Origin of the sequence: Mycobacterium sp. H4Y (assembly GCF_000364405.1) — a bacterium.
GTDB lineage: Bacteria > Actinomycetota > Actinomycetes > Mycobacteriales > Mycobacteriaceae > Mycobacterium > Mycobacterium intracellulare.
The window spans coordinates 1,138,537-1,196,207 of record NZ_AKIG01000002.1 but is presented as its reverse complement, the minus strand read 5'-3'; the positions used below and the strand labels follow the sequence as shown (position 1 = coordinate 1,196,207).

Here is a 57,671-nt window from a genome sequence, read left to right as displayed (position 1 = left end):
ACGCGCGGAGTTGAGCGCACACTGGCAATGACGGCACGCGCTGGCGAGGAGGTCGGATGGGCGAGCACGGTGGGTTCGGATTCGACCCGGACGAATTCGATCGCATGATCCGCGAAGGCAGCGAAGGGCTGCGCGACGTGTTCGAGCGCGTCAGCAGGTTCGTCGCCGCTCCCGGTGGCAGGTCGGGCTGGTCGACGATCTTCGAGGACATGTCGCGGCGACCCCGCCCCGCGCCCGAGACCGCCGGCGAGGCCGGCGAGGGCGTGTGGGCCATCTACACCGTGGACGACGGCGGCGGCGCGCGCGTCGAACAGGTCTACGCGACCGAGCTCGACGCCCTGCGCGCGAACAAGGACAACCTCGACCCGAAACGCAAGGTGCGGTTCCTGCCCTATGGCATCGCGGTCAGCGTCCTCGACGACGACTCCGAAGAGACTGCGTAGCAGTCGTTTTCGGCTCAGCCCTGGGTGACGACGTTCGAGTCGCCGGAGTTGCTGATCTTCGGCGTGCCCGAGTGGTAGGTCACCTTGTTGTTGAAGCCCGACGCGGTGATGGCGTCGGCGGCCTCGATGGTGACCGCGTTTTGCACCCCGGAGACCGAGAGGCTGGCGCAATGCCCGGTGATCGTCACCGTGTTGGACACGCCGCTGACGCTGACGATGTTGTCGTTGCACGCGATGGTCCGGCTCTCGTTGATGCCCGCGACGCTGAGCCGGGCGCCGCGCGGCGGGGCGGGTGAGGTCGACGGCGCTGCTCGCCGCGAGGCCGACGGGGCGGGACTCGTCGAGACGCTCGGCGGCGAGGTGATGAATGACTTCACGCCGGAAATCTGGTGTGCGGCAAAGGCGGCGATGCCTCCCGCGAGTGCGATCACACCGATCACGATGACGGTGCCGAGGATCCACCACACGCGGTTGCCCGAGGGGCTCGGCGGCGGCGGTCCGGTGACCGGGCCGCCGTAGGTCCACGCCGGCGGCGGTGGCGGGGCGCCCGGGGTCGGCGGCGGATGGGCCTGGCCGGCGGACGCGGAGCTGCCCTGCTCTGAGGCCCACGCCGACTCGGCGAGCGGGCGCTCGAGTTCCCGGATCCGCTCTTCCGGGTCATCGTTTGCTGCCATGCATTGAATATGCCATTCGCTTCTGCGTTTTCGGCCCGTTCGGTAGTTTTGGGGATCGTGCCCGATTTGCCGAACCGCCAGGTGTTGTTGCGTCGTCGCCCGTCGGGGCTCGTCCGGCCCGACGACACGGAAATGGTCACCGCGCCCGCGCCCGAACCCGCCGAGGGGGAGGCGCTGCTGCGCACCACCTACGTCGGCATCGACGCGGCCGCCCGCACCTGGCTCGACGACCAGCCCAGCTACCTTCCGCCGGTGCAGCTGGGTGAGGTCATCCGCGCGGCCGGCATCGGCGAGGTGGTCGCGTCGCGGTGTGACGCGTTCGCCGTCGGCGACGTCGTCACGACGCTGACCGGGTTTCAGGAATACGTGATCATCCGCGACGACCTGTTCAGCACGCCGATCCCGGGCGAGGACGACCAGCTGGCGATCATGTCGGTGTACGGGCCGACCGGCGCCACCGCCTATTTCGGGATGACCGACATCGGCCGACCGCAGCCCGGGGAGACGGTGGTGGTGTCGGCGGCCGCGGGGGCCACCGGATCGGTGGCCGGGCAAATCGCCAAGATCGCCGGCGCCCGGGTGGTGGGCATCGCGGGCGGCCCGCAGAAATGCCGGGCGGTGGTGGAGGACTTCGGGTTCGACGCGTGCATCGACTACAAGAACGACGACATCGTCGCGGCGCTCAAAAAGCATTGCCCGCAACGGGTGGACGTCTACTTCGACAACGTGGGCGGGCCCATCCTCAACGCCGTGCTGGGCCGGCTGGCCCCCCGCGCGCGGGTGGTGCTGTGCGGCGTCATCTCCAGCTACCTGACCGGCGACCACCCGGGGCCGGCGAACTACGTGAACCTGTTGTCCAAGACCGCGCTGATGCAGGGCTTCAACGCGCTGGACCAGTGGGGCCGCTTCGACGAGGCGTTCGCCGCGCTGCGCGGCTGGGAGGCCGAGGGCCGACTTCACCACCGGCAGACCATCTTTGAGGGCATCGAGTCGTGTGTCGACGCCCTCAACGGCCTGTTCACCGGCGTCAACGTCGGCAAGACGCTGGTCAAAATCAGCGAACCCGGCGCGCGCTGAGGCCGCGGGATGCGCCGCACCCCCACCGCGTGGTGTTATAACACCGTTTGCGAGAGTTGCCTGGGGAGAGCGCGCCGGGCTTGACGTGCCGGCTTTCAACGATGGGTGGTTTGTAGATGGATCGTCGCAGCATGATGTTGATCTCGGGGCTCGGCATGCTGGGGGCTGCGATGCGCTTGCCGGGTGCCTGGGCCACCCCGCCGGCGCCGCAGGCGCCGCCGGCCGCCGGCGGCGGGCCCTACATCTTCGCCGACGAGTTCGACGGGCCGGCCGGCTCGCCTCCCGATCCCGGCAAGTGGACGATTCAGACCTGGCAGGACGACGTGTTCCCGCCCGTGGAGGGGATCTACCGCGACGATCGCCAAAACGTGTTCCAGGACGGCAATTCCAACCTCGTCCTGTGCGCAACCCACGATCTGATGAGCAACACCTACTACAGCGGCAAGCTGCGCGGCAACTTCCGCAGCATGATCAACCAGACCTGGGAGGCGCGGATCAAGCTGGACTGCTTGTTCCCCGGCCTGTGGCCGTCCTTCTGGGGTGTCAACGAGGACCCGCTGCCCGACGGCGAGGTCGACATCTTCGAGTGGTACGGCAACGGCGACTGGGCCCCCGGCACCACGGTCCACGCGGCGTCCAACGGGAAGACCTGGGAGGGCAGGTCGATTCCCGGTCTGGTCGACGGCAACTGGCACACGTGGCGAATGCACTGGGGCGAAGAGGGATTCGAGTTCTTCCGGGACGGGGCGCAGTACTACAAGGTGCCCAACAAGCCCATCCACGTCGCCGGCGGCGCGCCCGACGACTTCCGGTGGCCGTTCAACAACCCCGGCTACTGGATGACCCCGATGTTCACGCTCGCCGTAGGCGGGGTGGGCGCCGGTGACCCCGCCGCGGGTGTCTTCCCGGCGTCCATGCTGGTGGACTACCTGCGCATCTGGTAGCGGTCATTTCGTGGCTTTGAGCACCTGAACCAGGTTGAACTGCCACCGCTCGACCAGCCGGAAGCCCAGGTCGTGCGGCACCGCGAACGCCGGGGTCGGCCCGTAGCGGGGGCCCGGCGGCAGCGCGGCGCCCCGCTCGTGCGCCGGCTGTGACGGGTCGGCCTGGGTGATGATCCAGACCACGCCGCAGTGGCTCAACGGCTTGGCGACGACCTCGGGGATGAGGTTGGTGTCGAAGACGTCGTTGCGGTCGGTCGCGCGCTGCCACAGCGTCAGGTCGACCAGCTTGCGATAGGCATCCGGGCGAGCCGCCAGCAACGGGCGCATGGGGGCCGGCATGAACGTCACCGTGTCGTTCACCAGCAGACAATCGCCCGGCGCGGCCCGCGCGGTGATCAGGTCGGCCACCTGGCTGTAGTCCATCCCGTATTTGGCGTACGGGTTGCGCTGCGCCCGAACATAATTCGGCGCCGCCGCCACGGCGAACAGGCCGACCAGCGCCGCGGTGACCCAGGGCCTGGCGGCCACCGCGCCGCCGCAGACCCCCAGGATCAGCGCCATCGCGGGCGCGGTGAACGACAGGTAGCGCGGCGTGTAGATCGAGTGCACCAGCACCGAATAGGTCAGGATCGCGGCGGTGGGAATGGCCAGCCACCCCGCCGCGAGCACCAACAGCTGCCGCTCCGATGGCGCCAGCCGCGCGGACCCGCTGAGCCACAACACAATCGCCGCACACATCAGCAGCGCCGCCAGGATGGCGAACGGGGGGCTTCGCTCGAAATACTGTTGCATCACCACGTCTTCGATGGTGCGGTGACCGATCGGGGCGACCCAGCTGATCTGGTGCGCCTGGCCGGCCACCGTCAACAGGAACGGCAACACCGCACCCACCGCCACGGCCGAGGCAGTGGCGAAGCGCGCCAACACGGTTCGGCCGCGGTGGAAGACGACGACGAAGACGACGTACGCCCCCAGCAGCAGCGCGATATACGCGTCGAGCACGATCGAGAGGGCCAGCGCGACACCGTAACCCAGCCACAACCGCCGGGTGTCGCGGCGCGCGGCGTGGACGAGCAGGACCGTCAGCCACACCGCGGCCATCATCGACAGGGCATAGGGCCGCGCCTCGATGCCCGCCCACGTGGTGCGGGGCAGGATCGCGCAGAACGTGCCGGAGGCGATCGCGACTGTCCGCGACGAGAACTGCTTGCCCAGCACCACCACGCCGGCGGCCGCGCCCCCCGCCGCCAGGCCACTCGGCGCGCGCGACCAGAACTCGGTGGCCGGAAAGACCTGAAACCACCCGTGCATGAGCAGGTAGTACAGGCCGTGGACGGCATCGACATTGCCCAGCATGTGCCACATCTGGGCCAGCGAACGGCTGTAGGAGGCCGAGATGGTCGCGGCCTCGTCGTACCAGAAGGAGGGCCGGGCGGCCCCGGCCATGCTCACCGCGACGGCCAGCGCCGCGACGAGCAACGGGTCCAGCGCGGCCGCCACGGCAGGCCGGCGGCTGCCGAGCACGCCGGGGCTGAACACATCGCTATGGTGCCAGAACGGCCCGGGAGGATCGGCCGACCGGGCCCCTGATTCGAACGTATGATCGATCAATGGGACGGCTCGCATCGATCGGGTACAACGGCCAACCGGTCCGTGACCCGTTTCGCGCGGTCCGCCCGCCCATCGCCGTCCTGGTCGACCTGACGGTGCTGTTCCCGCGTGAGCCGCACCGCTCGGGGCGCTATCAGCCCAACGGGCTGCAGCTGCACAAGGTCGTCGAGGGCCGGCTGAGCTGCTGGGCCCTGTGCGAGCAGGGCGACTGGTGGGGCCTGGTGACCTATCCCGTCGCCTACGGATCCCGGCGCAAGACCGTGACGCACTGGGTGCCGGCCTGGACGCTGCGCCGCAAAGCCTGACCGCACCGCGCAATGCGATGATTGCTGCCCGTGGACGCAAGTTGGGCCTCGGTCCTGAGCAAGCTCGTCGCGCTGGCGGCCGTCATTGCGCTGTCACCGATCACGGTCATCCCCGCGGTGCTCGTGCTGCACGCGCCCCGGGCGCGCCCGGCCAGTCTCGCCTTCCTCGGCGGCTGGCTGGTGGGGCTGGTCGCCTTCACGGCGGCGTTCGTCGCCGGCTCGGAGGCGCTCAGCGGCTTCCATGCGACCCCGCCGAAATGGGCGTCCTGGGTGCGCCTGGTCTTCGGGGTGGCGCTCCTCGCGCTCGCGGCGTTCCACTGGTTCACCCGGCACCGCCACCGCAGCATGCCGCGGTGGATGCGGTCGTTTTCCACGCTCTCCCCGGCGCGCGCCGGGGTGGTGGGGGCGGTCCTGGTGCCGCTGCGGCCCGAGGTGCTCATCCTGTGCGCGGCGGCGGGTTTGGCCGTCGGCAACAGCAGCCTGAGCGCCGGCGGCGAGTTGGTCGCGGCCGCGATCTTCGTCGTCGTCGCCGCGTCGACGGTGGCGATCCCGATCCTGGCCTATGCCGGCTCGGGTGACCGCTTCGAGGGAACGCTGGAACGTCTCAAGGCCTGGATGGAGGCCAACCACGACGCGATGCTGGCCGTGATCCTGTTCCTGATCGGGTTGATCGTGCTCTACAACGGGATTCGCGCGCTGGCCTGACCCGCGTTCGGCCGACTCCGGCGCGTTTCGGCGTCACTTCGGCACGGCAATGGGAGGATGCCGCCCATGGCAGGAAGCTGGGGCACGGTGCTGACCGGGCTCGTTCCGCTCGGACTGGTCATCTCGCTGTCGCCGCTCACGGTCATCCCGGCGGTGCTGGTGCTGCAGGCGCCGCGGCCGCGGCCGAGCAGCCTGGCGTTCCTGGGCGGTTGGCTGCTCAGCCTGGCCGCGCTGACGGCGCTGGCCGTCGCGGCCTCCGGGCTGCTCGGCGGCTTGGACAAGGCGCCGCCGCGGTGGTCGTCGTGGCTGCGCGTGGTGCTGGGCGCGGCGCTGATCGCGTTCGGCGTTTACCGGTGGCTCCGCCGAAACGACCAATCCGAGTCGCCGGCGTGGATGCGCTCGTTCGCCAACATCACCCCGGCCCGCGCCGGGATCACCGGCGCGGTGCTAGCCCTCGTGCGCCCGGACGTGGCGCTCATCTGCGTCCCGGCCGGATTGGGGATCGGCACCAGCGGGCTCGGCGTCGCCGGCGACTGGGCGGCCGCCGCGTTCTTCGTCGCCATCGCGGCGTCGAGCGTCGCGATCCCGATCCTGGCCTACGTGGCCGCCGGCAGCCGCCTCGACGACACGTTGGCGCGCCTCAAGGACTGGATGGACCGCAACAACGCCGCCCTGCTCGCGGCCGTCTTGGTGGTGATCGGCGCGATGGTGCTCTACCACGGGATTCACGCCCTGTAGCCGCCGTCGGCCAGGCCGGCGTCGGCTTCGAGCCTGTTGGTCGCCCCAAAGGCCAACTCGCGGAACAACTCCCGACCGTAGCCGGTGAGCATGCCCAGATAGCCGCGGGCCGCCCATTGCTGCGCGTGCCGCTCTTCGTGGTGCAGCACCCGGTCCAGGTCCAGCCGGGTGCAGCGCGGCGCGCCGTGCCCGTCAAGGCACCAGGTGTGCCCGGAGGCGACGACCCGGCACAGCTGCTCTGCCGGGTCGTCGAGCCGGCCCAGGTTCACCATGAAGATATCGCCCCACGTGGTGCCGCCCCGCTGGCTGAACAGCCGCTGGATCCAGTTGCCGCCCAACCCCATCAGCATGCCGTTGGGGGTGGTGACCAGGCGCCCCCCGTTGCGGTGCACGAACGGGACGTCGCGGGTGTAGCTCCAGCCGTTTGCCTGCTGCCGCAAGCGGATTCGGGTCACCTCGGCGGCGCAGTGAGGGGTGGCCGGGAAGTCGGTGGGTCGCTTGCCCGCCGCGCCGTAATCGCTGCCGGCGTTCAGGATGTAGGTCATCAGCGCCGCCGCGCGAGCGTCGCCCCCGCCGGCGCTGGGCGGCAGCAGGAAGAAGGATTGGCCGGCCGGGTCCTTGATCTCTTGCATCCTCGCGAGGACCACGAAGCTGGCGCGCGTGATGTCGTGGCGCCGGCTGATCTCGGCGAGCGCGTGCGGGGGCACGCCGCGGCGCTCGGCGTTCTCCCGCCATCTCGTGCAATAGCCCTGTGCGTCCATGTCTTTCCGATCGATTGTCACCCATGGTTAGGGTGGAGCGAATGAACAGGCGGCCCTGGCGACGCGCGCGCGGCGTCAAACAGATCACCCGAGGACTCGGCACGCTGGATCGCGAGCTGTTCGACGCGATCGCCGAGACGGACACCCCGCTGCTGGACACGGTCATGCCGCGGTTGACGCGCGCGGCCGACCATTCGAAGCTGTGGCTGGCCATCGGCGCGGCCCTGCTGGCCACCGGCAGGCACAGCGCGCAGCGCGGCGCGACCCGCGGGCTGGTGACGCTGGCCGCCACCAGCCTGGTCACCAACCAGTTCGCCAAGCGCATCCGGCGGCGCCCGCGTCCCGGCTACGACTTGGTGCCCCTCGTCCGGCAGGTCCGCCGCCGCCCGACGTCGAATTCCCTGCCGTCGGGGCATTCGGCCAGCGCGGCCGCGTTCGCCGTCGGGGTCGGCCTGGAGAACCCGCCGCTGGGCTTCGGGCTGGCGCTGCTGGCCGGGCTGGTGGGCCTGTCGAGGGTGGCGACCGGCGCGCATTACCCGGGCGACGTCGTCGCCGGGTTCGGGATCGGGTCCGGCCTGGCCGTGCTGGGTGGCCGCCTCGTGCCGCCGATCGTCGAAACCGCCCTTCCGCGAACGGAACCGCTGCGCGTCGAGACGCCGCCGCGGCCGGACGGCGCCGGCGTGGTCCTGGTCATCAACCCGGAGTCGGGCAGCGGCACCGGGGCCCGCGTGCTCGACGAGGTGCGCGCCGAGCTGCCGAAGGTGGACATCCGCGAGCTGGGTCCCGACGACGACCCCGTCGAGGTCTTGCGTGGCGCGGCCGCCGGCGCCGAGGTGCTCGCGGTGGGCGGTGGCGACGGCACGGTGGCGGCCGCGGCCGGGGTGGCCATCGACGCCGGGCTCCCGCTGGCGGTCTTCCCCGCCGGCACGTTCAACCACTTCGCCAAGGACATCGGCTGCGACACCGTGGCCAAGACCGTCGACGCGATTCGGCGCGGCAGCGTGGCGTGCGTGGACCTGGTGTGCCTCAACGACTCTCAGATGGTGCTCAACACCGCCAGCATCGGCGCCTACCCGGCGTTCGTGCGGCGGCGCGAAAAGCTCGAGAAGCGCATCGGCAAGCCGCTGGCGGGTCTTTACGCGATGCTGCGCACGCTGCGCAAGGAAGAGCCGGTGCGCATCTGTTACGACAACAAGACCCTGCTGACTTCGCTGTTCTTCCTGGGCAATTCGCTGTACCTGCCCACCGGTTTCGCGCCGGCGCGGCGGACCCGCATGGACGACGGCCTGATCGATGTTCGCATCCTCGAGGCGGGCCGGCCATGGGCCAGGACCCGGATCCTGACCGCGCTGGCGCTGGGCCGGCTGGAACGCAGCCCGCTCTACCACGAGTTACAGGTGCCCGAATTCAGCTTCAGCGCCGTCGACGGCCCCACGACCGTTGCCCGCGACGGCGAGGTCGGGGACAAATACGACCAGGCCCGCTTCACCGCGAAATACCGGATCCTTCCGGTGTTTCGTCCGCTTCCCGACGCGCGGCCCCCTCGGTGAGATCGCGCACCCGCGCGTAGCGGGCGGGCACCTCGGGCGAGGGTTCGGCGGTGTATTCGTGCGTCGGCGGCGGCTCCCACGCAGGCGGCCGGGGCGAGCCGCTCAGCGCCCAGGCCGCCTGCCGCGCCGCGCCCGCCGCGACGTACTGCGCCGGGGCGGGCGCCAGCACCGGCATGCCGAACACTGCCGGCGCTATCTCGCGCAGCGCCCTGGATTGCGCGCCGCCGCCGACCAGCAGGATGCGGCGCGCGACGACACCGCGCGCGGCCAGATGCGCGACGCCGTCGGCGAGCGAGCACAGCAGTCCCTCCACCGCGGCCCTGGCCAGGTTGGCCGCGTTCGCGTTGGAGACCCGCAGGCCGTGCAATGCCCCGGTTGCGTTGGGCCGGTTGGGTGTTCGCTCACCTTCGAGGTAGGGAACCATGACCACACCTTCGCTGCCCGGGGGCGCCGACAGCGCGAGCGTCGACAGCTCGTCGTGATCGACCCGCAGCATCGCGGCCGCGGCGTCGAGCACCCGCGCGCCGTTGAGCGTGCACACCAGCGGAAGGTAGCGCCCGGTGCCGTCGGCGAATCCGGCGACATACCCCGCGTCGTCGCGGACCGGATCCGCGGTGACCGCGGCCACCACCCCCGACGTGCCGATCGAGACGATCACGTCGCCCTCTTGGGCGCCGAGGCCCAGCGTCGCGGCGGCGTTGTCGCCCAGACCCGCACCGAATAGTGTTGTGCCACTGCTTGTCCCGTCGGATGGGCCCAGCACGGTGGGCAGCCGCGGACGTCGGCCGCGCAGCGCCAGTTCCAGCAGATCGAGGCGGTAGTCGCCAGTGGCGGCGTCGTAGTAGCCGGTGCCGCTGGCGTCGCTGCGATCGGTCGTCAGCCCCGCGATGTCGGCGTCACCGCGCAACCGCCACGTCAGCCAGTCGTGGGGCAGGCAGACCGCCGCGGTGCGGTCCGCGTGGCGCGGCTCGTGGTCGGCGAGCCAGCGCAACTTCGCCACGGTAATCGCGGCCAGCGGCACGACGCCGACGGCTTGGGCCCACGCGCGCGCCCCGCCCAGCTCGCGCACGAGGGCGTGCGCGGCGTCGGCCGAGCGCACGTCGTTCCACAGCAGCGCGGGCCGCACCACCGCGCCGGTTTCGTCCAGGCACACCATGCCGTGCTGCTGCGCGCCGACGGCCACAGCATCGACGCCATCCAGCCCGCCCGCGTTCGCAATGGCCTCTCGCGCGGCGGATTCCCAAGCGCGCGGGTCGATTTCGGTCCCGCTCGGGTGGCCGGCCTGGCCCTCGCGGACCACCGCTCCGGTCTCGGCGTCGCACACCAGCACCTTGCAGGATTGCGTCGAGGAGTCGATCCCGGCGACCAGCGTCATGACGCGTCGTCCCCGACCAGGGCCCGCAGCGTGGCGCGCGCGCCGCGGCGGTGCAGGCAGTCCAGGGTCCACCGGTAGGCGTCGCGGAAGCGCGGGGCGTCGATGAGGTCGCCGAACACCGGGCGGTTGGCCAGAAACGCGTCCTGGTCGTCGCGTTGCGAGCGGGCGAGCGGCACCAACGTGTCGGACAGCCGGTCGATCACCTCGATCGGTTGGCCCTGTTCGTCGACGCCCTCGGCGTAGCGGGCCCAGCTCGCGACGATCGCCGCGGACAGCCGCACCGGACCGCCGGTGCGCAGATTGTCGTGCACGACCGGCAGCAGCCATTTCGGGATGCGGTCCGAGGAGTCGGTGCACAGCCGGGCGACGGTGTCGCGCGCGTAGGCGTTGGCGAACCGGGGGAGTAGTTGGTTGCGGAACTCGGTCAGCCCCGGGATTCGTGTCAGCGTCGGCATGGCCTCCGAATCCAGGTAGCGGGCCAGGAATTCGGCGATCACCGGATCCTGGGCGGCCTCGTGCACCAGGCGGTATCCGGCCAGGTATCCGAAGTAGCACAGGCCCTGATGGCCGGCATTGAGCAACCGCAATTTCATTGCCTCGTACGGCGCGACGTCGTCGACCAGCTGCACACCGGCCTGGTCCAGGGGCGGGCGCCCGTCGGCGAAGTCGTCCTCGATCGCCCACATGGCGAACGGCTCGGCCACCACGGGCCGGGCGTCGCGCACGCCGTATTCGGCCTCCAGCCGCTCGGCCACGTCCGGCGTGGTCACGGGCGTGATCCGGTCGACCATCGAGTTGGGAAAGCGTGTCTTCTGGTTCATCCACTGTGCGAGTTCGGGATTGGTGCGCTGTGCGTAGGACGTGAATGCGCGCCGCGCCGTGTCCCCGTTGCCGACGATGTTGTCGCAGGACACGACGGTGGGGGAGGGCAGGCCGCGCGCCCGGCGCCGGTCGCACGCCTCGGTCACCAACCCGAACACCGCGCTCAGGGGCGGCTGGTAGCCGCCCTCGGTGATGGTGAGTGAGATGATCCGGGTTGCCGGGGCGGCGAGCAGTTCGATGACCGCGTCGGGATCCTCAGGCGCATAACGGAAGTCGACGATGGAGCCGATGACCCGCGGTTCCCGCGTGCCGTCGGGGTGTTCGAGGGTCAGCGTGTACAGGTGGTCCTGGTCGCGCAGCGCGTCGCGCATCTGTTGGTCGCCCGGCAGCACGCCGACACCGCAGATGCCCCAGTCCCGCGCGAGCCCGGCGTTGAGCAGCCGGTCGATGTACATAGCCTGGTGGGCGCGGTGAAAGCCGCCGACACCGAAATGCGCTATGCCGATGCCGATTTGGCTGCGGTCATAGGTCGGGACAGGATGTCGAGACCGGTCAGGTTCCGTGCGTTCAGCTTCACTCGAGTGTCACCTTAGCGCGGAGTCCGCTGCGGCTAGCTGATTGCTAGGCGTTGGGGCAGAGGTCGCGCAGGGCGAAGATCACCACGTCGGCGGCCTGGCGGCCGTTGATCCCGCCGGAGCCCTGGTCGGCATCGGAGCGCTGCAGCGCCAGCAGCTCCAGCTGCTGCGGCGAAGCGCCCCACGAAAGCTGCTGACACAGATCCGCGCCCATCTGCAACAGCGCGTCGTCGCCGCCGTCGACGGCGTGGATCCCGGCGTTGTGCAGGTCGTTGAGGAAGGCGGCCTGGTCGGCCCGCGCCGGGCCGGCCCAGGCAATTCCCGAGATCAGAAGTGGACCCAACGTCAGCGCCGCTCCGATGAACCGGCCGTGCAGCCTGCGTGCCGCCATCCCACGTTCTCCTTGTGTCTTTGCGCGATGCGGATGATGCACCTTTACACAAAAGTGCATGGACCGCCGCGCGGGAGATCCGGAGGATGAATAGTCGGCGAAGACTGGCCGCGCGGCTGCGCGCGCGGTGTGCGAGGACTCAGCTCGGCGTGGCTAGCTTGGGCACAGATCGCGCATGGCGAAGACGACGATGTCGCCGGCCTGCTGGGGGCTGAGGCCGCCGGCTCCCTGTCGTTCGTCGGAGCGCTGCAGCGCCAGGCCCTCGAGCTGCGCGGGCGGGGCGCCCCAGGAAATTTGCTGGCAGATGTTCAGGCCCGCCTCCAGGAGTGCGGCGTCGCCGCCGGTCACGGCGTGGATCCCGTCCTTGTGCATGTCATTGAGAAAGCTGGCCGCGTCGGCCTGCGCGGGGCTGGCCCAGACGAGGCCGGCGAGAAGCGGGGCACCGAACAGCGCCGAGGCGATGAAACCGCCAGCTAGACGACGTGGTGACATATGCCCTTCCCCTCTGTCTGTCAACGGTTGCTCTCACGGTGTTCACTTCTATGTAACCTCCTGGACAGACTTTGTGCATCAAAAATTCCCTGTGAATGACCTGCGGGTAAATAAAGTCCGCGGGATTCGAAGTCGGCGGCCGACCCCGGGAGAAGCCCCAGAACGCATGCGTGTCGGCGCAGGTCAGCGATGTCCGTCGGCGGTGTTCCGATTCGTGACAGCGTTGTGACGTCACCATTTGGAAACGGCGCGGTGCGGCGTGGCTCGTGTCGCGTGTCGGCTGCTGACAATTGGCCCGGTCGTGAAGGACGGCCTCGGTACGGCTAGGCGGGCCTGCTGCACTGATTGATTGCGGAAATAGCTGAGCGTGAATGAAGGAGAGTTGGCGCTGATGGCGATCGTCGATCGGTTCAACATGAAAGTAGTTGCCGGCGCTGGGTTGTGCGGAGCAGCTATAGCGTTGAGCCCCGACGCGGCGGCCGCCCCGCTGATAACGGGCGGCCACGCGTGCATCCAGGGGCAAGCGGGCGACGCGGCGCCGGCCGCCGGAGGTCCCGTGGCCGCGGGCGCGCCGGCGGACATGTGCGCGGCGCCGCTCACTGACATGTCCGGCGTGCCCATGGCCGTGCCCGGACCGGTGCCGCTCGGTGCTCCGGTGCCGATCGTGCCGCCACTGCCGCTCGCGCCGCCCGTGCCGGTCGTGCCGCCGGTGCCGGTGGTGCCCGCCGGTGCGCCGCTGATCGCCCTGGGCGGCCCGGTGGCGGGTGCTCCCTTGGAGGCGGCCGCTCCGATCATCGACATGGCCGGGGTGAAGGACGCGCCGACCGGCCCGGCGCCCACCGGCGGGCCGACGTCCGGTCAGCCGATTCGCCCGGGCCCCGCGAGCTGAGCCCGAATGTGTGCGGGCCCGCTGGTTCCTACCAGCGGGCCCGTTCCGTTGCGTGCCCCAACAATCGAAGCTCCGCACCCGGCTTGCATGTGGGTGCGGAGCTTCGTTTGCGAGGGCGCCGCTTGACGCAGCTCGGTCTGACTGAGGCGCTAGTCCTGGACGATCACCGGGTCGCCGACGTTGACGTGGTTGTAGTACCACTCGGCGTCATCGGGGCTCAGGCTGATGCAGCCGTGGCTGACGTTCTCAAGCCCCAGTGATTGGACGGCCCAGGGGGCCGAGTGCACGAATAGTCCGCGGTTGGTGATGCGGACGGCGTAGTTGACCGTGAGCAGGTAGCCGTTGGGGTCGTCGACGGGGATGCCGACGCTGCTCGAATCCATGGTCACCGCAGGCTCTTTCGAGAGCACGGTGTACGAGCCGACCGGCGTCGCGTATTCCGGCCTGCCGAGCGAGGCCGGCATCACGCCCTGCTCCCCGAAGTGCGGGCGATGGTGCGGCGCCGGGAGTTGGGTCGGCGGTCCCGCCTCGGCCCCATCGATGCTCACGGTGAACGTGTGCTGCGAGATGCTGGCCACCCCGATGACGGCGGGACCGGTTTTGATCTCCGAGGTCGCCTGGCCCACCGTCAGCGCAATTGTGCTGTGCGCCGGCCAGTATCGATCGGGCACCCACTGGACGACCTTGTTGTCGAGCCATTCGAACTTGCCCGTCATCGCGGGCGTCGACTTGACCTCAACCGCCCGCTCGGCGGCGCTCCGGTCGGTGACCGGACCACGGAACGTCACCACCACGGGATGCGCCACGCCCACGACCTCGCCGCGCGCCGGTGAAACCGACGCGATGGCCGGACCATGCGACAGGTTGGCCGACGCGAGGCTCACACCGGCCGGCGCTACGACCATTCCGGCAGCGACCCCGACGACCCCAAGAACACACCGAACACCGGTCCGCATGGCCTCAATTCCCTTTTAACTGACATCGTTGCAATAGGGATGATAAATGGCGTCTGACCTGCGAAAGCGCAAGGGCACGTGGATATTTGGGCACGCAACGGTCACGTTTTGGATACGGACGTTTAGTTCGGCGGCCTGGCGACGAGACGGGCGACCGGGGCAATTGTGAAGCCGCGAGACGCGCGCCCCGCCCCGCTGGCAGAGTCAATTCAAATTCGGCTCTTACCAGCGGAGTGTCCGTGTTTTAATCGCCGAGTGGCAGACCCGATCAAGTACCAGGGTGGCGAGCCCGAGCAATGGCTGGGGACACTCGGCGACATCTCTTTCTCGCAGCATTGGGTAGCAACGCCGGCCGGCGTGCACCCGATAAAGGGCACGGTGTGGACCGTGACCGACATGTCGCACTATTCGGAAAGCATCTCCACCGCCGGCATTGTCCTCTGCATCATCTTCGTCTGGTTTTGCCTGCTGGGACTGCTCTTCCTGCTGATGAAGGACCGCAGATACACGGGCTATATCCAGGTCACCGTTCAGGGCGACGGGTTCTTCCACTCGACACTGCTTCCCGCTGCGGGACCTCAGGCGACGATCAGTGTCACCCAGCAAGTGAATTACGCGCGGACGCTGGCTGCCGCAGCCTGAGCTGTCATCGTGGAGCCGATGACGGGAATCGAACCCGCGTATTCAGCTTGGGAAGCTGATGTTCTGCCATTGAACTACATCGGCACAGTCGCCTCAGAAGGCTAGCATCCATCACCGGGCCGGCAGGCGCGCCCGGGCGGCCTGACCTCCCCCGACAACCCGGCCCAGGAGCGCGACCACGAAATCTAAGACGCCTATCTAACTATTCTCATAACGCTCAGATTTATTATTTCGTTATCGCAACGTAATGTGCTCCGGGTGGGTCGACACGAATTAGCCAGGAAGCGACGTAGACCGTCAGTGGCCCTGGCTGCGGTGCTCGCCCCCGCGGCGGTGTTCTTCGCGGTGTCCGCCGATGTCCATCCATTTGCACCGCACAACCAGGCCAAACCCGTGATCAGCGAGCCCGCCCCCTGTTGCGTGCAAATCGTGACAGCCGCGTCGAAGCGGCCCGCTAAAGGGCTGGTTGACGGCGAGCCCGCCGCGGCATCGCGCTACCACACGCGATCGCGCTTCCTGCCCGCCGGCGTCGCGCCGGAGCAGGGCCTTCAGGTCCGCACGATCTTGGTCGAGCGCAGCATCAGCGCGGAGTTCCCCCAGATCCACGAGATCGGTGGGGTGCGGCCGGATTCGCTGCCCTGGCATCCCCGGGGGTTGGCGCTCGACGTCATGATCCCCAACCCTGGCAGCGCCGAGGGCATCGCGCTGGGCGACTCGATCGTCGCCTACGTGATGCAGAACGCCACCCGGTTCGGGATCCAGGACGCGATCTGGCGGGGCGTCTACTACACACCCGGCGGAGCGCAGGCCAGCCGGCTCGGCCACTACGACCACGTGCACGTCACGACCACCGGCGGCGGATATCCGACCGGCGACGAGGTCTATCTCCGCTGAACCCGCTGCGCAGCAGATAGGCTCGTCGCGTGCTGCTCTCCGATCGCGACCTCAGGGCCGAAATCAGCGCCAGCCGGTTGGGCATCGACCCCTTCGACGACGCCCTGGTGCAGCCGTCCAGCATCGACGTTCGCCTCGACTGCATGTTCCGGGTGTTCAACAACACCCGCTACACCCACATCGACCCGGCCAAGCAGCAGGACGAGCTGACCACCCTTGTCGAGCCCGTCGAGGGGGAGCCGTTCGTGCTGCATCCCGGCGAGTTCGTGCTCGGCTCGACGCTGGAGCTCATCACGTTGCCCGAGGACCTCGCGGGACGGCTGGAGGGCAAGTCGTCGCTGGGCCGCCTCGGCCTGCTGACGCATTCGACCGCCGGCTTCATCGATCCCGGCTTCAGCGGTCACATCACCCTCGAACTGTCCAACGTCGCGAACCTGCCGATCACGCTGTGGCCGGGCATGAAGATCGGTCAGCTGTGCATCTTGCGGTTGACCAGCCCGGCCGAACACCCTTACGGCAGTTCGAGAGTGGGCTCGAAGTACCAGGGCCAGCGAGGACCCACGCCGTCGCGCTCCTATCAGAACTTCATATCGTCTACATAGGTTCTGCGGGGCCCGCTCGCCCCCGTTCTGCGCGATACTTAGTTAGCCATGGTTTTTACCTCCGCCTGGCCGTGGTTCACCGCAATGCCTTTGGAGGGGTTTGTTTTGGATATCGTGCTCGGGGTGTCGATGGCACCGTCGTCGATCCAAATGGTTGTCCTGCAAGGCGAATACGCCGACGGCGCCACGGTAGAAGAGGACGCGATCGACGTCACCGGCGCCGACGACGCGGCGACCGTGAGCGCGTCCGACCGGGTGATCTCGGCGATCTTGGGCACCCGTGAGGGTGCCGCCGATGCCGGCCTCGAGCTGTCGTCCATCGGGGTGACGTGGACCGATCAGTTCGAAGCTGCCGCCCTGCGCGACGCGCTGACCGCTCACCGGCTCGACAACGTGATGCTGGTCTCGGCGTTTCTTGCCGCGGCGGCGCTCGCGCAAAACGTCGGCGGCGCAATGGGTTACGAACGCACCGCCGTACTCCTGGTGGAGCCCGATACCGCCACGCTGGCCGTCGTGGAGACCTCCGACGGCTCCATCCCCGATGTGTACAAGCAGCAGATCCATGCCGAGTCCTACGGCGCCGCCGCCGAGCAGCTCAGCGGAATGGTCGCCGGGCTGGAGAAGCTGGAATACCGCCCGGACGGGCTGTTCGTGGTGGGCTCGGGCGTCGATGTCGCCCCGTTGAAGCCGGCGCTGCAGACGACGACGGCGCTCGACGTGAGCGTGGCCGAGGAGCCGGAGACGGCGCTGGCCCGCGGCGCGGCGCTGGCGTCGGCGAATGCCCCGCTGTTTGCCTCCTCGACCGCCGCGCTGGCCTATGCGCAGGACCCCGGCACCGGCGCCGTCGACCAGCACTCCCTGCCCGAGTACCTCTATGTCCCGTTCGGTCCCGACGCCGGCGACGACGAGCTCGCCTACAGCGCGGTGGCCGATGAGGACGCCGACTCGCCGACCGTGGTCATCGAACGGCTCTTCCTTCCCGAAGAGAGTCAGCCGCAGCGGCGGCCGGCGCTGCTGATCGGCAGCGGGCTGGCGGTGGCTGGCATCAGCGCGGTGTTGGCGCTCGAGATCGCGCTCGCGATCGGGATCCGCACGACGGGCACCGTCGCGTTGCAGCCCACCCCGAACCAGCACCTGATCGTTCCCACCGAGCAGGCGCCGGCGCCGGTGCAGGCGTCCGCGCCGGAGGCGAAGATCAGCCTGCCGGCCCCGGTGGCGGCCCCCAAGCCGTTGAATCCCCCGGTCGCGGCCCCGCTGCCCGCGCCTCCGCCGCCGGAAGCCCCTCCCGTACCGGCGGCGCCGCCGGTGGTCCCCGTTCCCGTCGTGGTTCCGCCCCTGCCAGTCCCGGTGCCGGTGCGCATCCCTGTTCCCAACCCGGTGGTAAGGCCGCCGCTGTTCGAGGCACCGCCGCGCGTGTCAATCCCTCAACCGGCGCGGCCGCAACCGCCGGTGCAAATTCCTCAGCCGCCGACGCCCCCGAAGGTGGGCGGCACCGTTCCGCAGTCGCCGCCGCATCAAACGCCTCCCGGTGAAGGCACCCCGCCCAAGCCGGGCGCTCCGGGTAACTCCGGTGGCGGTCACGTGCCGACGCCGGGTTCGGGGGGTTCCGGTGGTGGGCATGTCCCGACGCCGGGTTCGGGTGGTTCCGGTGGCGGCCACGTGCCGACACCCGGTTCGGGTGGTTCCGGTGGCGGCCACGTCCCGACGCCCGGGTCGGGCGGCTCCGGCGGAGGCCACGTGCCGACGCCCGGGTCGGGCGGTTCCGGTGGCGGCCATGTCCCGACGCCCGGGTCGGGTGGTTCCGGCGGTGGTCACGTGCCGACGCCCGGATCAGGTGGTTCCGGTGGTGGCCATGTCCCGACGCCGGGTTCGGGTGGTTCCGGTGGTGGCCATGTCCCGACGCCGGGTTCGGGTGGTTCCGGTGGTGGCCATGTCCCGACCCCGGGTTCGGGTGGCGGCCATGTCCCGACGCCCGGTTCGGGTGGCGGCGTACCGAAGCCTGGTGGGGGCGGCCCGGGCGGACTCGGCGGCGGCCACGCTCCTGCGCCCGGCGGCGGACTTGGCGGCGGTCACGCTCCTGCGCCCGGCGGCGGACTTGGCGGCGGGCACGCTCCTGCGCCCGGCGGCGGATTTGGCGGTGGCCACGCTGCGCCGGCGCCTAAAGGCGGCGGTGGCTTCGGCGGCGGGCATAGCGGCGGTGGCCTGGGCGGCTTCGGCGGCGGCCACAGCGGCGGCGGCCTGGGCGGTTTCGGCGGCGGTCACGGTGGCGGCGGTGGCTTCGGCGGCGGTCACGGTGGCGGTGGCGGCGGCCACAAATAGCCTCGGTTTGCCGAGCCTCCTCCCACCAAGCGGCGCATGGGGCACAGCTTCGGCGGTCACGGCCACCGATAACTCAGCAGGCTAGGGTGGCGTCGCGAACCCCCATGCGGCGCCGGCGCGGCTGTGCTGGCGCAGCACAGCAACCAAGCGTCTGGCGATTTGGAGGAGCGGTGGAGGTCGTACTCGGTGTGTCGATGGCACCGGAGACAGTCCGCATGGTGCTCGTCGAAGGCGCTGCCGCGGGCGGGGTGACCGTCGATCAGGACGGCTTCGACGTCGTCGGCGACCCGACCCCAGCTGCCGCCGCGGATCACGTCGTCGCGGCCATTCTCGGCACCCGCGACAGCGCGGCCCTGGGCGGTTACCAGCTCAAATCGAGCGGAGTGAGCTGGACCGACCCGGCCGAGGCGGCGGCCCTGCGAGATGTGTTGGCGGCGCGCAGGATCGAGAACGTGATGCTGGTCTCGGCGGTGATGGCCGCCGCGGCGCTGGCGCAGGCGATGGGCAGCGCGACCAACTGGGCCCGCACGGCGTTGCTGCTCGTCGAACCCACCAGCGCGACCCTCGCGGTCGTCGACACCTCCAACGGGACCGTCACCGACGTGCACCGGCACCCGCTGCCCGGCCGCGACGACGTCGCGCTGGCGAAGCTGACGGCGATGGTCTCGGGCGCCGAATCAATGCGGGCGCGGCCTGACGGGCTGTTCCTCGTCGGCTCGGACGTGGACATCCCGTTGATCAAGCCAACGCTCGAGGCCGCCACGTCGCTCTCGGTGACCACGCCTGAGGAACCCGAGATGGCCCTGGCCCGGGGTGCCTCGCTGGCCGCGGCGAACGCACGGTTGGGCGCGCCGCGGACGATCACGATGCCGTCCGCGCGGATTTCCTCGACCGAGGCGACCGGGTCCGCCCACAACCCCGACGCGCGGGCCGCCCGGTCACGCGAGCGGCACAGCCGAAAGCCGGCGGCCACCGTCGCGCTCGTGATGACCATTTTCGTCACCGGCTTCGTCGCGTTGGCGCTCGCGCTCGTCTTCGGCCGCGATCCGGACACGGGCCAACCACCGGAGGTCAGCACGAACGTCGTCGCTCCGCAGGCCCCGTCGCCCCCGAACACCGGCCCGCCCCCGCCGCCGCCCCCTGCGCCGGCGCCGCCCGAAGCCCCGACGCCCGAAGCGCCCCAGGCACCTGCGCCGTCCCCGCCGCAATCCGGCGACCACCCACACTGGGACGACTGGCTGCATCGCCATTTGGGGCCCGATTTTCCGGTCCCCTAGCCCCGCCGCGGACGGGTCCCGGCCCACCCCCCGGCCGCCGAACACGCGTAAAATCGGGGCACTAGGGGAATAACGGTGGGGACTCAGCGATGTCACGCGCCATCATTTCGTGCGACGGCGACGCCCTCACCGCGAATGACTAGCAACCGACTATTGGAGGAGCTTTGGACACCGTACTTGGTGTGTCGATGGCGCCGACCGCAGTCCGGATGGTGCTGGTCGAGGGGGAAAACGGCGACGGTGCGACCGTCGATGAAGACAATTTCGACGTGACGACGTCCACTGACGCAGCAACTGTCACCGCCTCGGACCAGGTAGTCTCCGCCATCTTGGGGACGCGTCAGGGCGCGGCGGAGGGTGGCTACCAACTGGCGTCGACCGGGGTCACCTTCACCGACCCCGTCGAGGCGGCCGCGCTGCGCGACAAGCTCGCCGCCCACAAGGTCGAAAATGTGATGCTGGTCTCGGCCTTCCTGGCCGCGGCCGCGCTGGCCCAAGCGGTCGGCCACCGAACCAACTACGCGCAGACCGCGCTGCTCTACATCGAGCCCGACACCGCAACGCTGGCGATCGTCGACAGCGCCGACGGATCCATCGCCGACGTCCGGCGCCAAGTCCTTCCCGAAGACGACGAGGCGGCCGTCGCCGAGCTGACGCGGCTGGTCTCCGGCGCGGAGAACATGGAAAGCCGCCCGGACGCCGTGTTCGTCGTCGGCTCCGGCATCGACATCCCGCTGATCAAGCCCGCGCTGGAGGCGGCGACCACCCTGCCGTTGACGGCGGCCGAGGAACCGGAAACGGCGCTGGCCCGCGGCGCCGCGCTGGCGTCGGCGCATGCCCCGCTGTTCGCGTCGTCCACCGCGGCCCTGGCGTACGCGCAGGATCCCGGCACCGGCGCGATCAATCCGCTGGCCGTGGCGCCCGGCTACTTCGACGCACCCGGCGACGCCGGGGTGGATGCCCTGGCGTACAGCGCCGTGCCCGACGACCCCGACGACTTCTTCACCGGCTCGCAGACCGCCGCGACCGAGCTCGTCGGCGCGGACTATCGCGGGCGCAACTTCAGGTTGGTGGGCAGCGCCGTGGCGGCGGTCTTCGTCATCGGCGTGGTGGCGCTGGTCGTCTCACTGGCCATCGCCATCCGCCCGACGGCGAATGTGCGGCCCAGCCCGAATGAGAACGTCGTGGTCGCGCCCACTCGGCCCGCCCCGGCGCCCGCGGCCCCGGCTCCGGCGCCTGCCCAGGCGCCGGCGGCTCCCGCGCCCGCCCCGGAGGCGCCGGCGCCCGTTCCAGAGGCTCCCGCGCCGGCTCCGGCCGCTCCGGCTCCGGCCCCGGTGGCGCCCGCGCCGATTCCGGTTCCGGCGGCCCCGCCGCCCGCTCCGCCGCCGGTCGCGCCCGTTCCGGTGCCGATCCCGCTGCCGATCCCAGGCATCGGCGGTCCGCCCGGTGGCGGGTGGGGCCCCGGTCACGGCGGAGGCCACGGGGACCACGACGACGGCTTCCCCGGTGGCCCGCGCGGCGGCTTCGGCGGCGGGCCGCGCGGCGGTTTCGGCGGTGGCCACGGTCACGGCGGATTCGGCGGGGGTGGCCCACGCATCAACATCCCGGGCATCCCGGGGATTTAATAGGCCGGCGGAGCGGCGGCCACCCGTCATCTTCCGTTTGCCTCCCGCTTAGCCCGGCGACGCGGTTAGCTCATCGGGGTCGCTTACACCAGTGGTATGCGATGCACCGTGTTCGGCACGGGATACCTCGGTGCCACCCACGCGGTCGGGATGGCGGCGCTCGGACACGACGTCCTCGGGATCGACATCGACCCGGGCAAGGTGGCCAAGCTCGCCGGGGGTGACATCCCCTTTTACGAGCCAGGCTTGCGAAAGTTGTTGAACGAGAACCTGGCTGCGGGTCGGCTGCGGTTCACCACCGACTACGACGCGGCCGCCGACTTCGCCGACCTGCACTTCCTGGGCGTGGGCACACCGCAGAAGAAGGGCGAATACGGCGCCGATCTGCGCCACGTCTATGCCGTGATCGACGAGTTGGTGCCCCGGTTGACCAGTTCGGCGGTGTTGGTGGGCAAATCGACGGTCCCGGTGGGCACCGCGGCCGAGTTGAACCAACGCGCCGCCGCGCTGGCGCCGCGCGGGGTGGACGTCGAAATCGCCTGGAATCCGGAGTTTCTGCGCGAGGGCTACGCGGTGCAGGACACCCTGCGCCCGGACCGCATTGTGCTTGGGGTCCACCAGGATTCGGTGCGCGCCGAGGCCGCGGTTCGTGAGCTGTACGGTCCGCTGCTGGACGCGGGGGTGCCGTTCCTGGTGACGGATCTGCAAACCGCGGAGTTGGTCAAGGTCTCCGCCAATGCCTTTCTGGCGACGAAGATCTCGTTCATCAACGCCATTTCCGAGGTGTGCGAGGCGGCCGGCGCAGACGTCAGCCTGCTGGCGGATGCGCTCGGATACGATCCCCGCATCGGACGCCAATTCCTCAACGCCGGTTTGGGTTTCGGCGGTGGCTGCCTGCCAAAGGACATCCGGGCATTCATGGCGCGCGCCGGGGAACTCGGGGCCGACCAGGCGCTGACGTTTCTGCGTGAGGTGGACAGCATCAACATGCGTCGCCGCACCCGGATGGTGGAACTGGCCAGCGCGGCGTGCGGCGGGTCGCTGCTGGGCGCCAACGTCGCGGTGCTCGGCGCGGCGTTCAAGCCCGAATCCGACGACGTGCGCGACTCGCCCGCCCTCAACGTGGCGGGGCAACTGCAGCTCAACGGCGCCGCGGTCAACGTCTATGACCCCAAGGCGCTGGACAACGCGCAGCGCCTGTTCCCGACCCTGAACTATGCGGTCTCGGTCGAAGAGGCCTGCGAGCGCGCGGATGCCGTGCTGGTGCTCACCGAGTGGCGGCAATTCGTCGAGCTCGATCCCGACGACCTGGCCGACGGGGTGCGCGCCCGCGTCATCGTCGACGGCCGCAACTGCCTGGACACCGCCCGGTGGCAGCGGGCGGGCTGGCGGGTGTATCGGCTCGGCGCGCCGCGACCGTAGGGACATAAGAGCGGGCTTTCCTTCAGTCCGATTTCAACCGCTCTCGCGGGATCGGATCGTCGTTACCCTCAAAAGTCCGACACCGTAGGTGTTTTCACTACTGATGGGAATCACGCGCCTTGACGACGACCGATCTGACCGTGACCGCTTCCACCGAAACCGGCATCGAGGTCATCCCCCTGTCCGGGTGGACCGGCGCCCTGATCGACGGCGTGGACATCTCCGCCCCGTTGAGCGACTCGGACAAGGATGTCATCCGCACGGCGCTGCACAAGTGGAAGGTCGTGTTCTTCCGCGATCAACAGCTCGACCATGCGGCGCAGATCGCCTTCGGCGCGCAATTCGGCAAGGTCACCGCCGCCCACCCGTACGAAGGCGATTCCGCCCCTGCGGGTTTCCCGCAGATCCACACGGTGTCGCCGGCCGCCTACGACCGCCGGTACGGATCCGAGTACCGGCACAAGGAGAATCGGAACGGGCCGAACTGGCATGCCGACGTGACGCCGCTGATCAATCCGCCGTCGCATTCGATACTGCGCGCCGAAGTGGTCCCGCCCTATGGCGGCGACACGCTGTTCACCAATGTCGCCGCTGTCTACCAAGGTCTTTCACCACTGGTGCGTGGGTTCATCGACGGGCTTCGCGCCGAGCACCGGTTCGGCGCCACGCTGGCCTTCGAACGCAGCGCCGAAAGATCGGCGAGCTGGTTCGCGGTAAGCCGTTGGCGGCAATCCATCCGGTGGTTCGGGTGCACCCCGAGACCAACGAGCGCGTGGTGTATGTCAACCAGTTCTTCACCAAGGAGATCGTCGACCTGTCCCCGCGGGAGAGTCGTCACGTCCTGGACCTGTTGTTCGAGCAGATCTCTCGCCCGGAGTATTCGGTTCGATTCAAGTGGGAGCCGGGAAGCGTTGCGTTCTGGGACAATCGGGCCACGTTGCATCTCGCGCCGCGCGACTTCGAGCATCTCGATCACGAGCGCGTGCTGCATCGGATCACGCTGGTCGGCGACATCCCGGTCGGCCCGGACGGGCGCCCATCGGAGCCGTTGGAGGGCCAGTTCTTCGGGGCCGCCTGACAGGGCGTGGACCCGACCTCACGGGCTCCGGTGCGACCACAGCAGGCCGAGCAGCCCGAACGCCGCCACCGCGGTGGTGGTCAGCGCTACCGGCCACAACGCCCCGCCCACCTGGGCGACCACCGAGGTGAGCAGCAACGGGATGAGCCCGCCGATGATGGTGGAACTCTGGCCGGACAACGACATTCCGGTGTAGCGGACCCGGGCCGGGAAGGACTCGGCGAGGTATTTGGGCAATGCGCCCCACACGACCCACATCGGCGCGCCGATCAAGGTCTCGGTGATCAGCAGCGCCGCCACCGTCGACGAGGCGGAGAGAACCGCCAGCAGCCCCGCCGTCGGCAACACGAGCAATCCGAGTAGGCCCGCGCGGACCACCCGCGGCGCGCCGACCCGATCGGCGAGCCAGCCGCCCAGCAGCGTCAGCACCCAGAACACGGTGACGTGCACGGCGGAGATGCCCAGCAGCACCGAAGAGGCCGGCAGGGCAAGGCTTTTGGTGCCGTAGCCGGTGAGGAAGACGGTCTCGACGAAGAACGGGACGGTCACGCCGCCCAAATAGACCCCGAAGCAGACCAGCATGGTGCGGCCGTGCTGACGCACCGCCTCGCGCAACGGGAAACGCGACAGTTCGCCGCTGCGGTGCAGCGCGGTGAACTCCGGCGATTCCATCACCCGCAGCCGGATGAACAGGCCGACCACGCTCAGCGCGATCCCGAACAGGAACGGCACCCGCCAACCCCAAGTCACGAAACTGTGCTCGCTCAGCAACGAGGCCAGGATGAACAGCGAGCCGGTGGCCAACCCCTGGCCCAGGGTCGCCCCGGTCTGCACCAGCGATCCCCAGAAACCGCTGCGGTGTGGCGTGCTGGTCTCGGTGACCACCAGGACCGCGCCGGCCCATTCGCCGCCGAGCCCCACCCCCTGAAGAAACCGCAACAACACCAGCAGCGCGGGCGCCGACCATCCTATCGCGCTATAGCTGGGCAGCAACCCGATCAGAAACGACGGTATGCCCATGATCAAAAGCGTTGCCACCAGCATCTTCTTGCGTCCGAGGCGATCACCCAAGTGCCCGAAGACGACCCCGCCCAGCGGGCGGGCGACGAACCCCACCGCGAAAGTGCCAAGTGCGGCAAGCACTCCGGCCGTGGCCGAAGCGCGCGGGAAGAACAGCGGACCGAAGACCAAGGTGGCCGCGAAGCCGTAGAGGAAGAAGTCGTACCACTCCAGCACGCTGCCCGCGAGACTGGCCAGCGCCACCCGGCGCATGCCCGGGACTGGCGCCGCCTCTTCGAGCGGGGTCGCCGCCCGGCTGCTTTCCTGTTCTGCGATCGTCATCGAGGTCTCCGAATGGTCGGCCGGTCAAGCTCCGCGCACCCGCGCCGGCGATCGAAATGACCGGCGCGAGTGGGGCATCGCGGCGAGTACGACCGTCCGGAGCCCCTGCCAAGTTCAGCGCCATCGGGCGCGATTGACGACGGTTGAAATCAGCTTGAAAGCAACTGATTACGCGGCACAACCCGATTTCGGAGGAACCCGGCGCCCGCCATCCAGCGCCACAGCCATGAAATATGTTGCGGCTCTGCGCTATTGGCCGGGCCGGGCGTGCAGCATGGCTCGGGGGTATTCCCCGCCATCTCGAGAAAGGTCGATCCGAACGTGCTCGAACCCGGCCGACCGGAGCGCGTCGGCCACCGGCGCAGCGTCGGAGAGTGCGCGAAACGGCAACGCGGCGGCGACGTCGTCGGCGTAATGGTGGCTCGCCACATGCGGGTTCAGCGAGACGTCGGCGATCAGCGTCGCGTCCGGGGCCAACACCCGCCGCCACTCCGCGAAGGCCTTCTCCGGTTCGAGCAAGGTCCAGATGAAGTGCCGCGCCGTCAGCGCGTCGAAGCTGGCGTCGGGGAACGGCAGCTTTTCGGTGACACCCTCCACGAACTCGACAGTCGCGGCGGTGGCGGCGGCCTTGGCGCGGGCCCGGGCCAACATCGCCTCGGAGGCATCCACGCCGGTCACCCGGTGGCCGAGCTCGCTCAGCAACAACGCGACAAAGCCCGTGCCCGTGGCGATATCGAGCACCCGCGAACGCTCCGGGATTGCGCTCAGCGCCGCCGTCCACAGTCGACGTTCCGGCTCCGAGGAGATACCGTGCGCGGCCCGCTGGTCATATTCCGAACCCTCGCGCTCCCAAAACGCGCGGATCGCCGCGTGCGCGTCCGGGAGGCCCGCGCTGTCAGCAAGCACGGCACCTGGTCCATCGCCTCGTCATCGACGACAGTCTGCAGGGCGCGGGATCCCCACGGCAAGGCGAGCGGGCGCGGCCCACGCGAGTAGCCTGACCGGCGTGGACTATGCCGGCGCATTCCTCGACGAGAACCGGGCTTTCGCGGAGCTGTTCGACGGTGCCGACGAGTCCACGCCGGTGCCCACCTGCCCGGAGTGGACCCTGCGGCAGCTGTTCCGCCACGTCGGGCGCGGCGACCGCTGGGCGGCCCAGATCGTGCGCGACCGGCTCGAGAGCTACCTCGACCCCCGCACCGTGGAGGGCGGCAAGCCGCCGCCCGACCCCGCCGACGCGATCTCCTGGCTCCACGGCGGCGCCCAGCGGCTGGTGGACGCCGTCGAGCTGACCGGGGTGGAGACGCCGGTCTGGACGTTCCTCGGGCCGCGCCCGGCGAACTGGTGGATCCGGCGCCGGCTGCACGAGGTGGCCGTGCACCGGGCCGACGCCGCGATCGCGCTGGGCACCGATTTCGCCCTCGAGCCCGACATCGCGGCCGACGGAATCACCGAATGGCTGGAGCGGGTCGCGATCCAGGCGGGCGGCCAGGGGGCGCCGCTTCCCCTCGAGGACGGGACCACCCTGCACCTGCATGCCACCGACCCCGGCCTCGGCGAGGCCGGGGAGTGGACGGCCGCCGTCGATCAGGGCCGGGTCACGTGGTCGCACGAGCACGGCAAGGGCAGCGTGGCGCTGCGCGGCGGCGCCACCGAGCTGCTGCTGGCGATTTTGCGCCGGCGCCCGCTGGCCGACACGGGCGTCCAACTGTTCGGGGACGAAGCCGTGTGGGAGCGCTGGTTGGACCGTACGCCGCTCTAGCCGCGGCGCCGCACGGTAATTTGCACACCATGACCACATCGGAGATCGCCACCGTTCTGGCATGGCACGATGCCCTCAACGCCGCGGACATCGAGACCTTGGCCTCCCTGTCCAGCGACGACATCGAGATGGGCGACGCGCACGGGGCCGCACAGGGTCACGAGGCGCTGCGCAGCTGGGCCGCCTCGCACCGGCCGGCGACCGAGCTCGGCCGCATGTATGTGCACGACGGTGTCGTCGCCGTCGAACTCAAACCCGGCAGCACCGGCGATCCGGGGGCCGCCAGCGACGCCGCGCTGACGTTCCGGGTGGTGCGCGACCACGTCACCTCCGTGTTCCGGCACGACAGCCTCGCGTCGGCGCTGGCGGCCACCGAGCTCACCGAATCCGACGCCGTCGACTAGGACCACAGGCACAGGAGCTATCCATGCGCGGAATCATCTTGGCCGGCGGGTCGGGCACCCGCCTGCATCCGATCACCACGGGCATCAGCAAGCAGTTGCTGCCGGTCTACGACAAACCGATGGTCTACTACCCGCTGTCCACCCTGATGATGGCCGGAATCCGTGACATCCTGGTGATCACCACCCCGCATGACGCGCCGGGATTTCAGCGGCTCCTGGGCGACGGCTCGCAATTCGGCGTCAACATCACCTACGTGACACAGGACCGGCCCGACGGTCTGGCTCAGGCGTTCGTTTTGGGCGCCGACCACATCGGCAACGAGTCGGTGGCTTTGGTGTTGGGAGACAACATCTTCTACGGACCGGGACTGGGCACCAGCTTGCGCCGATTCCAAACCATAAGCGGGGGAGCGGTTTTCGCGTACTGGGTGGCCAACCCGTCGGCCTACGGTGTGGTCGAATTCAGCGACGACGGCCTGGCGCTGTCCTTGGAAGAGAAACCCAAGACACCGAAATCCAACTACGCGGTGCCGGGTTTGTACTTCTACGACAACGACGTGATCGAAATCGCCAAGGGGCTCAAGAAATCGGCGCGCGGCGAGTACGAGATCACCGAGGTCAACCAGATCTATCTCAACCGGGGCCGGCTCTCGGTCGAGGTGATGGCCCGCGGCACGGCCTGGCTGGACACGGGCACGTTCGACTCGCTGCTGGACGCCAGCGACTTCGTCCGCACGCTGGAACGACGCCAGGGCCTCAAGGTCAGCGTGCCCGAGGAGGTGGCGTGGCAGCAGGGCTGGATCACCGATGAACAATTGGCGCAGCGCGCGCACAGCCTGCTCAAGTCCGGGTATGGCTCCTATCTGCTGAACCTGTTGGAGCGGAGCCGGTTTCACTAGGCCGGTAGCGGCGGCCCGTCCCCCGCAAGCGGGAGGTGCCCCCGGCGCGCGGCTTCAACCTATGGTGGCGACCCGCTGCGCCCGGCTTCGCCGCGCTTGCGATCGCCACGGCCCCGCTCGCGACCGCCGCTAGGCTTCGCCAGCACCGCCGCGATCCCCGTGGTCAGCGGCACCGACAGCGCCAACGCCATCCCGCCCACCGCCGAGCGGGCGATCTCGATGGCCACGCTCTCCCCGGTCAGCACGTCCGTCAGCGAGCGGTTGGCGACGCTGAACAGCAACAGCAGCGGCAGCGAACTGCCCGCGTAGGCCAGCACCAGCGTGTAGACCGTGCTGGCGATGTGATCGCGCCCCACCCGGATGGCGCCCACGAAGATCGCTCGCCGCGAGCCCCCGAGGCGGGCGAGCTCGAACACCGTCGAGGACTGGGTCACCGTCACATCGTTGAGCACACCCAGCGACCCGATGATGAAACCGGCCAGCAGCAGGCCACCGATCGACACGTTGCCCAGGTACGCGCTGACGGTGGTGTTCTGCTCGTCCGACAGACCGGTGAGATGCGCCAATTGTATTGCCGCCCAAGATAATCCGGCTGCGAGCAGCAGGGCCGACAGGGTGCCCAGCAGCGCGGCACTGGTCCGCAGGCTGACCCCGTGGGCCAGATAGATGACCGCGTAGAGGATCGCCGCCGACGCCACCAGCGCCACCGGCACCGCGGGGGCGCCGTCCCGCAGGGCCGGCAGCAGAAACATGACCAGCACCACGAACGCGACCAGGATGCCCACCAGCGCGAGCAGCCCGCGCCAGCGCGCCACGGCCACGATCACCACCGCGAACGCGATCGCCAAACCGACCAGCGCCCAACCCCGTTCGAAGTCGTAGAACGCGTAGCTGGTGGCGCCCTGGTCGTCGACCTGGCGCACGACCCGAATGCGGTCGCCCACCGCAAATTTCGGTTGACCCGGCCCAGGGGAGGACTCGAGCAGGGTGGTGGCGCCCGCGTTCGGCCCGGAATCGACGGCGACCTGGGTCAACACGCAGCGCCCGGCGCCGGGCGCTGCGGGCTGGGGCGGGCCGGTGAGGACCTGACTGACCGACGGGCTGCCGCAGTCGCCCAACCCACTGGACAGCACGTGCCCGGCCTGCGTGCTCACCGCGCCGCCGGACGCGTTCTGCAGCGGCATCGGGATGTCGACGCGCTGCCGACTAGGCCACAACAGGATCGCGCCGACGGCCACCGCCACTCCGATCGCGACCAGCAGCCCGACGACGATCCTGGCGGGCAACGGATCGATGCCGGACGGGCCCGGCGGCAGGCTGTGCGAGTGGGAGTGCGTCACCCGGTCGAGCGTAGAGGCGTTTTCCTGGGTGCTTACTGGCGATAGGCGACGAGGAAGTTGCCCAGCCGCTCGATGGCCGCCGCCAGATCGCGGGCCCACGGCAGGGTCACGATGCGCAGGTGATCCGGTGCGGGCCAATTGAAGCCGGTGCCCTGGGTGACCAGAATCTTCTCCTGCAGCAGCAAATCGAGGACGAGCTGCTCGTCGTCGTCGATGTCGTAGACCTCGGGGTCCAGCCGCGGGAAGGCGTAGAGAGCGCCGTCCGGCTTGACGCAGGACACCCCCGGAATCTCGTTGAGCTTGGTCCAGGCGACGTCGCGCTGCTCGAGCAGCCGGCCGCCGGGCAGGACGAGGTCGTCGATGCTCTGGTAGCCGCCCAGGGCGACCTGGATCGCGTGCTGCGCCGGGACATTGGGGCACAGGCGCATGTTGGCCAGCAGGTTGATCCCCTCGATGAAGCTGCCGGCGTGGTCCTTGGGCCCGGTAATCGCCAGCCAGCCGGCCCGATACCCGGCCACCCGGTAGGCCTTGGACAGCCCGTTGAACGTCAGGCACAACATGTCCGGCGCCAGCGAGGCCAGGTTGATGTGCTTGGCGTCGCCGTAGAGGATCTTGTCGTAGATCTCGTCGGCGAGCAGCAGCAGCTCGTGCTTGCGCGCCAATTCGACGATCTGCGTGAGCACTTCGCTGGTGTACACCGCGCCGGTCGGGTTGTTCGGGTTGATCACCACCAGCGCCTTGGTGCGGTCGGTGATCTTGGACTCCATGTCGGCGATGTCGGGCTGCCAGCCCTGCGTCTCGTCGCACAGGTAGTGCACCGGGGTGCCGCCCGCCAGCGACGTCGACGCCGTCCACAGCGGGTAGTCGGGTGACGGGATCAGCACCTCGTCACCGTTGTCGAGCAGGGCCTGCAGCGTCATCGTGATCAGCTCGGAGACCCCGTTGCCCAGGTAGACGTCGTCGACGTCGAAGCGGGGGAATCCGTCGACCAACTCGTAGCGGGTGACCACCGCGCGGCGGGCCGGCAGGATGCCCTGCGAGTCGGAGTAACCCTGCGCGTACGGGAGGGCCTGGATCATGTCGCGCATGATCACGTCGGGCGCCTCGAAGCCGAACGGCGCCGGGTTGCCGATGTTGAGCTTGAGGATGCGATGACCCTCGGCCTCCAGCCGCGCGGCCTGCTGATGTACCGGGCCGCGGATCTCGTACAGGACGTCCTGGAGCTTCGACGACTGCGCGAAAGTGCGCTGCTGCCGGTGATGGGCCGACGGGTGCGGTGGCAGCTGATGAGGCAGCTGGTGGGTGGTCACATCACCAATGGTGCCATCACTGTCCACTGAAATTTGCTGTCAAGCGCAAAAATCGCAGGTCAGCGCTTGCCCGGGGGTCGCGCCCCGCGGGCGATGCCCAGGCCTTTGACCGGCGGCTGCGACGGTGCGTCGTCGCCGTCGGCCTGCTTTGCCGGCTCCGCTTTCGGTGCCGGCTCGGCCGGCGCCTGTTCGGCGGGCTCGGCTTCTGCTTTCGGCGCCTCGGCTTTCGGGGCCGCCTTCTTGGCGCCGGGTCGCTTGGCGCCCGCGGCCAGGCCCAGGCCCTTCACGGGCGTGGCGGCGGGTGCCTTGGCCTCGGGTTCGGCTTCCGGTGCCACTTCCGCCTCGGGTGCTTCGGCCTTGGGGGCCTCGGCCTTCGGGGCCGCCTTCTTGGCGCCGGGTCGCTTGGCGCCCGCGGCCAGGCCCAGGCCCTTCACGGGCGCGGCGGGCGCCTTGGCCTCGGTCTCGGCCTCGGGCGCGGCCGCTTCGGCAGGTGCCTCGGCCTTGGCCGGTGCCGCCTTCTTGGCCCCGGGTTTCTTGGCGCCGCCGGCGATGCCCAGCCCCTTGACCGGGGCGGCCGCTTCGGCCTTGCCTTCCGCGGCGGGCGCGGCTTTCTTGGCCCCGGGTTTCTTGGCGGCGCCGGCGATCCCGAGCCCCTTGACGGGAGCGGCGGGTGCGGCCGCGGCCTTCGGGGCCGCCTCGGCGGGAGCCTCCTCGGCCTCTTCGGCGGGTGCGGTCGCCGTGGCCGTCGCGGCCTTGGGCGCCGCGGCCGCCCGCTTTTCGGCTTCCTTGGCGGCCGTGCCCTTTTCGGGCAGCGTCGCCTTGTCGTATTCGAGGGACGCGAGCAGGATCTGGGCGACGTCGAGCACCTCGACACCGCTGCGCCCGGCCTCCTCCTGCCGGTCGTTGACGCCGTCGGTGACCATCACCCGGCAGAACGGGCACGCGGTGGCGATGGTGGTGGCCCCGGTGGCCAGCGCCTCGTCGACACGCTCGTGGTTGATCCGCTTGCCGATGTGCTCTTCCATCCACATCCGCGCGCCGCCGGCGCCGCAGCAGAAGCTGCGCTCGGCGTGCCGCGGCATCTCGGTCAGGTTCGCCCCGGAGGTCCCGATCAGCTCACGCGGCGCCTCGTAGACCTTGTTGTGCCGGCCCAGGTAGCAGGGGTCGTGGTAGGTGATGTCCTGGGATACCGGCGTCACCGGCACCAGCCTGTTGTCCCGGACCAGCCGGTTGAGCAGCTGGGTGTGGTGCAGCACCGAGTAGTTCGCGCCGAGCTGGCGGTACTCGCGGCCCAGGGTGTTGAAGCAGTGCGGGCAGGTCACCACGATCTTGCGGTCGACGGTCTCGGTGCCCTCGAACAGCCCGTCCAGGGTTTCGACGGCTTGCGCGGCCAGCTGCTGGAACAGGAACTCGTTGCCCGAGCGGCGCGCGGAGTCGCCGTTGCAGGACTCGCCGGTGCCGAGCACCAGGTACTTCACCCCGGCGATGGCCAGCAGCTCGGCGACGGCCTTGGTGGTCTTCTTGGCCTTGTCGTCGTAGGCGCCGGCGCACCCGACCCAGAACAGGTACTCGTAGCCGTTGAAGCTGTCGACGTCCTCGCCGTAGACCGGCACGTCGAAGTCGACCTCGTCGATCCAGTTGGTGCGGTCCGACGCGTTCTGGCCCCACGGGTTGCCCTTGGTTTCCAGGTTCTTGAACAGCACCGACAGTTCCGAGGGGAACTCGGACTCCATCATCACCTGGTAGCGGCGCATGTCGATGATGTGATCGACGTGCTCGATGTCCACCGGGCACTGCTCGACGCAGGCGCCGCAGGACACGCAGGACCACAGCACGTCGGGGTCGATGACGCCGCCCTGCTCCTCGGTGCCGACCAGCGGGCGGGTGGCCTGCTCCGGACCGGAACCCATGACGCGGCCGAAGCCCGACTCGGGAACGTGGTGTGCCTCGGCGTGCTCTTCGCCGGACAACTCCTCGCCGAGCCCGCCCGCCGGCGTGCTCTCCAGCGGGCTCTCCTTGTCACCCAGGATGTAGGGCGCCTTGGCCATCCAGTGGTCGCGCAGGTCCATGATGACGAGCTTGGGGGACAGCGGCTTGCCGGTGTTCCACGCCGGGCACTGCGACTGGCAGCGCCCGCACTCGGTACAGGTGGCGAAGTCCAGCATGGCCTTCCAGCTGAAGTCCTCGACCTTGCCGCGCCCGAATGTCGCGTCGTCCGGCGGGTTTTCGAAGTCGATCGGCTTGCCGTCGTGCTCGAGCGGCAGCAGCGGGCCGAGACCGTCGGGCAGCCGCTTGAAGATGACATTGATCGGCGCAGTGAAGATGTGCATGTGCTTGGAGTGCAGCACGATGATCAGGAACGCCAGCATGACCGCGATGTGCAGCAGCAGGGCCACCGTTTCGATGATCTCGTTGGCGGGCTGCCCCAGCGGCCGCAGGATCGCGCCGAACAGTTGCGACAGGAAGGCCCCGTTGCCGTAGGGCAGCGTGCCGTTGTTGACCGCGGATCCGCGCACCAGCACGTAGGTCCACACGACGTTGAAGATCATGAACAGCACCAGCCAGGCGCCGCCGGTGTGCGAGCCGTAGAACCGGGATGAGCGGCCGATCTCCTTCGGGCTGCGCATCAACCGGATGACGGCGAAGGTGGCGATGCCGAGGAAGACGGCCGTGGCGAAGAAGTCCTGCAGGAAGCCCAGCGCGTCCCACCGCCCGATGAACGGGATGTGGAAGTTGTCCTGGAACAACAGCCCGTAGGCCTCGATGTAGACCGTGAGGAGGATGAAGAAGCCCCACATGGTGAAGAAGTGGGCCAGGCCGGGGATCGACCACTTCAACAGCTTGCGCTGCCCGAAGACCTCGGAGAGCTCGGCCCAGATTCGTTTGCCGGGTTCGTCGGTGTGCCCCGGGGCCGGCTTGCCGGACGTGATCAGCTTGAACAGCCACAGGACCCGTCGTGCGGCGAGCGCGGCCACGACCAGCGTCATGCCCATGCCCACGACCAGCCTGATGAGCATCTGCGTTGTCACAGAAGGTCTCCCCAATGCATAGATAATTCGGCCTGTGCTTTATTTGCCTGCTTAAGCCCCGCTCATAGTTACATCTTCGCGGCTTTCGGCGCGAGAAAGGCTGCCCTAACTTCGGGTTCGTCGGTGCCTCTGGCCTGCTAGTTGATACCCGCTCGCCTGGTGTGACGTTTGTCGGAGTGACCAGCGCCACCAAATTTCGTTAAATGACCCTTTTCGGAGCCCTTTTCCGGCCAGACGCAATCGTTCGCGTCAGCGCCCGAATGGGGGTTGGAAGATCGGCGGCAGGGGTCGCACCCGGGTGGTCGTCGTCGGCGCCGCGGACGTGGTGGTCGCCTGCGATGTCGTGGTGGGCGGCGCGGTGGTGGTCGTCGTGGTGCTCGGCGGGGGTGTCGTCGTCGTGGTCGACGGCTCCGGCGGCGGTGTCGTGGTGGTCGTGGTGGCCGGCGCCTCGCTGGACGGTGGCGGCGGAGCCGGAACGACGGTGACGGTGGTGCTGTCGTTCGGCCCGGTGATGGTCACCGTTTGTGGCGGTGGCGGTGGGTTGGGCGAGGACGTCGGGGGGGCCGGGGTGGACTTCGTCATCAACAGGCCGATCGCCAGCGCCGCGGCCACCAGCACCGCCACCCCCGCCCCAACGACGGTCAACACCAGCGCCGTGCGCTTGTACCAGGGCAGCCCGCCCTGCTCGGCGTACTCGAATTCCCGTGCCTCGCTGGCATATTCGCCGGTTGCGTCGCGGCCGGTATAGGGCACCGGCTCGTCGGAGTCGGCGTCTTGCGACCACGCCAGGGCGTCATCCACATCGGTGGCCTGGGCGGCCCACGCGGCCTGGGTGGCCCCGATTCCCGCGGTGCCGACCATTTCGGTCGGCGTCTCCACGGCGGCGGCCGCGGTGGTTTCGGCGCCCCCCGCTGCGTACTGCGCACCGAGCGCCGCGGCGCCGAGTGCGGCGAGTGACGCCGGCTGCGCCGCGCTGCGGAACGGAACCCCGAAGCGCTGCGACAACCGCGCGGTGATCAGCGGGATGCTTGCGCCCCCGCCGACGATCGCCACGGCGCGCAGGTTGGTGTTCGGAATTCCGTTGCGCCGCAACGTATCTTGCAGCGAGGTGACAAACCGGTCCAGCGGTGGGGAGATCAGTTGCTCGAACTCGGTGCGGGTCAGTTGGGTGGACTCCCCGGACGCCCCCGCGACGGTGCTCACCGCGGCGGTCGACAGTTGTTCCTTGGCGCGCCGGCAGGCGGCCAGCAGGCGGGTCTGCGATCCCATCCGCGCGCCGCCGCCCAGGACGGCGGTGCTGACATCGGAGGCCAGCAGGTGATCGACGATGAGCTGATCGATCGCGTCGCCGGAGAAGTCGGTGTGCCGCATGGCCGGGGCGACGGGCGCAAAGCCGGCATTGGCGTCCAGCACCGTGACGGTGGTGCCGCCGGCACCGAAGTCGCACAGCGCGACGACGCCGTCGGCGGGAAACCCCGGCGTGCCGCGCAGGGCCGCCACCGCGGCCGTGGCGTCGGAAACCAGCATCGGCGCGACCCCACCGCGTGCGAGATCCGACTGGGCGAAGAACTCGTCGCGCAGCGCCGCGAACTGTTCGTCGGACCAGTAGGCGGGGACCGCGATGCTGATCGGTGTCCCGTAGCCGACCGTGCGGGCCATCGCCTCGATCGCCTCGACCGTCAGCGCCGCGCCCAGGTACTTGGTGCCGTCGGCGGCCACCAGCGGTGCCCGGTCGCCGACCCGCTCGACGAACCCGCGCAGCACCAGGCCGGGTGCGGTCAGGTTCGGATTCTCTTCCGGCAGGCCGACTTCGGTGGGACGGTGCTCGAACAGGGTGACCACCGAGCTGCGGGTGACCGGAGCGCTCCCGGCGCGGGCCGCCACCAGGTTGGCCACCCCGATCGATAGCCCGAGCGACTGGCTCATGTCCGCACCCCTGTGTCAGTAGTCCCGTGGATTGCAGCGAGTGTAGGGCGCCGCCGGCGCCGCGTCGCCGAGCGTGATCGGCCTGCCGCCGACTCGCTAACGCAGGCCCGGCGGAACCGTGATGACCGTCGGCACCTGCGGAATGGTGATCACCGGCGGCAGCTGCGGTAGATGGTGGCGATGCGTGGGCTGCTGCGTTTGTTGCCCGGTGGGCTGCTGCTGCGTCGGCTGCTGGGCCGGCGGCTGCTCTTCGGCGCTGCTGCTGGACTCGGTGGTGGTCGTCGTGGTCGTGGTGGTCGTCGGCGTCGTTGTTGTCGTTGTCGTGGTGGTGCTCGTCGTCGACTTGGGGACGTGGTTGACGGATTGGTCGTCGTGAATGAGCTCGATGATCCCGAAGACGATCAGGCCGATCAGGATGACGACGGAAATCAACCAGGCGATGAGCATCGCGGGCCTGCGGTACCAGGGCGTGGGCTCGGGTTCCTGGTCGAACGGGTCGAAGCCCTGGGGTTGCTCGAACCCGTGGGGCGGCTGGGGCGGGAAGTTCGGTGGCGGGACTTCACCGGTCGGCGGCTCGCTCATGCCGAAATCGGCATGCTGGGTCGGCCGATTGTGGAAGTCATCGCGTGGACCGTTGGATGCCACGGCACCGATGGTACTGACCGCACCTGCCAGCCTGCTGATGCCAACCCCTAAGGGGGCGGTCGCGTCGCTCAGAGGAGGGGTGCGGGTGCCCACACAGAGCGTGCACTCAGGGTCCACAGCCTACCGCCAGACTGTGGCGCTCAACACACCCGCAACACCATTTCCGGCCGAATGATATTGCAGTTCAGCACAATTCGACCGTCACCTCATTTTTGACTTACCAGCATATTCGTGACAGTCTCTTTTCCCGAATCGATGTGGAAGTCGAACGGCAAGCCCGCATCGAGCGCGGCGCCTCCCGGGCCTGGGCAGGCCGGCGAGTAAGCCGCCAGCGACCGACACGTACCCGCCGTCACAGCAGCGACGCCCGGTATCACATCGGGTCCTGGCGCCGCGGCGAGCGGCCATGCAATCCGAGCGCAGGGTAGGGAGGCGATCACGATGCCCGGCCGGCCCGCCCATGCGCCCCGGGTTCGTCGTCTCAGCTACAACGATCGGCGCTGCTAATGGCCGCCGATCCCACAGACCGCGAATGGTGGTCAGAAGCCGGCGATGACGCCCCGACCGCGGCGAACGGGCGGCATCGCGAGGCGGAATTGCGCGATGGGACCGACCCGGCAAAGTGCGCAGATGCGGCTCACGAGGAAGCGTCGCACGGTGCAGCCGGCGCCGGCGCGGAGGCGGGAAACCAACTGACGAGCGCCGTGGTCGTCATCGCGCTCGTCTCGGCGATCTCGGGCTTGCTCTACGGCTACAACACCGGTGTCATCTCCTGGGCCCTATTGCAGCTCACCGAGGAGTTCAACCTCACCGCGGCCTGGAAGCAGGTGGTCGCCGCCAGCATCCTGCTCGGCGCCATCGTCGGGGCCTTGGCGTGCAGCTGGCTATCCGACCGGTTCGGCCGGCGCGGCACGCTGTTGATGCTGTCGGTGCTGTTCATCGTCGGCGCGCTGTGGTGCGCCGACGCGCCGGATGTCGTGGTGCTGTCGCTGGGAAGGCTGGTCCTGGGCTTCGCGGTCGGCGGGGCGACCCAGACGGCCCCGATGTATGTCGCGGAGCTCTCGCCGTCGGCCTACCGGGGGCGGTTGGTGCTGTGCTTCCAAATTGCCATCGGGGTGGGCATCCTCGCCGCTAACCTCATCGGGGTCTTTGACTCGGTCTCCTGGCGGGGGCCGACCGGAATCGCGTGCGTACCCGCCGCGATCATGCTGTGGCTGTTGCTGCGCTTGCCGGAAAGTCCGCGCTGGCTGGTCAAGCACGATGAGCGACACGCCGCGCGCGCCGTGTTGGAGCGGGTCCGGCCCGACGGCTACGACGTGGGTGCCGAGCTGGACGAGGCGACCGAACTCGCGCGCATGGAACGCAAGGCCAGCACCCGCGGGTGGAGCGGGCTGCGCGACGCCTGGGTGCGCCCGGCCCTGGTCCTGGGTTGTGGCATCGCGGTGTTCACCCAGCTCAGCGGGATCGAGATGATCATCTACTATGCGCCGACCATCCTGACTGACGACGGCGTGTACCGGTCCGTGGCTCTGCTGGTGTCGGTGATGTTGGGTGCGACGTACGTGATCGCCCAACTAGTGGGGTTGGCCATTATCGACCGGGTCGGCCGGCGCCGGCTCACCCTCATCATGGTGCCGGGCGCGGCGATCAGCCTGTTCGCGCTCGGGCTGATCTTCGTCACCGCCGACAGCGGTCACGATGTGATCGCCTACATCATGATTTCCCTGATCGCCTTCATGGTGTTCAATGCCGGCGGTCTGCAGCTGATGGGATGGTTGACCGGCTCGGAGACCTATCCGCTGGCGGTGCGACCGGAGGGCACCGCCGTGCATTCGGCGACGCTGTGGGGGACCAACCTGCTCATTACGTTGACGCTGCTGTCGCTCATCAATGCGATCGGGGTCGGACCCTCGATGTGGCTCTACGCGTTGTTCAACGTGGCGGCGTGGATCTTCGTATTCTTCCGCATGCCCGACCTCACCGGTAAAAGCCTGGAAGAAATCGAAAAGAACCTGGCGGAGGGGAAATTCCGACCGTCTGACTTCGCACGCTGACGAATGCGCTTGCGCGGCACGTCTTTTCGTGCTGCTGTGCGGCGCGGTCACACGCCAGCCATTGACTGGCCTCGAAGGATCCGTTCGATCCGGTCCAACAGCTCGCTCGGGTTGTCGTGGGCGCCGTCTTTCCAGGCCACGAGGGCGTTGAGCAGGTTGATCGGTTGAACGCTCAGATACATTCCGAGCATCACCGTCGCGGTCGCCTCGCCGCTGACATCGGCTGGCTGGTAGGCGACTTCGACTTGCAACCGCTCGGTACCGGCCGCCACGCTCGGGACGAGCTTTGGCTCGATCGAACGGACATGGTCACGCCGGATGTCGGTCAACTCACTGCCGCGCTCTGCGATCCGCACGGTCAACGCCGCGGGGGTGATACGGAGAAGGGATCGGCGCCAGATCCAGAGGGAGACTCCCACCAATAAGGCAGAGATGGCCAGCAGAATGACCCCGCCGTACCACAGCCAGGCCGGATTACCGGGTGCACATCCTGCGCCAATCATGGCGACCGCGATTAGGGGGAACAGCAAGGTCGCCATGTATGGGTTGCTCTCGTACCACGGAAGATAGCGGCAGACAATCTCCTGCCCGGTCCGCCTGACCCCGGCGCCGAAAATTCGGCGGCCGCTCCCATAAATGATGCCGACGCCGACCGCAGCGGCGCCGACAGGCAGATACCAAGCCGACCCAACCAGCACATTTATGCCCGCCAACAGGCATAGGGCACCACCGACGGCGTAGCGCAGTTTCGGCACGCGTCGGCGTTTCGCCGCGCGGTCGGCCATCAGTGACCGTCTTGAGTTGCGATTACGGGTCTCCTGTTCAGCTGTGATAATCCGTGACTGTGACGCGCCGTCGATCGTGGCGAGCATTCTGCGCCGATGCGTCGCGCGTGACACGGTTACACACCGACGGTGGAGTGGCCCCGGAGAATCGCTTCGACCCGATTGAGTAGCTCGCTCGGGTTTTCGTGAGCGCCGTCTTTCCAGGCCACAAGTGCGTTAAGCAGGTTAATCGGCTGGACACTCAACTGCAGGCCCAGGAGCAGAGTCTTGGCATCGCTGCTCAAATCCGTTGCACGGTAGGTGATTGCGACTTGCAGCGATTGTCCGCTCACGCCATTTGGGACGATCTTGGGCTCGATCGACACAACACACTCACGCTGGATTTCGGTCAACTCGTCCTTGGGTCCAGCCAAACGCACGGTCAAAACCGACGGGGAAATACGCAAAAGGCACCGACGCCACATGCGCACGGCGCTAAACACGAAGAGTGGCGTCAGAACCAGCAGGATGATCCCGCCGAACCGAAGCCACGCAGGGTTGCCCGAATCGTTGGATGCGGCAATCATGGCGACTCCCATCAGCGGGAGCAACACATTCAGGAAGTACGCGTTTCCCTCATACCAGGGGACGTAGTGACACATAATCTCGTCATACGTCCGGGTGACACCCGCCCGGAAGATTCGGCGCCTGCCGAGGACGATCAAGATCGCTCCGCAGAGCACCACCACAGACAAGTACCACTGCAGTCCCGCCCGCGCTGCCACCACAGTCAAGAGGCACAACGTGCCGCCGAAGGTGTAGCGCAGTATCCGTCCCCACCGGGCGCTGGTCTCACCGTTCGCCATCAGTGACCGTCTCGTGTCGTTGTTGCGGGAGCTTTACGGGGGTGATTGTCCGAAGCCGGACCTGCCGGCGCGGCACCCATTCGGACAGACAGCCAGATATTCGCCTGTTTTACAGGTGATTCATGTAGTGCGGTCATCGTGAGTTGCGCGATCAGCGTCTCCTGTCCTTCCGTGATGATCCGCGATCGTGAGACGCTGTCGATGGTGCCGAGCTCGTGGGCAATCTGCATCGCGAGCAATCCTTGAACTCCGACACATTCACCGGCGGGGCCAAGTTCGCGGCGCACCTCGTGAGATCCCGGCGCCGACTGCAACTGCTGCTCGGCCAGCATCGCGAACGCCTCCCTCGCATCCAGTGGGGCCGCCACTTTATGCATCGTCAACACCGCGTTAGCACCGAACACGTTGATGCACGGGTCGTTGCGACAGGCCCACACACGAGCACCGAAAGCCGAGTCGAAGGGTTCCCAGCCCGAGGGCACCCCCACTTCCACGACAAAACCGACAAACCGCTCGACCGGAGATACCACAATGCCGCTGGTCTGCACGAACTCATCGAAGCGCATCGAACATGCCCCTACCCGAAACCGAAGATCGATTCCACGCCGTGCACCGCGCTACCGACGGCATTCGCGACCGGCTGCCAGGCCACTTCAACCGCTTTGGATGCGCCGAAGGCAGCGCCCGCTCCCACGACTGCGCCCACCACCAGACCAATCGCCGTCCCTGCTCCTGGGACGACCGACCCGATCGCTGCACCAGCTGCCATATCCGCGGCAAATCCTCCAGCCGCCGCGCCCGCGTAGAGCCCGAATGCAGTTCCGACACCCTCCCGCGTGACGGCCTCTGGCACCGAGTTCCCGTCGTGGATATCGGACATGACGGCCGGTACCGCGCTGGCCGCACCAACCACCCGGCCGACACGGGAGAATCCTTTCAGCTCGAAGCCGCCGATCTTCGGATCCTCGAACCACCGCAACAATCCCGGATCAGCCTTGCCGGGGCCGGTACCGGGGGACTCGGCGATCAACTTGGTCGTCGCCCCGCGCACACCGTCGGCCGTACCGCCGGCGATCGCGCCCGCAGTCCCGGTCAGCACCTCGCCCTTCGTCGGGGCCAGAGCGGGTCCCCCGCCGGGTTGGTCGGCCGGTGCCGGGCCGGGTCCTGCAGGGGCAGGTGTGAGGTCGTAACCGTCCGCGTGCAGGGTCCCCATCGCGTTCTGAAACGAGTTGGCGTAGCCGTCCCGGGTCGATTGCAGCTGGCCCAGCGCGGCTTTGGTGTCGCGGATCGCGTCGTCTTCGCGACCGCTGATAAACGCATCCAGCGCGTGTCGATCTTCCGCGGTAAGGGTGGGGTCCTTCTCCAACTCCACCACTTGGCCGATGAAGCCGTCCAGCTGCTGCAACTGACCTTCCAGCGCCGCAATCTGTCCGGCCGCGGCCTTTTGCGCCTCGGCCAGGTTGGCGGCGATGTTTTCCAGGTCTGCAGCGATCTTGGGCAGCTGCAAGGACTGCGCCCCAAGGGATTTCGTCACGCGCTGCACTTCGGCGGAGCCGTTGATCGGATGATCTCCATTCTGATGGTTCCACGCGGCGTCGAAGCGGCTACGGGCCTGGTCGAACGCATTGGTGGCCTCGGCGGTGCATCGGCCCGCCTTGAGAAACGCCTCCGCCAGCTGAGCAATCTGAAACGGGCTACCGGCCTGCAGGCTCTGATTGATCGCCCACGGGTCGCCACCCGCTTCGGCGATCAGCGCCGCGACGCTGATGTAGCGCAGTTGCATGGAGTCGTGAGGTCTTCTTGGTTAGGCCGGGCCTGAGCGAGCACCGGTAGCTGGTCGGCGACATCACGCGGCAGACCGATCCCCCCGCCACGCCGTCGACAAGGTTACCGCCCTAGAACGTGTTGACCTTGTCGATGCTGACGAACATGCCGTGCTTGGTCTGGTCGTTGGTGAAGCGGGTGCCGTCGACGTTGGCGATGATCGTCCACCCCTGGGCGGCGTAGGTCTGGTAATCGATCTTGACGGTCGGGATGGCTCCAAGGTTGCCCAGCACCCACTGCACCTTGCCGCCGGTGGTGACGCTGACGCCGTTGGCGTGCTCGCCGTCCTGCAGCGGGGAGTTGGTGAAGGGCGCCTCGCAGCCGACGGTGTCCTTGTTGATCTGGCAGCGCGTCACGCCGGATTTGGTCTCGATGAAGACGTAGCCGTTCTGGTCGGGCGGCAGGGGGATGGCGCCGGCCGGATTCGTGGGGCCCGTCGGCGCGGCCGGAGCCGTCGGGGCCGGAGCGGCGGTGGCCGACGGCGGCGACGGCGTGGATCGCGGCGTGGGGAAGGACGGTTCGCTCGCGCCCGCCCCGGGCGAAGCCACCGGCCGGCCGCCGATGACGGAGCTGCAGCCGGACACCAGCCCGGAGCCGGCGAACAGGGCTACGAGCAGCAGCGAACCACCGGCCAGGCTCCGCCGCGCATTATCCGAAAACCGCACCCGCCGCTCCCCAGACGATTCGAATGGCGGCACTCAGGTTACCCACCCTCCGACGACAGTCGCTGCACTCGAGTGCCTATCGATGCGGCGCCGATGGTGAAGCTTTACCGCCGCGTGACCGACTCGCGGGGCGACTGTGCGCCGCCACCGCTGGCCCCGGGAACAACACGGGACCGCGGGCCGTTAACATGATCGACAAGTTGAGTGAACCAGGCTCAAGACTGGGTTGACAGCCTATCGCCCTCAGGGGCAGGCTTGAGCGGGGTTCACTCAGCATAGTGGCACCAGACAAGCTCTACACAATCAGGAGGAATCACTATGGCTCGTGCGGTCGGTATCGACCTCGGGACCACCAACTCCGTCGTCGCAGTCCTCGAGGGCGGTGACCCCGTCGTCGTCGCCAACTCCGAGGGCTCGCGGACCACCCCGTCCATCGTCGCGTTCGCGCGCAACGGCGAGGTGCTCGTCGGCCAGCCCGCCAAGAACCAGGCGGTCACCAACGTCGACCGGACCATCCGTTCGGTCAAGCGGCACATGGGCACCGACTGGTCCATCGAGATCGATGACAAGAAATACACCGCCCAGGAGATCAGCGCCCGCGTGCTGATGAAGCTGAAGCGCGACGCCGAGGCATACCTGGGCGAGGACGTCACCGACGCGGTGGTCACCGTGCCGGCGTACTTCAACGACGCCCAGCGTCAGGCGACGAAGGAAGCCGGCCAGATCGCCGGCCTGAACGTCCTGCGCATCGTCAACGAGCCGACCGCCGCCGCACTGGCCTACGGCCTGGACAAGGGCGAGAAGGAGCAGACCATCCTGGTCTTCGACCTCGGTGGCGGCACGTTCGACGTGTCGTTGCTCGAGATCGGCGAGGGCGTGGTCGAGGTCCGCGCCACCAGCGGTGACAACCACCTCGGTGGGGACGACTGGGACGACCGTGTCGTCGACTGGCTCGTCGACAAGTTCAAGGGCACCAGCGGAATTGACCTGACCAAGGACAAGATGGCGATGCAGCGGCTGCGTGAGGCCGCGGAGAAGGCCAAGATCGAACTCTCGAGTTCGCAGAGCACCTCGATCAACCTGCCTTACATCACCGTCGACGCGGACAAGAACCCGCTGTTCCTCGACGAGCAGCTCACGCGCGCCGAATTCCAGCGCATCACACAGGATCTGCTGGACCGCACCCGTCAGCCCTTCCAGTCCGTGATCAAGGACGCCGGCATCTCGGTCTCCGAGATCGACCACGTGGTCCTGGTGGGTGGTTCCACCCGGATGCCCGCGGTGACCGAACTGGTCAAGGAGCTCACCGGCGGCAAGGAGCCCAACAAGGGCGTCAACCCCGACGAGGTGGTGGCCGTGGGTGCCGCTCTTCAGGCTGGCGTGTTGAAGGGCGAGGTGAAAGACGTTCTGCTGCTTGACGTTACGCCGCTGAGCTTGGGTATCGAGACCAAGGGTGGCGTGATGACCAAGCTCATCGAGCGCAACACCACGATCCCGACCAAGCGGTCGGAGACCTTCACCACGGCCGATGACAACCAGCCGTCCGTGCAGATCCAGGTGTACCAGGGTGAGCGCGAAATCGCTTCGCACAACAAGCTGCTCGGCTCATTCGAGCTGACCGGCATCCCGCCGGCGCCCCGCGGCGTCCCGCAGATCGAGGTCACCTTCGACATCGACGCCAACGGCATCGTGCACGTCACGGCCAAGGACAAGGGCACCGGCAAGGAGAACACGATCAAAATCCAGGAGGGCTCCGGCCTGTCCAAGGAGGAGATCGACCGGATGATCAAGGATGCCGAGGCGCACGCCGAGGAGGACCGCCAGCGCCGCGAGGAGGCCGACGTCCGCAACCAGGCCGAATCGCTGGTCTACCAGACGGAGAAGTTCGTCAAGGACCAGCGCGAAGCCGAGGGCGGGTCGAAGGTTCCCGAGGACACGCTGTCCAAGGTCGACGCCGCGATCGCCGAGGCCAAGACGGCCCTGGGCGGCACCGACATCACCGCGATCAAGTCGGCGATGGAGAAGCTGGGCCAGGAGTCGCAGGCGCTCGGGCAGGCCATCTACGAGGCCACCCAGGCCGCGGGCGAGCAGACCGACGCGACCGGTGGTGGTGGGCAGGCTGGCTCCGCTGACGACGTCGTGGACGCGGAGGTGGTCGACGATGACCGGGAGTCCAAGTGACAGAAGGAAACCCACAGGAACAGGTGACCGTCACCGACAAGCGGCGAATCGATCCTGAGACCGGTGAAGTACGGCAGGTCCCTCCCGGCGATACGCCGGGAGGGCCGGCCCCGGCCGATGAGCCGGCGGTTCAGGGCGAGGGCAAGCTCGCCGAGCTGACCGCCGATCTGCAACGCGTGCAGGCCGACTTCGCGAACTACCGCAAGCGGGCGCTGCGTGACCAGCAGGCCGCGGCGGACCGGGCCAAGGCCGCCGTCGTCAACCAATTGCTGGGCGTGCTCGACGATCTCGACCGGGCGCGCAAGCACGGCGACCTCGAGTCGGGCCCGCTGAAGGCGGTGGCCGACAAGCTGGAGGGCGCGCTGACCGGGCTCGGCCTGACGGCGTTCGGCGAGGAGGGCGAGGACTTCGACCCGGTGCTGCACGAAGCCGTCCAGCACGAGGGCGACGGATCTCGCCCGGTGATCGGCACCGTCATGCGGCAGGGCTACAAGCTCGGCGATCAAATCCTGCGCCACGCCATGGTCGGCGTCGTCGACACGGTCGACGACGACGGCGACGAATCGGCCTCGGCCGGTGAGGCTGAGGAAACCGCGCCGGTCGAATCGGACGATAACGCCGGCACGTCCGGTGACTAGACCACACAATCAGCACAACGCAACGCCACAGGTGAGGGGGTGACGCGACATGGCCCAGCGTGAATGGGTCGAAAAAGACTTCTACAAGGAGCTGGGCGTCTCCTCTGACGCCAGTCCCGAAGAGATCAAACGCGCCTACCGCAAACTGGCGCGCGATCTGCACCCGGACGCCAACCCGGACAATCCCGCCGCCGGTGAACGATTCAAAGCCGTGTCGGAGGCGCACAACGTGTTGTCCGATCCGGCCAAGCGCAAGGAATACGACGAAACCCGAAGGCTGTTCGCCGGCGGCGGTTTTGGCGGGCGCCGGTTCGATACCGGCGGCTTCGGTGGCTTCAACGTCGGCGGCGATGGGGCGGAGTTCAACCTCAACGATCTGTTCGATGCCGCCGGCCGCAGCGGTGGCACCAACATCGGCGACCTGTTCGGCGGATTGTTCGGGCGCGGCGCCGGCGGCCGGCCCAGCCGGCCGCGCCGCGGCAACGACCTCGAGACCGAAACCCAGCTGGAATTCGTCGAGGCCGCCAAGGGTGTGGCGATGCCGCTGCGGCTGACCAGCCCCGCGCCGTGCACCAACTGCCATGGCAGCGGGGCGCGGCCGGGCACCAGCCCGAAGGTGTGTCCCACCTGCAACGGCTCCGGCGTGATCAACCGCAACCAGGGCGCGTTCGGTTTCTCCGAGCCCTGCACCGATTGCCGGGGCAGCGGCTCGATCATCGAGCACCCCTGCGAGGAGTGCAAGGGCACCGGGGTCACCACCCGGACCCGCACCATCAACGTGCGCATCCCGCCCGGCGTCGAGGACGGACAGCGCATCCGGCTGCCCGGCCAGGGTGAGGCCGGTCTGCGCGGCGCGCCGTCGGGCGACCTGTACGTGACGGTGCACGTGCGCCCGGACAAGGTGTTCGGCCGCGACGGCGACGACCTGACCGTCACCGTTCCCGTCAGCTTCACCGAATTGGCTTTGGGTTCAACCATTTCGGTGCCCACGCTGGACGGCAAAGTCGGTGTCCGGGTGCCCAAGGGAACTTCCGACGGCCGGATCCTGCGAGTGCGCGGACGCGGTGTGCCCAAGCGCAGCGGCGGCAACGGCGACCTGCTGGTCACCGTAAAGGTCGCCGTGCCACCGAATCTGGAGGGCGCGGCCCAGGAGGCGCTGGAGGCGTACGCCGCCGCCGAGCGCTCCAGCGGGTTTGACCCCCGGGCAGGATGGGCGGGTAATCGCTGATGGCCAAGGGCTCGAGTAATTCAAGAAATGAGGATGCCCGAACGTTCCTGATCTCGGTCGCCGCCGAGCTGGCCGGCATGCACGCCCAAACCCTGCGCACCTACGACCGCCTCGGCCTGGTCAGCCCACGCCGCACTTCCGGTGGGGGACGCCGCTATTCGGAGCACGACGTCGACCTGCTGCGTGAGGTGCAGCGGCTCTCGCAGGACGAGGGGGTCAACCTCGCCGGCATCAAGCGGATCATCGAGCTGACCAACCAGGTCGAGGCGCTGCAGGCGCGGATCAAAGAGTTGAACGAGGAATTGGCGCAGCTGCGCGCCAGCCAGCGCCGCGACGTGGCGGTGGTGCCCAAGAGCACCGCGCTGGTGGTGTGGCAGCCGCGCCGGGGGCGTTAATCCTCGGGAAGTTTCGCTTGCGCCCCAAGGGTTCCTGTCTCCGGGGCACACAACATTCGCAAAAGCGCTAGCGCATGTGCTAGCGCTTTTCGCATGCTCCTGGTGATCAGCAGACAGCGATTGCGGTGACCCAGGTGGTCACTGTGATCGCACCCGGATCGAAAACTGCGTCACCACCGGCTCATCCGGCGCAGCGCAGCGATAGCCGCCGCGGCGCAGCGCGTCGGTCGGTGCGGCCATCGGCTCGAAACAGATGATGGCCTTGGACGGATCGTCGACCGGCGGCGCGAAGATCTGTGCCGCCGGATAGCCCCGCTCGAAATGAACCTCGATGCGGCGTCTGCCCCCGGAGACCGCGAACACCGCGCCCTCGGTGACGTCGTCGTAGGCATCGTCAAAGGCCTTGTCGCGCAACGCCTCTTCGCGCGCCGGCTGCGGCTCGGTCTCTCCGGTGGGCAGCCCCCTGTCGTCAAGATTCAGGTGCCGCAGCGCCGGCGTCTCGACGACCCAGTCACCGCGGGGCACGTCCGGCAGCTGCAGGTAGGGATGAAACCCGAAGCACAGCGGCACCGCCGAGTCGCCGGTGGCGGCGACGGTGGTCCGCACCGTCAGGGTGCGATCGGCCAGTCGCGCGGTCACCGTCAGCACATGCGGGTACGGAAAGCTGGCCAGCAGTCGTGGATCGGCACCGAAATCCACCAGAGCGGTCAGCTCGTTCGGGGACTCGTCCGTCACCCGCCAGCCGGGATAGGCGGCCAGGACGCCGTGGATCGGCAACCCGTTGGGGTCGGCGCGCACCCCGTTCTCACCCGGCATTAGGTCCACCGTCGCGCCCCGCGCGGTATAGGTGTTCGCGCCCAACCGGTTTGCCCACGGATACAGGATCGGGATGCCCATCGTCTTGCCGTCGCTGACATAGGCGTCCAGACCGCGACGTTGGCCGAGCAACTCCGCGTCGGCGTCGCGCAGCGACGTGCCGATCATCCCCGCGTCCGGAACGAACTGGGCAACCAGTGGCGATGAAGGATCGCGCAGGGTGACGACGTGCATGGCTACCTCCAGAGCGGATCGTGCTGAATGCGTTCGGGCGGAGCGCCTTTGGCGAGCAGCGCGGACTTGGTGGCGCTGACCATCGCTGGCCCGCCGCAGATCAGGATCTGACGGTCGCCCCAGCCGCCGTACTTGGTCACCACGTCGGGCAGCCGGCCGATCTGGTGCACGTGCAGGCCCCGCGGCGGCGTGACGTCGGGATAGTCGGCGGCCCACGCCGGGTCGGCGCTGTACTCCGAGACCGGCGACACCGACAGCCACGGGTTGTGCGACGCGACCTGCCACAGGGTGGGCAGGTCGTAGAGTTCGCAGCGGTAGCGCGCGCCGAAGAACAGATGTATCCGCGGGTTGACGGCGTAGCGGGACAGGTCCATGATGAGCGCCCGCAGCGGCGCCAGGCCCGTGCTGCCGGCGACCATCAGCACGTCGCCGCCGTCTCGGTCGACACCCAGGCCGCCGTGTGGGCTGGACAGCCGCCACCGGTCGCCGATGCGGGTTTCGTTGACGATCGCGGTGCTGACCAGGCCGCCCGGCACCAGGCGCACGTGGAACTCGATCCCGCCGCCGGGATCGGCAGGAATGGCGGGGCTCAGATACCGCCAGCGGCGCGGGCATTGCGGCACATGGGCGTTGACGTATTGCCCGGGGTGGTAGTGCATCGGCTGGTCGAGCTGCAGCCGCACGACCGCCAGATCCCGCGACACCCGCAGGTGTTCGATGACGGTGCCGTCCCACCAGGCGGGTCCCTCCTCGGCATCCGCGGCGCCGCTCATCACCCCGGTGATCAGGTTCAGCGACTGCCTGGCCGCGTCGTCGACCGCGCCGGTCCAGGCCGCACCCAGATGCGAGCGCAGCGTCGCCAGCAATGCGCGGCCCAGGGTGTCGTAATGGTGCGGCAGCACACCGTATTTGCGATGGTCCCGCCCGAGCTGGGCCAAAAACGCCACCGGCTCCCGCGCGCGCCGCGCGACCAGTTCGCCGTACACCCAGTGCATCGCGTGGCCGAAAGCGGCGCGCTGGGCGCTCATTTCGGGTGGGAAGAGATCGCGCACCGAGGCGTCGAGGGCGAACCAATGGGTGTAGAAGCGGTGCACCAGCTCGCCGGAATCACCCTGGGAGCCCGAGCGGCCCGCGCCGTCCGGTTCGAAGGCGTCGCGCAGCACGGCCAGCGCTTGGACGTCCTCGAGGCTCACGGGCCCCGATTCTAGGCTCGGATTCCGTGGATTCAGCCCTGCCGGACGACGTTGGCTGTCCCGGCGCTGACGATCTTGGGTGAACCCCAGTGGTAGACAACGACGTTGCCGGCTCCGGATGCGCTCAGCGCGTCCGTGCTGTCGACCGCGACGCGATTGTCGTTGCCGGAGACGGTGACGCTGGTGCAGTGGCCCGTGAGGGTAATCGTGTTGTTCTTTCCGCTCACCGACAGGTAGCCGGCGTGGCAGGGCAGCGTCTTCGTCGTACCGGCGCCGCTCACCTGCAGCGTCCCGGCGTCGGGCACCTCACTGGACTGGCTGCCGTGGGCGAGGTCGGTATGCAGGCCGACCGAGACAAGGCCCGCGACCGCCACTCCGGCGAGGGCGGCCAGCCATAAGCTCCTGCCCCGGCGCGGGGTTCGGGTGGGGTCGGCGGCCTGGTCGGGGTGTTGCATCGTCTGCGTCATCGCTACGGGGGTACCCCGTACGGCGTAGTGCCCAAAACTCGGTAGAGTTGAGCGGAACAGACTCAACATTGACGACGTTGAACAAGCAGACAAGCATTTTTGCCAGCTCCCTTTCGACCCGAATGGAGGCGTCGTGGACTCTTTCAACCCGACCACCAAGACCCAGGCGGCGCTGACCTCGGCGCTGCAGGCGGCCTCGGCCGCCGGTAACCCGGAGATCCGGCCCGCCCACCTGCTGATGGCGTTGCTGACCCAGGCGGACGGCATCGCCGCGCCGCTGCTGGAGGCCGTGGGGGTCGCGCCCGCCACCATCCGCGCCGAAGCCGAGCGCCTGCTCGAGCGGCTGCCGCAGGCCAGCGGCGCCAGCTCGCAGCCGCAGCTCTCGCGCGAGTCGCTGGCCGCCATCACCACCGCCCAGCAACTGGCCACCGAGATGGACGACGAATACGTCTCCACCGAACACCTGATGGTCGGCCTTGCCACCGGCGACTCCGACGTCGCCAAGCTGCTCACCGGGCACGGCGCGTCGCCGCAGGCGTTGCGGGAGGCGTTCGTCAAGGTCCGCGGCAGCGCCCGGGTCACCAGCGCCGACCCCGAGGCCACCTATCAGGCGCTGGAGAAGTACTCGACCGACCTGACCGCGCGCGCCCGCGAGGGCAAGCTCGACCCGGTTATCGGGCGTGACAACGAGATTCGCCGCGTCGTGCAGGTGTTGAGCCGGCGCACCAAGAACAACCCGGTGCTGATCGGCGAGCCCGGCGTCGGCAAGACCGCGATCGTGGAGGGCCTGGCCCAGCGCATCGTCGCCGGCGACGTGCCGGAGAGCCTGCGCGACAAGACCGTCATCAGCCTGGACCTCGGCTCGATGGTCGCCGGCGCCAAGTACCGCGGCGAATTCGAGGAACGCCTCAAGGCCGTCCTGGACGACATCAAGAACTCCGCCGGGCAGATCATCACCTTCATCGACGAGCTGCATACCATCGTCGGCGCCGGCGCGACCGGCGAGGGTGCGATGGACGCCGGCAACATGATCAAGCCGATGCTGGCCCGCGGCGAGCTGCGCCTGGTCGGCGCCACCACGCTCGACGAGTACCGCAAGTACATCGAGAAGGACGCCGCGCTGGAGCGCCGCTTCCAGCAGGTGCTGGTCGGCGAGCCGTCGGTGGAGGACACCGTCGGCATCCTGCGCGGGCTCAAGGACCGCTACGAGGTGCACCACGGTGTCCGCATCACCGACTCGGCCCTGGTGGCCGCGGCGACGCTGTCCGACCGCTACATCACCGCGCGGTTCCTGCCGGACAAGGCCATCGACCTGGTCGACGAGGCCGCCAGCCGGCTGAAGATGGAGATCGACTCGCGGCCCGTCGAGATCGACGAGGTCGAGCGCCTGGTTCGCCGCCTCGAGATCGAGGAGATGGCGCTGGCCAAAGAAGAGGACGAGGCGTCCAAGGAGCGGCTGGAGAAGCTGCGCTCCGAGCTGGCCGACCAGAAGGAGAAGCTCGCCGAGCTCACCACGCGCTGGCAGAACGAGAAGAACGCGATCGACGTGGTGCGCGAGCTCAAGGAACAGCTCGAGGCGCTGCGCGGGGAGTCCGAGCGCGCCGAGCGCGACGGCGACCTGGCCAAGGCCGCCGAGCTGCGCTACGGCCGCATCCCCGAGGTCGAGAAGAAACTCGACGCCGCGCTTCCGCAGGCCGAGGCCCGCGAGAACGTGATGCTCAAGGAGGAGGTCGGCCCCGACGACATCGCCGACGTGGTGTCGGCGTGGACCGGCATCCCGGCCGGACGGATGCTCGAGGGCGAGACCGCCAAACTGCTGCGCATGGAAGACGAGCTGGGCAAGCGCGTCATCGGGCAGCGCAAGGCGGTGACGGCGGTGTCCGACGCCGTGCGGCGCGCCCGCGCGGGCGTCGCCGACCCCAACCGGCCCACCGGTTCGTTCATGTTCCTGGGCCCGACCGGTGTCGGTAAGACCGAGCTGGCCAAGGCGCTGGCGGAATTCCTGTTCGACGACGAGCGCGCGATGGTCCGCATCGACATGAGCGAGTACGGCGAGAAGCACTCGGTGGCCCGGCTGGTCGGCGCCCCTCCCGGCTACATCGGCTACGACCAGGGCGGTCAGCTGACCGAGGCGGTGCGGCGGCGTCCGTACACGGTGATCCTGTTCGACGAGATCGAGAAGGCGCACCCGGACGTGTTCGACGTGCTGTTGCAGGTGCTCGACGAGGGCCGGCTCACCGACGGGCAGGGCCGCACGGTCGACTTCCGCAACACCATCCTGATCCTGACGTCCAACCTGGGCTCGGGTGGCACCGAGGAGCAGGTGATGGCCGCGGTGCGCTCGGCGTTCAAGCCGGAGTTCATCAACCGGCTCGACGACGTCATCGTCTTCGCCGGCCTGGAGCCCGGTGAGCTGGTGGCCATCGTCGACATCCAGCTGGCGCAGCTGCAGAAGCGGCTGGCGCAGCGCCGCCTCACCCTCGAGGTGTCGCTGCCGGCCAAGCAGTGGCTGGCGCATCGGGGATTCGACCCGGTCTACGGCGCGCGGCCGCTGCGCCGGCTGGTGCAACAGGCCATCGGCGACCAGCTGGCCAAGCTGTTGCTGGCCGGCGACGTGCACGACGGCGACACCGTGCCGGTGAACGTCAGCCCCGACGGCGACTCCCTGATCCTGGGCTGAGCCGCGCTCGAACGTCGACTTGTTGTGGTTCTTTCCCCGGAAACCGCCCAACAAGTCGACGTTCGGCGTTTGGACGCGCATTGGTAGCGTCCCACCGACGGCAGATCGGAGGCCAACATGGCGTGGGACTTCAGCACCGAGCCGGATTTCCAGGCGAAGCTCGACTGGGTCGAGGATTTTTGCCGCGAGGAGATCGAGCCGCTGGACTTCGTGTTCCCCTACGCGGTGCGCTCGCCCGATCCCCGGGTGAAGGCCTACGTGCGCGGTCTGCAGCAGCAGATCAAGGACCAGGGGCTGTGGGCGATCTTCCTCGACGAGGAGTTGGGCGGCCCCGGTTTCGGTCAGCTCAAGCTGGCGCTACTGAACGAGGTCATCGGCCGCTACCCGCAGGCCCCGCAGATGTTCGGCGCCGCGGCACCCGACACCGGCAACATGGAGATGCTCGCCGCGTTCGGCACCGAGGAGCAGAAGAAGCGGTGGCTCGAGCCGCTGCTCAACCAGGACATGTTCTCGGCGTATTCGATGACCGAGCCACAGGGCGGATCCGACCCCAGCCTGTTCAAGACCCACGCCGTGCGCGACGGCGACGAGTGGGTCATCAACGGCGAGAAGTGGTTCACCTCGGCGGGACGGGTGGCCGACATCCTCTTCGTGATGTGCACCAACGGCATGTTCGTCGTGCCGCGCCGCACCCCGGGCGTCGAGATCCAGCCCGAGCCGCGCAACCACAACCACATCATCTACAACGACGTCCGGGTTCCGCTCGACCATTTGCTCGGCCCCGAGGACGGCGCCAAGACGCTGGCCCAGCGTCGGCTCGGCGGTGGCCGCATCCACCACGCGATGCGCACCATCGCCCAGTGCCGGCTCGCGTTCGACATGATGTGCGAGCGGGCGCTGTCGCGGGAGTCGCACGGCAAGGTCATCGCGGAGCATCAGATGGTGCAGGAGAAGATCGCCGACTCCTACGCCGCGATCCGCATGCTGCGGCTGCTGGTGCTCGAAACGGCGTGGAAGATCGACAATTCCAGCACCAAGGAGGCCCGCACCGACATCGCGACGGTCAAGTTCACGATGGCCAAGGTGCTGCGCGACGTGTCGTACAACGCCCTGCACATCCTCGGGTCGCTCGGAACCACCGACCTGACGCCGCTGCAGGCGATGTATGCGAGCGCGCCGACGATGGGGCTGGCCGACGGCGCCGACGAGGTCCACAAGGCCACCGTCGCCCGGCGCCTGCTGCGCGACTACAGCCCGCAACAGCATCCGTACTGGCCGACGGAGTACTTCCCCGCCAAGCGGGAGGCGGCGTGGGCGAAATTCGAGCCGAAGTTCCAGGCAGAACCCGAACTGCGGGCCGCGGCCGAGGACTCCAAGAAGTACTTCGCCCGTCGGCGCTGACGCCCGCCCGCGCCGCAATGCATCCTGTGATTGGGTTGTGACCTGGTCGCCTTCTGTGTTCCGGGCCAATAGCAGATACGCTGTTTTGGATGGTCCCCCTCTGGTTCACGCTCTCCGCGCTGTGCTTTGTCGGCGCGGGGGTGCTGCTGTACGTCGATGTCGACCGTCGGCGCGGACGCAGCAGGCGCCGTAAGTCGTGGGCGCGGTCGCACGGATTCGACTACGAGCGGGAATCGGCCGACATCCTCAAGCGCTGGAAGCGCGGCGTGATGTCGACGGTGGGTGACGTGACCGCGCAGAACGTGGTGCTGGGCCAGATCCGCGGCGAGGCGGTCTACATCTTCGACCTCGAAGAGGTCGCCACGGTGATCGCGCTGCACCGCAAGGTTGGTACCAACGTCGTGGTGGACCTGCGGCTCAAGGGGCTCAAAGAGCCACGGGAGAGCGACATTTGGCTGCTGGGCGCGATCGGGCCGCGGATGGTGTACTCCACCAACCTGGACGCCGCCCGCCGGGCCTGCGACCGCCGCATGGTCACCTTCGCCCACACCGCGCCGGATTCCGCCGAGATCATGTGGAACGAGCAGAACTGGACGCTGGTCGCCATGCCGATCACCAGCACCCGCACCCAGTGGGACGAGGGTCTGCGCACCGTGCGGCAGTTCAACGACCTGTTGCGCGTGCTGCCGCCGCTGCCGGAGGAGACCCCGCAGGAGTCCGGGGCACCGGCGGGACCGCGCAACGCGTCGCCGAGCCGCCCGTTGGCGCCGGCGGGCCGCGCCGAGCTGCCGCCCCGGCGCGCGCAGCAGGATGTGGCCGGCCTGATCGGGCCCGACGCCGCGGCGGGGCCGCCGCGCGGCCGAGCCGGTGCGCCGCGACCAGCCGCGACCGGAGCCGCGCCCCGATACGCTGCGCCGCCCGCCCCCGACCGGGCGCAACGGCCACCAGGCCACCAACTATCAGCGCTGACGGCGGGTAGCCGGGAGGCCGGTGGGGCCGCCGTCACTAGGATGGCGCTCATGCCCCGCCCCGTCGCCCTGATCACCGGGCCCACCTCCGGGATCGGCGCCGGGTACGCGCGACGCTTCGCCCGCGACGGCTACGACTTGGTGCTGGTCGCCCGCGACGCCGAACGGTTGAACCGGCTGGCGGACGAATTGAAGAGCACCGCAGGCGACGTCGAGGTTCTCCCCGCCGACTTGGGCGATGCGGCCGACCGGCAACGGGTGTGCGGTCGCCTCGCCGCCGGAGTGCGCGTCCTGGTGAACAACGCCGGCTTCGCGACGTCCGGCGACTTCTGGTCCACCGACCCCGCCGTGCTGCAATCCCAGCTCGACGTCAACGTCACCGCGGTCATGCACCTGACCCGGGCGGCGCTGCCGGGCATGCTCGACGCGGGCGCCGGCACGGTCATCAACATCGCCAGCGTCGCCGGGCTGGTGCCCGGGCGGGGCTCGACGTATTCGGCGTCCAAGGCGTGGGTGATCTCGTTCAGCGAGGGCTTGTCCGTCGGGCTGCAGGGCACCGGGGTTTCGGTGCACGCCGTGTGTCCGGGCTACGTGCGCACCGAATTTCACGCCCGCGCCGGGATCGACATGTCCAAGTCGCCGTCGTTCATGTGGCTCGAGGTCGACGACGTGGTCGGCCAGAGCCTCGCCGACATCGCCCGCGGCAAGGTGATCAGCATTCCCGGTCTGCAGTACAAGGCGATCATCGCCGCCGAGCGGATGATCCCGCGGACCCTGATGCGGGCGGTCACCAAACGAGTCGGTGGTGGCCGTGGCCGAACCTGAGCGCGAGGAGCTGGCCGAACTGGTGCGCCGCCTGGCGGTGGTGCACGGCCGGGTCACGCTGTCGTCCGGCAAGGAGGCCGACTACTACGTCGACCTGCGCCGGGCGACCCTGCACCATCGCGCGTCGGCGCTGATCGGCAAGCTGATGCGCGAGCTGACCAGCGACTGGGACTACGCGGTGGTGGGCGGGCTGACCCTGGGCGCCGACCCGGTGGCCACCGCCATCATGCACGCGCCGGGCCGGCCCATCGACGCTTTCGTTGTGCGCAAGTCCGCCAAAGCCCATGGGCTGCAACGACTTATCGAAGGCTCCGAGGTCTCCGGGCAGCGGGTGCTGGTGGTCGAGGACACCAGCACCACCGGCAACTCGGCGCTCACCGCGGTGCGCGCCGTGCAGGACGCGGGCGGCGAGGTGCTGGGGGTGGCCACCGTGGTGGACCGCGCCACCGGCGCCGCCGAGGCCATCGAGGCCGAGGGGCTGCCGTACCGCAGCGTGCTGGGACTGGCCGAGCTGGGGCTGGGCTAGGTGCCGGCGACTTTTTCGATGCACCGATTGCCACACCCGCCGCAGCGGTCCCTGGCCGGGGCGATGTGCGTGGTGCCCGCCTCGCAGCGACAACGGCGTCGAGGCGCGCAGGCGCCCGATTTGTCGCTCGGAGGTGGGCAATTCGCCACTCCTTTCCGGCGGGGACTGCTGTGCCGCATGTGCCTCGCGTGGCCCATGCGTTCGGGTCCGTCCCCGAGGCGCTGATTCGATGCGCGCCGTCCTTGCGATCGCCGCGTGCCTGGCGCTCTGCCTGGCCGGCTGCTCATCGACCAACCCCGCCGCCGCGCCCTACGGGGCCCAGGGCGCGCGGCTCGGCGAATCGCTGGCGCTGCTGGGCTGGAACATGTCCGTGTCGAACCTGCGCTGGGACGGCGACTATGTGCTGGTGGACGTCGACGCGAGTCCTGCCTCGACCAAGGACCCGCACGCCAAACCCACCGACATCCGCTTCGGCCTGTACGGCGCGCTGGCCCACCCCATGGAGGCCGACGGCCTGGGCAGCTGCGAGAACGCGAAGACCGGCGTGCACGACATTCGCGCGCCGCTGTCCGCGCCGCCCGACCGGCTCACCGGCACGGTTTGCCTTGGGCCGCTGAAGGATCGGAGTCAGGTCCGCGGCATCTACGGCTACTCGCCGCGCGACCGCATCCCGAACAGCTCGTCGGCCTATCCGGTCGCCTTCCCGGTCGGCCTCCTGCCGACCAACCCCAACGACAGCGGCGGGCTGGCGGTCAAGACCGCCAGCCTGACGGCATGGCGGGCCGACGGCAAACCGGTGACCAAGGCGCAACTGGGTGATCCGGGGGCGTTCACCGGCAACGGCTACATGCTGCTCGGGTTGGAGGCCACCGCCATCGCGGCCCGCTACCGCGACGAGTCCGCCAAGCGCGGCGGCCCGATGATGTTGCTGGCCTCGCCGACGCTGCCCGCCCCGGGACTCAACCCCGCCTGCGCGACCTACGGCTCGTCGGTGCTGATCCTGCCCGACGCGTCGCTGGACGCGGTGCACGTCAACGCCTCGCTGTGCACCCAGGGCGAGATCAACGACGCGCTGCTCTACGCGACACTGGCCATCGACGGCACGCACGCCGGGGTGTGGACC

At 68.9% G+C, this 57,671-nt stretch carries 50 protein-coding genes, 1 tRNA gene and 4 pseudogenes (1 of these 55 running past the window's edge); 31 read left to right on the top strand and 24 right to left on the bottom strand.

What is annotated here, in order from left to right:
• Nucleotides 1-56 precede the first annotated feature (56 nt).
• Complete coding sequence (locus tag W7U_RS19505; RefSeq protein WP_008261626.1) at nt 57-443, top strand: hypothetical protein; 387 nt, start codon at nt 57-59, stop codon at nt 441-443.
• Between the two features lie 14 nt (nt 444-457).
• Here W7U_RS19505 and W7U_RS19500 read toward each other — a convergent pair whose 3' ends face one another.
• Nucleotides 458-1,117, bottom strand: coding sequence for a DUF3060 domain-containing protein (locus tag W7U_RS19500; RefSeq protein ID WP_008261624.1), 660 nt, complete (start codon nt 1,115-1,117; stop codon nt 458-460).
• Nucleotides 1,118-1,174: 57 nt separating this feature from the next.
• On the opposite strand from W7U_RS19500, the gene W7U_RS19495 reads away from it, so the two are divergent.
• Complete coding sequence (locus W7U_RS19495; protein ID WP_008261621.1) at nt 1,175-2,194, top strand: NADP-dependent oxidoreductase; 1,020 nt, start codon at nt 1,175-1,177, stop codon at nt 2,192-2,194.
• 116 nt (nt 2,195-2,310) lie between these two features.
• Nucleotides 2,311-3,138, top strand: a complete 828-nt coding sequence (locus tag W7U_RS19490; protein WP_009956078.1) for a glycoside hydrolase family 16 protein — start codon at nt 2,311-2,313, stop codon at nt 3,136-3,138.
• Between the two features lie 3 nt (nt 3,139-3,141).
• On the opposite strand, the gene W7U_RS19485 is transcribed toward W7U_RS19490, so the two are convergent.
• A complete protein-coding gene (locus W7U_RS19485; protein ID WP_036429635.1) occupies nt 3,142-4,677 on the bottom strand; it encodes a glycosyltransferase family 39 protein in 1,536 nt (511 codons plus the stop codon).
• Nucleotides 4,678-4,748: 71 nt separating this feature from the next.
• Between W7U_RS19485 and W7U_RS19480 the strand changes: the two genes are divergently transcribed.
• The 3 genes from W7U_RS19480 to W7U_RS19470 all read left to right on the top strand — a co-directional run bounded on the left by W7U_RS19480 (nt 4,749) and on the right by W7U_RS19470 (nt 6,497).
• On the top strand, nt 4,749-5,054 hold the full coding sequence (locus W7U_RS19480) for a hypothetical protein (RefSeq protein WP_008261617.1): 306 nt from the start codon (nt 4,749-4,751) through the stop codon (nt 5,052-5,054).
• Between the two features lie 30 nt (nt 5,055-5,084).
• The gene (locus W7U_RS19475) at nt 5,085-5,759 is read left to right on the top strand and encodes a GAP family protein (RefSeq protein WP_008261616.1); all 675 of its coding nucleotides are present in this window, start codon (nt 5,085-5,087) and stop codon (nt 5,757-5,759) included.
• A gap of 66 nt (nt 5,760-5,825) precedes the next feature.
• Nucleotides 5,826-6,497, top strand: a complete 672-nt coding sequence (locus W7U_RS19470; RefSeq protein WP_008261614.1) for a GAP family protein — start codon at nt 5,826-5,828, stop codon at nt 6,495-6,497.
• Here W7U_RS19470 and W7U_RS19465 read toward each other — a convergent pair.
• Nucleotides 6,485-7,258, bottom strand: coding sequence for a hypothetical protein (locus W7U_RS19465; protein WP_008261612.1), 774 nt, complete (start codon nt 7,256-7,258; stop codon nt 6,485-6,487). The genes W7U_RS19470 and W7U_RS19465 overlap by 13 nt on opposite strands.
• Before the next feature lie 41 nt (nt 7,259-7,299).
• On the opposite strand from W7U_RS19465, the gene W7U_RS19460 reads away from it, so the two are divergent.
• Nucleotides 7,300-8,808, top strand: coding sequence for a diacylglycerol kinase family protein (locus W7U_RS19460; RefSeq protein ID WP_008261610.1), 1,509 nt, complete (start codon nt 7,300-7,302; stop codon nt 8,806-8,808).
• Here the strand turns inward: W7U_RS19460 and W7U_RS19455 are convergent.
• From W7U_RS19455 to W7U_RS19440, 4 genes and pseudogenes are all read right to left on the bottom strand, one after another.
• Nucleotides 8,744-10,183, bottom strand: coding sequence for an FGGY family carbohydrate kinase (locus W7U_RS19455; RefSeq protein ID WP_008261608.1), 1,440 nt, complete (start codon nt 10,181-10,183; stop codon nt 8,744-8,746). The two genes, W7U_RS19460 and W7U_RS19455, sit on opposite strands and share 65 nt — an antisense overlap.
• Nucleotides 10,180-11,582 (bottom strand): annotated as a pseudogene (locus tag W7U_RS19450) (mannitol dehydrogenase family protein). Before W7U_RS19450 ends, W7U_RS19455 begins: the two are co-directional and overlap by 4 nt.
• 44 nt (nt 11,583-11,626) lie before the next feature.
• The gene (locus W7U_RS19445) at nt 11,627-11,971 is read right to left on the bottom strand and encodes a DUF732 domain-containing protein (RefSeq protein WP_008261604.1); all 345 of its coding nucleotides are present in this window, start codon (nt 11,969-11,971) and stop codon (nt 11,627-11,629) included.
• A gap of 153 nt (nt 11,972-12,124) precedes the next feature.
• Entirely contained in the window at nt 12,125-12,463 is a 339-nt protein-coding gene (locus W7U_RS19440) for a DUF732 domain-containing protein (RefSeq protein WP_008261601.1), read from the bottom strand.
• A 391-nt stretch (nt 12,464-12,854) separates the two neighbouring features.
• Between W7U_RS19440 and W7U_RS19435 the strand changes: the two genes are divergently transcribed.
• Nucleotides 12,855-13,352 carry a hypothetical protein gene (locus W7U_RS19435; RefSeq protein ID WP_036389690.1) on the top strand — a complete coding sequence of 166 codons (498 nt, stop codon included), beginning with the start codon at nt 12,855-12,857 and terminating at the stop codon, nt 13,350-13,352.
• 149 nt (nt 13,353-13,501) lie between these two features.
• Here the strand turns inward: W7U_RS19435 and W7U_RS19430 are convergent, their stop codons facing one another.
• Entirely contained in the window at nt 13,502-14,308 is an 807-nt protein-coding gene (locus W7U_RS19430) for a L,D-transpeptidase (RefSeq protein WP_008261597.1), read from the bottom strand.
• Nucleotides 14,309-14,563: 255 nt separating this feature from the next.
• Here W7U_RS19430 and W7U_RS26830 point away from each other — a divergent pair, with 255 nt between their 5' ends.
• The gene (locus W7U_RS26830; RefSeq protein ID WP_008261595.1) at nt 14,564-14,950 is read left to right on the top strand and encodes a hypothetical protein; all 387 of its coding nucleotides are present in this window, start codon (nt 14,564-14,566) and stop codon (nt 14,948-14,950) included.
• 10 nt (nt 14,951-14,960) lie between these two features.
• On the opposite strand, the gene W7U_RS19420 is transcribed toward W7U_RS26830, so the two are convergent.
• Nucleotides 14,961-15,034 (bottom strand) — tRNA-Gly (locus W7U_RS19420).
• Nucleotides 15,035-15,208: 174 nt separating this feature from the next.
• Between W7U_RS19420 and W7U_RS19415 the strand changes: the two genes are divergently transcribed.
• From W7U_RS19415 to W7U_RS26985, 8 genes and pseudogenes are all read left to right on the top strand, one after another.
• Nucleotides 15,209-15,844 (top strand): hypothetical protein, encoded by a 636-nt coding sequence (locus tag W7U_RS19415; protein ID WP_179300167.1) that lies wholly within the window; start codon nt 15,209-15,211, stop codon nt 15,842-15,844.
• A 29-nt stretch (nt 15,845-15,873) separates the two neighbouring features.
• Nucleotides 15,874-16,446 carry a dCTP deaminase gene (gene dcd / locus W7U_RS19410; RefSeq protein ID WP_008261591.1) on the top strand — a complete coding sequence of 191 codons (573 nt, stop codon included), beginning with the start codon at nt 15,874-15,876 and terminating at the stop codon, nt 16,444-16,446.
• Between the two features lie 48 nt (nt 16,447-16,494).
• Nucleotides 16,495-18,765, top strand: coding sequence for a hypothetical protein (locus W7U_RS19405; protein WP_050989398.1), 2,271 nt, complete (start codon nt 16,495-16,497; stop codon nt 18,763-18,765).
• A 170-nt stretch (nt 18,766-18,935) separates the two neighbouring features.
• Nucleotides 18,936-20,042 carry a hypothetical protein gene (locus W7U_RS19400; RefSeq protein ID WP_008261587.1) on the top strand — a complete coding sequence of 369 codons (1,107 nt, stop codon included), beginning with the start codon at nt 18,936-18,938 and terminating at the stop codon, nt 20,040-20,042.
• 188 nt (nt 20,043-20,230) lie between these two features.
• Entirely contained in the window at nt 20,231-21,667 is a 1,437-nt protein-coding gene (locus tag W7U_RS19395; protein WP_170320615.1) for a hypothetical protein, read from the top strand.
• 96 nt (nt 21,668-21,763) lie between these two features.
• Nucleotides 21,764-23,089, top strand: coding sequence for a UDP-glucose/GDP-mannose dehydrogenase family protein (locus W7U_RS19390; RefSeq protein ID WP_008261583.1), 1,326 nt, complete (start codon nt 21,764-21,766; stop codon nt 23,087-23,089).
• A 140-nt stretch (nt 23,090-23,229) separates the two neighbouring features.
• Nucleotides 23,230-23,703: pseudogene (locus W7U_RS26990) on the top strand (TauD/TfdA family dioxygenase); the annotation flags it as partial.
• Nucleotides 23,704-23,810: 107 nt separating this feature from the next.
• Nucleotides 23,811-24,167, top strand: a complete 357-nt coding sequence (locus W7U_RS26985; RefSeq protein WP_332478898.1) for a TauD/TfdA family dioxygenase — start codon at nt 23,811-23,813, stop codon at nt 24,165-24,167.
• Between the two features lie 18 nt (nt 24,168-24,185).
• Here W7U_RS26985 and W7U_RS19380 read toward each other — a convergent pair whose 3' ends face one another.
• Together W7U_RS19380 and W7U_RS19375 are read right to left on the bottom strand one after the other, a co-directional pair.
• Nucleotides 24,186-25,508 carry an MFS transporter gene (locus tag W7U_RS19380; RefSeq protein ID WP_008261578.1) on the bottom strand — a complete coding sequence of 441 codons (1,323 nt, stop codon included), beginning with the start codon at nt 25,506-25,508 and terminating at the stop codon, nt 24,186-24,188.
• 249 nt (nt 25,509-25,757) lie between these two features.
• The gene (locus W7U_RS19375) at nt 25,758-26,414 is read right to left on the bottom strand and encodes a class I SAM-dependent methyltransferase (RefSeq protein WP_008261576.1); all 657 of its coding nucleotides are present in this window, start codon (nt 26,412-26,414) and stop codon (nt 25,758-25,760) included.
• 100 nt (nt 26,415-26,514) lie between these two features.
• On the opposite strand from W7U_RS19375, the gene W7U_RS19370 reads away from it, so the two are divergent.
• Genes W7U_RS19370 through rfbA form a run of 3 tightly spaced genes read left to right on the top strand, consistent with a single transcriptional unit; the run spans nt 26,515 to nt 28,573 of the window.
• Nucleotides 26,515-27,270, top strand: coding sequence for a maleylpyruvate isomerase family mycothiol-dependent enzyme (locus W7U_RS19370; protein WP_008261574.1), 756 nt, complete (start codon nt 26,515-26,517; stop codon nt 27,268-27,270).
• Between the two features lie 29 nt (nt 27,271-27,299).
• On the top strand, nt 27,300-27,674 hold the full coding sequence (locus W7U_RS19365) for a nuclear transport factor 2 family protein (RefSeq protein ID WP_008261571.1): 375 nt from the start codon (nt 27,300-27,302) through the stop codon (nt 27,672-27,674).
• A 23-nt stretch (nt 27,675-27,697) separates the two neighbouring features.
• Nucleotides 27,698-28,573: a glucose-1-phosphate thymidylyltransferase RfbA gene (rfbA, locus tag W7U_RS19360; protein WP_008261569.1), complete on the top strand. Its 876-nt coding sequence runs from the start codon at nt 27,698-27,700 to the stop codon at nt 28,571-28,573.
• Nucleotides 28,574-28,632: 59 nt separating this feature from the next.
• Here the strand turns inward: rfbA and W7U_RS19355 are convergent, their stop codons facing one another.
• The 5 genes from W7U_RS19355 to W7U_RS19335 all read right to left on the bottom strand — a co-directional run bounded on the left by W7U_RS19355 (nt 28,633) and on the right by W7U_RS19335 (nt 36,823).
• On the bottom strand, nt 28,633-29,913 hold the full coding sequence (locus W7U_RS19355) for a YibE/F family protein (protein ID WP_008261568.1): 1,281 nt from the start codon (nt 29,911-29,913) through the stop codon (nt 28,633-28,635).
• A gap of 32 nt (nt 29,914-29,945) precedes the next feature.
• Nucleotides 29,946-31,250 (bottom strand): pyridoxal phosphate-dependent aminotransferase, encoded by a 1,305-nt coding sequence (locus W7U_RS19350; RefSeq protein ID WP_008261567.1) that lies wholly within the window; start codon nt 31,248-31,250, stop codon nt 29,946-29,948.
• 32 nt (nt 31,251-31,282) lie between these two features.
• A complete protein-coding gene (locus W7U_RS19345; protein WP_008261566.1) occupies nt 31,283-34,252 on the bottom strand; it encodes a (Fe-S)-binding protein in 2,970 nt (989 codons plus the stop codon).
• Between the two features lie 249 nt (nt 34,253-34,501).
• Nucleotides 34,502-36,178: an Hsp70 family protein gene (locus W7U_RS19340; protein WP_008261565.1), complete on the bottom strand. Its 1,677-nt coding sequence runs from the start codon at nt 36,176-36,178 to the stop codon at nt 34,502-34,504.
• Nucleotides 36,179-36,274: 96 nt separating this feature from the next.
• Nucleotides 36,275-36,823, bottom strand: a complete 549-nt coding sequence (locus W7U_RS19335) for a hypothetical protein (RefSeq protein ID WP_008261564.1) — start codon at nt 36,821-36,823, stop codon at nt 36,275-36,277.
• A 704-nt stretch (nt 36,824-37,527) separates the two neighbouring features.
• Between W7U_RS19335 and W7U_RS19330 the strand changes: the two genes are divergently transcribed.
• A complete protein-coding gene (locus W7U_RS19330; protein ID WP_170320633.1) occupies nt 37,528-38,877 on the top strand; it encodes a sugar porter family MFS transporter in 1,350 nt (449 codons plus the stop codon).
• A 47-nt stretch (nt 38,878-38,924) separates the two neighbouring features.
• On the opposite strand, the gene W7U_RS19325 is transcribed toward W7U_RS19330, so the two are convergent.
• The 5 genes and pseudogenes from W7U_RS19325 to W7U_RS19305 all read right to left on the bottom strand — a co-directional run bounded on the left by W7U_RS19325 (nt 38,925) and on the right by W7U_RS19305 (nt 42,996).
• On the bottom strand, nt 38,925-39,575 hold the full coding sequence (locus tag W7U_RS19325; RefSeq protein ID WP_170320634.1) for a hypothetical protein: 651 nt from the start codon (nt 39,573-39,575) through the stop codon (nt 38,925-38,927).
• A 203-nt stretch (nt 39,576-39,778) separates the two neighbouring features.
• The gene (locus tag W7U_RS19320; protein WP_008261551.1) at nt 39,779-40,507 is read right to left on the bottom strand and encodes a hypothetical protein; all 729 of its coding nucleotides are present in this window, start codon (nt 40,505-40,507) and stop codon (nt 39,779-39,781) included.
• Nucleotides 40,507-41,073 (bottom strand): hypothetical protein, encoded by a 567-nt coding sequence (locus W7U_RS19315; RefSeq protein ID WP_008261549.1) that lies wholly within the window; start codon nt 41,071-41,073, stop codon nt 40,507-40,509. Before W7U_RS19315 ends, W7U_RS19320 begins: the two co-directional genes overlap by 1 nt.
• Nucleotides 41,074-41,690: 617 nt before the next feature.
• Nucleotides 41,691-42,290: pseudogene (locus tag W7U_RS26980) on the bottom strand (hypothetical protein); the annotation flags it as partial.
• A gap of 112 nt (nt 42,291-42,402) precedes the next feature.
• Nucleotides 42,403-42,996, bottom strand: coding sequence for a hypothetical protein (locus tag W7U_RS19305; RefSeq protein WP_008261546.1), 594 nt, complete (start codon nt 42,994-42,996; stop codon nt 42,403-42,405).
• Between the two features lie 318 nt (nt 42,997-43,314).
• On the opposite strand from W7U_RS19305, the gene dnaK reads away from it, so the two are divergent.
• Genes dnaK through W7U_RS19285 form a run of 4 tightly spaced genes read left to right on the top strand, consistent with a single transcriptional unit; the run spans nt 43,315 to nt 47,438 of the window.
• Nucleotides 43,315-45,177, top strand: coding sequence for a molecular chaperone DnaK (dnaK, locus tag W7U_RS19300; RefSeq protein WP_008261534.1), 1,863 nt, complete (start codon nt 43,315-43,317; stop codon nt 45,175-45,177).
• Entirely contained in the window at nt 45,174-45,815 is a 642-nt protein-coding gene (gene grpE, locus W7U_RS19295) for a nucleotide exchange factor GrpE (RefSeq protein ID WP_036429540.1), read from the top strand. Before dnaK ends, grpE begins: the two co-directional genes overlap by 4 nt.
• Before the next feature lie 49 nt (nt 45,816-45,864).
• The gene (dnaJ, locus tag W7U_RS19290; protein WP_008261532.1) at nt 45,865-47,043 is read left to right on the top strand and encodes a molecular chaperone DnaJ; all 1,179 of its coding nucleotides are present in this window, start codon (nt 45,865-45,867) and stop codon (nt 47,041-47,043) included.
• Complete coding sequence (locus tag W7U_RS19285; protein ID WP_008261523.1) at nt 47,043-47,438, top strand: helix-turn-helix domain-containing protein; 396 nt, start codon at nt 47,043-47,045, stop codon at nt 47,436-47,438. Before dnaJ ends, W7U_RS19285 begins: the two co-directional genes overlap by 1 nt.
• A gap of 138 nt (nt 47,439-47,576) precedes the next feature.
• Here the strand turns inward: W7U_RS19285 and W7U_RS19280 are convergent, their stop codons facing one another.
• From W7U_RS19280 to W7U_RS19270, 3 genes are read right to left on the bottom strand one after another with little or no spacing between them, the layout of a single operon-like run.
• Entirely contained in the window at nt 47,577-48,488 is a 912-nt protein-coding gene (locus W7U_RS19280) for an aldose 1-epimerase (RefSeq protein WP_008261521.1), read from the bottom strand.
• A gap of 2 nt (nt 48,489-48,490) precedes the next feature.
• The gene (locus W7U_RS19275; protein WP_008261520.1) at nt 48,491-49,681 is read right to left on the bottom strand and encodes an FAD-binding oxidoreductase; all 1,191 of its coding nucleotides are present in this window, start codon (nt 49,679-49,681) and stop codon (nt 48,491-48,493) included.
• A 32-nt stretch (nt 49,682-49,713) separates the two neighbouring features.
• Nucleotides 49,714-50,136 (bottom strand): DUF3060 domain-containing protein, encoded by a 423-nt coding sequence (locus W7U_RS19270; RefSeq protein WP_014712484.1) that lies wholly within the window; start codon nt 50,134-50,136, stop codon nt 49,714-49,716.
• Between the two features lie 145 nt (nt 50,137-50,281).
• On the opposite strand from W7U_RS19270, the gene clpB reads away from it, so the two are divergent.
• From clpB to W7U_RS19240, 6 genes and pseudogenes are all read left to right on the top strand, one after another.
• Nucleotides 50,282-52,828: an ATP-dependent chaperone ClpB gene (clpB, locus tag W7U_RS19265; RefSeq protein WP_008261516.1), complete on the top strand. Its 2,547-nt coding sequence runs from the start codon at nt 50,282-50,284 to the stop codon at nt 52,826-52,828.
• A 117-nt stretch (nt 52,829-52,945) separates the two neighbouring features.
• On the top strand, nt 52,946-54,229 hold the full coding sequence (locus W7U_RS19260; protein ID WP_008261510.1) for an acyl-CoA dehydrogenase family protein: 1,284 nt from the start codon (nt 52,946-52,948) through the stop codon (nt 54,227-54,229).
• Between the two features lie 89 nt (nt 54,230-54,318).
• A pseudogene (gene ttfA / locus W7U_RS19255) lies at nt 54,319-55,198 on the top strand (trehalose monomycolate transport factor TtfA).
• Between the two features lie 50 nt (nt 55,199-55,248).
• Entirely contained in the window at nt 55,249-56,022 is a 774-nt protein-coding gene (locus W7U_RS19250) for an SDR family oxidoreductase (protein ID WP_008261508.1), read from the top strand.
• Nucleotides 56,009-56,548, top strand: a complete 540-nt coding sequence (gene pyrE / locus W7U_RS19245; RefSeq protein WP_008261506.1) for an orotate phosphoribosyltransferase — start codon at nt 56,009-56,011, stop codon at nt 56,546-56,548. Before W7U_RS19250 ends, pyrE begins: the two co-directional genes overlap by 14 nt.
• Before the next feature lie 229 nt (nt 56,549-56,777).
• A protein-coding gene (locus W7U_RS19240; protein ID WP_008261503.1) for a hypothetical protein crosses the window boundary here: on the top strand, nt 56,778-57,671 show its 5' portion. Its footprint extends 9 nt past the window's final position; only the first 894 of its 903 coding nucleotides appear in the window; its start codon is at nt 56,778-56,780; its stop codon lies off the right edge, out of view.

Excerpts from the sequence above, each read along its gene's own strand:
- W7U_RS19455 (WP_008261608.1), bottom strand. The coding sequence starts at position 10,183 with ATGACGCTGGTCGCCGGGATCGACTCCTCGACGCAATCCTGCAAGGTG.
- W7U_RS19440 (WP_008261601.1), bottom strand. The coding sequence starts at position 12,463 with ATGTCACCACGTCGTCTAGCTGGCGGTTTCATCGCCTCGGCGCTGTTC.
- W7U_RS19445 (WP_008261604.1), bottom strand. The coding sequence starts at position 11,971 with ATGGCGGCACGCAGGCTGCACGGCCGGTTCATCGGAGCGGCGCTGACG.
- W7U_RS19460 (WP_008261610.1), top strand. The coding sequence starts at position 7,300 with ATGAACAGGCGGCCCTGGCGACGCGCGCGCGGCGTCAAACAGATCACC.
- W7U_RS19405 (WP_050989398.1), top strand. The coding sequence starts at position 16,495 with ATGGTTTTTACCTCCGCCTGGCCGTGGTTCACCGCAATGCCTTTGGAG.
- W7U_RS19320 (WP_008261551.1), bottom strand. The coding sequence starts at position 40,507 with ATGGCGAACGGTGAGACCAGCGCCCGGTGGGGACGGATACTGCGCTAC.
- W7U_RS19470 (WP_008261614.1), top strand. The coding sequence starts at position 5,826 with ATGGCAGGAAGCTGGGGCACGGTGCTGACCGGGCTCGTTCCGCTCGGA.
- W7U_RS19315 (WP_008261549.1), bottom strand. The coding sequence starts at position 41,073 with ATGCGCTTCGATGAGTTCGTGCAGACCAGCGGCATTGTGGTATCTCCG.
- dnaJ (WP_008261532.1), top strand. The coding sequence starts at position 45,865 with ATGGCCCAGCGTGAATGGGTCGAAAAAGACTTCTACAAGGAGCTGGGC.
- W7U_RS19365 (WP_008261571.1), top strand. The coding sequence starts at position 27,300 with ATGACCACATCGGAGATCGCCACCGTTCTGGCATGGCACGATGCCCTC.
- W7U_RS19480 (WP_008261617.1), top strand. The coding sequence starts at position 4,749 with ATGGGACGGCTCGCATCGATCGGGTACAACGGCCAACCGGTCCGTGAC.
- W7U_RS19285 (WP_008261523.1), top strand. The coding sequence starts at position 47,043 with ATGGCCAAGGGCTCGAGTAATTCAAGAAATGAGGATGCCCGAACGTTC.
- W7U_RS19500 (WP_008261624.1), bottom strand. The coding sequence starts at position 1,117 with ATGGCAGCAAACGATGACCCGGAAGAGCGGATCCGGGAACTCGAGCGC.
- W7U_RS19260 (WP_008261510.1), top strand. The coding sequence starts at position 52,946 with ATGGCGTGGGACTTCAGCACCGAGCCGGATTTCCAGGCGAAGCTCGAC.
- dnaK (WP_008261534.1), top strand. The coding sequence starts at position 43,315 with ATGGCTCGTGCGGTCGGTATCGACCTCGGGACCACCAACTCCGTCGTC.
- W7U_RS19465 (WP_008261612.1), bottom strand. The coding sequence starts at position 7,258 with ATGGACGCACAGGGCTATTGCACGAGATGGCGGGAGAACGCCGAGCGC.
- W7U_RS19430 (WP_008261597.1), bottom strand. The coding sequence starts at position 14,308 with ATGCGGACCGGTGTTCGGTGTGTTCTTGGGGTCGTCGGGGTCGCTGCC.
- W7U_RS19280 (WP_008261521.1), bottom strand. The coding sequence starts at position 48,488 with ATGCACGTCGTCACCCTGCGCGATCCTTCATCGCCACTGGTTGCCCAG.
- W7U_RS19505 (WP_008261626.1), top strand. The coding sequence starts at position 57 with ATGGGCGAGCACGGTGGGTTCGGATTCGACCCGGACGAATTCGATCGC.
- W7U_RS19250 (WP_008261508.1), top strand. The coding sequence starts at position 55,249 with ATGCCCCGCCCCGTCGCCCTGATCACCGGGCCCACCTCCGGGATCGGC.
- W7U_RS19380 (WP_008261578.1), bottom strand. The coding sequence starts at position 25,508 with ATGACGATCGCAGAACAGGAAAGCAGCCGGGCGGCGACCCCGCTCGAA.
- W7U_RS19390 (WP_008261583.1), top strand. The coding sequence starts at position 21,764 with ATGCGATGCACCGTGTTCGGCACGGGATACCTCGGTGCCACCCACGCG.
- W7U_RS19435 (WP_036389690.1), top strand. The coding sequence starts at position 12,855 with ATGGCGATCGTCGATCGGTTCAACATGAAAGTAGTTGCCGGCGCTGGG.
- W7U_RS19395 (WP_170320615.1), top strand. The coding sequence starts at position 20,231 with ATGGCGCCGACCGCAGTCCGGATGGTGCTGGTCGAGGGGGAAAACGGC.
- rfbA (WP_008261569.1), top strand. The coding sequence starts at position 27,698 with ATGCGCGGAATCATCTTGGCCGGCGGGTCGGGCACCCGCCTGCATCCG.
- W7U_RS19490 (WP_009956078.1), top strand. The coding sequence starts at position 2,311 with ATGGATCGTCGCAGCATGATGTTGATCTCGGGGCTCGGCATGCTGGGG.
- W7U_RS19340 (WP_008261565.1), bottom strand. The coding sequence starts at position 36,178 with ATGAGCCAGTCGCTCGGGCTATCGATCGGGGTGGCCAACCTGGTGGCG.
- W7U_RS19270 (WP_014712484.1), bottom strand. The coding sequence starts at position 50,136 with ATGCAACACCCCGACCAGGCCGCCGACCCCACCCGAACCCCGCGCCGG.